58 protein-coding genes, 4 pseudogenes and 1 riboswitch (1 of these 63 running past the window's edge) are annotated in these 57,671 nt (G+C 44.6%); of the genes and pseudogenes, 15 read left to right on the top strand and 47 right to left on the bottom strand.

Annotation, left to right across the window (positions count from 1 at the left end; translation table 11 throughout):
- From tnpB to BLV00_RS14315, 3 genes and pseudogenes are all read right to left on the bottom strand, one after another.
- Positions 1-747, bottom strand: a pseudogene (tnpB, locus tag BLV00_RS14325) (IS200/IS605 family element RNA-guided endonuclease TnpB); it reaches 359 nt to the left of the window's first position.
- A 469-nt stretch (positions 748-1,216) separates the two neighbouring features.
- Positions 1,217-2,083 carry a 5'-3' exonuclease gene (locus BLV00_RS14320; RefSeq protein ID WP_093045655.1) on the bottom strand — a complete coding sequence of 289 codons (867 nt, stop codon included), beginning with the start codon at positions 2,081-2,083 and terminating at the stop codon, positions 1,217-1,219.
- Between the two features lie 218 nt (positions 2,084-2,301).
- Positions 2,302-3,453: a dicarboxylate/amino acid:cation symporter gene (locus BLV00_RS14315; RefSeq protein ID WP_093045654.1), complete on the bottom strand. Its 1,152-nt coding sequence runs from the start codon at positions 3,451-3,453 to the stop codon at positions 2,302-2,304.
- Positions 3,454-3,718: 265 nt separating this feature from the next.
- Between BLV00_RS14315 and BLV00_RS14310 the strand changes: the two genes are divergently transcribed.
- The gene (locus BLV00_RS14310) at positions 3,719-4,192 is read left to right on the top strand and encodes a 3D domain-containing protein (RefSeq protein ID WP_093045653.1); all 474 of its coding nucleotides are present in this window, start codon (positions 3,719-3,721) and stop codon (positions 4,190-4,192) included.
- Between the two features lie 166 nt (positions 4,193-4,358).
- Here the strand turns inward: BLV00_RS14310 and BLV00_RS14305 are convergent, their stop codons facing one another.
- A complete protein-coding gene (locus tag BLV00_RS14305; RefSeq protein WP_245728979.1) occupies positions 4,359-4,613 on the bottom strand; it encodes a hypothetical protein in 255 nt (84 codons plus the stop codon).
- Positions 4,614-4,759: 146 nt separating this feature from the next.
- Positions 4,760-6,154, bottom strand: coding sequence for a YjiH family protein (locus tag BLV00_RS14300; RefSeq protein ID WP_093045651.1), 1,395 nt, complete (start codon positions 6,152-6,154; stop codon positions 4,760-4,762).
- Between the two features lie 173 nt (positions 6,155-6,327).
- Here BLV00_RS14300 and BLV00_RS22170 point away from each other — a divergent pair, with 173 nt between their 5' ends.
- Together BLV00_RS22170 and BLV00_RS14290 are read left to right on the top strand one after the other, a co-directional pair.
- The gene (locus BLV00_RS22170; RefSeq protein ID WP_093045650.1) at positions 6,328-6,657 is read left to right on the top strand and encodes a hypothetical protein; all 330 of its coding nucleotides are present in this window, start codon (positions 6,328-6,330) and stop codon (positions 6,655-6,657) included.
- Positions 6,658-6,840: 183 nt separating this feature from the next.
- On the top strand, positions 6,841-8,085 hold the full coding sequence (locus BLV00_RS14290; protein WP_093045723.1) for a YeeE/YedE family protein: 1,245 nt from the start codon (positions 6,841-6,843) through the stop codon (positions 8,083-8,085).
- 213 nt (positions 8,086-8,298) lie between these two features.
- On the opposite strand, the gene BLV00_RS14285 is transcribed toward BLV00_RS14290, so the two are convergent.
- The 3 genes from BLV00_RS14285 to BLV00_RS14275 form a co-directional block, all read right to left on the bottom strand.
- Positions 8,299-9,468 (bottom strand): MFS transporter, encoded by a 1,170-nt coding sequence (locus BLV00_RS14285; RefSeq protein ID WP_093045649.1) that lies wholly within the window; start codon positions 9,466-9,468, stop codon positions 8,299-8,301.
- Between the two features lie 227 nt (positions 9,469-9,695).
- Positions 9,696-10,094, bottom strand: a complete 399-nt coding sequence (locus BLV00_RS14280; protein ID WP_093045648.1) for a secondary thiamine-phosphate synthase enzyme YjbQ — start codon at positions 10,092-10,094, stop codon at positions 9,696-9,698.
- Between the two features lie 57 nt (positions 10,095-10,151).
- On the bottom strand, positions 10,152-10,343 hold the full coding sequence (locus BLV00_RS14275; protein ID WP_143030729.1) for a hypothetical protein: 192 nt from the start codon (positions 10,341-10,343) through the stop codon (positions 10,152-10,154).
- A 329-nt stretch (positions 10,344-10,672) separates the two neighbouring features.
- Here BLV00_RS14275 and desB point away from each other — a divergent pair, with 329 nt between their 5' ends.
- Entirely contained in the window at positions 10,673-11,731 is a 1,059-nt protein-coding gene (desB, locus tag BLV00_RS14270) for a Delta(10) desaturase DesB (RefSeq protein ID WP_093045646.1), read from the top strand.
- Between the two features lie 131 nt (positions 11,732-11,862).
- Here the strand turns inward: desB and BLV00_RS14265 are convergent, their stop codons facing one another.
- Both BLV00_RS14265 and BLV00_RS14260 read right to left on the bottom strand, forming a co-directional pair.
- Entirely contained in the window at positions 11,863-13,191 is a 1,329-nt protein-coding gene (locus BLV00_RS14265; RefSeq protein ID WP_093045645.1) for a D-serine ammonia-lyase, read from the bottom strand.
- Positions 13,192-13,203: 12 nt separating this feature from the next.
- Positions 13,204-14,367 carry a DEAD/DEAH box helicase gene (locus tag BLV00_RS14260; protein ID WP_093045644.1) on the bottom strand — a complete coding sequence of 388 codons (1,164 nt, stop codon included), beginning with the start codon at positions 14,365-14,367 and terminating at the stop codon, positions 13,204-13,206.
- A gap of 130 nt (positions 14,368-14,497) precedes the next feature.
- Here BLV00_RS14260 and mnmH point away from each other — a divergent pair, with 130 nt between their 5' ends.
- On the top strand, positions 14,498-15,559 hold the full coding sequence (gene mnmH / locus BLV00_RS14255; RefSeq protein ID WP_093045643.1) for a tRNA 2-selenouridine(34) synthase MnmH: 1,062 nt from the start codon (positions 14,498-14,500) through the stop codon (positions 15,557-15,559).
- Positions 15,560-15,869: 310 nt separating this feature from the next.
- On the opposite strand, the pseudogene BLV00_RS22385 reads toward mnmH, so the two are convergent.
- Positions 15,870-16,037: pseudogene (locus BLV00_RS22385) on the bottom strand (STAS domain-containing protein); the annotation flags it as partial.
- Positions 16,038-16,176: 139 nt separating this feature from the next.
- On the opposite strand from BLV00_RS22385, the gene BLV00_RS14245 reads away from it, so the two are divergent.
- The gene (locus BLV00_RS14245; RefSeq protein ID WP_093045641.1) at positions 16,177-17,127 is read left to right on the top strand and encodes an alpha/beta hydrolase; all 951 of its coding nucleotides are present in this window, start codon (positions 16,177-16,179) and stop codon (positions 17,125-17,127) included.
- A 29-nt stretch (positions 17,128-17,156) separates the two neighbouring features.
- Here the strand turns inward: BLV00_RS14245 and BLV00_RS14240 are convergent, their stop codons facing one another.
- Both BLV00_RS14240 and BLV00_RS14235 read right to left on the bottom strand, forming a co-directional pair.
- Positions 17,157-17,684 (bottom strand): hemerythrin domain-containing protein, encoded by a 528-nt coding sequence (locus tag BLV00_RS14240; RefSeq protein WP_093045640.1) that lies wholly within the window; start codon positions 17,682-17,684, stop codon positions 17,157-17,159.
- 357 nt (positions 17,685-18,041) lie between these two features.
- A complete protein-coding gene (locus BLV00_RS14235; protein WP_093045639.1) occupies positions 18,042-18,884 on the bottom strand; it encodes a deoxyribonuclease IV in 843 nt (280 codons plus the stop codon).
- Between the two features lie 160 nt (positions 18,885-19,044).
- On the opposite strand from BLV00_RS14235, the pseudogene BLV00_RS22770 reads away from it, so the two are divergent.
- Together BLV00_RS22770 and scpC are read left to right on the top strand one after the other, a co-directional pair.
- Positions 19,045-19,694 (top strand): annotated as a pseudogene (locus BLV00_RS22770) (LytTR family DNA-binding domain-containing protein).
- Positions 19,695-19,820: 126 nt separating this feature from the next.
- Positions 19,821-21,337, top strand: a pseudogene (scpC, locus tag BLV00_RS14225) (succinyl-CoA:acetate CoA-transferase ScpC).
- Positions 21,338-21,554: 217 nt separating this feature from the next.
- On the opposite strand, the gene BLV00_RS14220 reads toward scpC, so the two are convergent.
- The 3 genes from BLV00_RS14220 to BLV00_RS14210 all read right to left on the bottom strand — a co-directional run bounded on the left by BLV00_RS14220 (position 21,555) and on the right by BLV00_RS14210 (position 25,391).
- Positions 21,555-23,516 (bottom strand): phospholipase D-like domain-containing protein, encoded by a 1,962-nt coding sequence (locus tag BLV00_RS14220; RefSeq protein WP_093045638.1) that lies wholly within the window; start codon positions 23,514-23,516, stop codon positions 21,555-21,557.
- Between the two features lie 356 nt (positions 23,517-23,872).
- Entirely contained in the window at positions 23,873-24,943 is a 1,071-nt protein-coding gene (locus BLV00_RS14215) for a branched-chain amino acid aminotransferase (RefSeq protein ID WP_093045637.1), read from the bottom strand.
- 154 nt (positions 24,944-25,097) lie between these two features.
- Positions 25,098-25,391 carry a hypothetical protein gene (locus tag BLV00_RS14210; protein ID WP_093045636.1) on the bottom strand — a complete coding sequence of 98 codons (294 nt, stop codon included), beginning with the start codon at positions 25,389-25,391 and terminating at the stop codon, positions 25,098-25,100.
- 82 nt (positions 25,392-25,473) lie between these two features.
- On the opposite strand from BLV00_RS14210, the gene BLV00_RS14205 reads away from it, so the two are divergent.
- Positions 25,474-26,538 (top strand): DmpA family aminopeptidase, encoded by a 1,065-nt coding sequence (locus tag BLV00_RS14205; RefSeq protein WP_093045635.1) that lies wholly within the window; start codon positions 25,474-25,476, stop codon positions 26,536-26,538.
- Positions 26,539-26,578: 40 nt separating this feature from the next.
- On the opposite strand, the gene BLV00_RS14200 is transcribed toward BLV00_RS14205, so the two are convergent.
- The 10 genes from BLV00_RS14200 to BLV00_RS14155 all read right to left on the bottom strand — a co-directional run bounded on the left by BLV00_RS14200 (position 26,579) and on the right by BLV00_RS14155 (position 34,871).
- Positions 26,579-26,800 (bottom strand): hypothetical protein, encoded by a 222-nt coding sequence (locus BLV00_RS14200; RefSeq protein WP_093045634.1) that lies wholly within the window; start codon positions 26,798-26,800, stop codon positions 26,579-26,581.
- Positions 26,801-26,802: 2 nt separating this feature from the next.
- Positions 26,803-27,018: a hypothetical protein gene (locus BLV00_RS14195; protein ID WP_093045633.1), complete on the bottom strand. Its 216-nt coding sequence runs from the start codon at positions 27,016-27,018 to the stop codon at positions 26,803-26,805.
- 64 nt (positions 27,019-27,082) lie between these two features.
- Entirely contained in the window at positions 27,083-27,850 is a 768-nt protein-coding gene (gene yidC / locus BLV00_RS14190) for a membrane protein insertase YidC (protein ID WP_245728978.1), read from the bottom strand.
- Positions 27,851-27,877: 27 nt separating this feature from the next.
- Positions 27,878-28,168 carry a hypothetical protein gene (locus BLV00_RS14185; RefSeq protein ID WP_093045632.1) on the bottom strand — a complete coding sequence of 97 codons (291 nt, stop codon included), beginning with the start codon at positions 28,166-28,168 and terminating at the stop codon, positions 27,878-27,880.
- Between the two features lie 183 nt (positions 28,169-28,351).
- Positions 28,352-28,873 (bottom strand): GrpB family protein, encoded by a 522-nt coding sequence (locus BLV00_RS14180; protein WP_218131909.1) that lies wholly within the window; start codon positions 28,871-28,873, stop codon positions 28,352-28,354.
- 25 nt (positions 28,874-28,898) lie between these two features.
- On the bottom strand, positions 28,899-29,753 hold the full coding sequence (locus tag BLV00_RS14175) for a MurR/RpiR family transcriptional regulator (protein ID WP_093045631.1): 855 nt from the start codon (positions 29,751-29,753) through the stop codon (positions 28,899-28,901).
- 98 nt (positions 29,754-29,851) lie between these two features.
- Positions 29,852-31,222, bottom strand: coding sequence for an aspartate aminotransferase family protein (locus BLV00_RS14170; protein WP_093045630.1), 1,371 nt, complete (start codon positions 31,220-31,222; stop codon positions 29,852-29,854).
- A gap of 544 nt (positions 31,223-31,766) precedes the next feature.
- Positions 31,767-33,374 carry an ABC transporter permease gene (locus BLV00_RS14165; protein WP_093045629.1) on the bottom strand — a complete coding sequence of 536 codons (1,608 nt, stop codon included), beginning with the start codon at positions 33,372-33,374 and terminating at the stop codon, positions 31,767-31,769.
- Positions 33,374-34,267 (bottom strand): ABC transporter ATP-binding protein, encoded by an 894-nt coding sequence (locus tag BLV00_RS14160; RefSeq protein ID WP_093045628.1) that lies wholly within the window; start codon positions 34,265-34,267, stop codon positions 33,374-33,376. The genes BLV00_RS14165 and BLV00_RS14160 overlap by 1 nt, the downstream gene beginning before the upstream one ends.
- Before the next feature lie 13 nt (positions 34,268-34,280).
- On the bottom strand, positions 34,281-34,871 hold the full coding sequence (locus BLV00_RS14155; RefSeq protein WP_093045627.1) for a TetR/AcrR family transcriptional regulator: 591 nt from the start codon (positions 34,869-34,871) through the stop codon (positions 34,281-34,283).
- A 294-nt stretch (positions 34,872-35,165) separates the two neighbouring features.
- Here BLV00_RS14155 and BLV00_RS14150 point away from each other — a divergent pair, with 294 nt between their 5' ends.
- Complete coding sequence (locus BLV00_RS14150; RefSeq protein ID WP_093045720.1) at positions 35,166-37,058, top strand: LTA synthase family protein; 1,893 nt, start codon at positions 35,166-35,168, stop codon at positions 37,056-37,058.
- A gap of 183 nt (positions 37,059-37,241) precedes the next feature.
- Here BLV00_RS14150 and BLV00_RS14145 read toward each other — a convergent pair whose 3' ends face one another.
- The 4 genes from BLV00_RS14145 to BLV00_RS14130 form a co-directional block, all read right to left on the bottom strand.
- Positions 37,242-38,021 (bottom strand): metal-dependent hydrolase, encoded by a 780-nt coding sequence (locus BLV00_RS14145; protein ID WP_093045626.1) that lies wholly within the window; start codon positions 38,019-38,021, stop codon positions 37,242-37,244.
- 56 nt (positions 38,022-38,077) lie between these two features.
- On the bottom strand, positions 38,078-38,284 hold the full coding sequence (locus BLV00_RS14140) for a hypothetical protein (protein ID WP_143030728.1): 207 nt from the start codon (positions 38,282-38,284) through the stop codon (positions 38,078-38,080).
- Positions 38,274-38,690 (bottom strand): hypothetical protein, encoded by a 417-nt coding sequence (locus BLV00_RS14135; RefSeq protein WP_176791567.1) that lies wholly within the window; start codon positions 38,688-38,690, stop codon positions 38,274-38,276. Before BLV00_RS14135 ends, BLV00_RS14140 begins: the two co-directional genes overlap by 11 nt.
- Positions 38,691-38,960: 270 nt before the next feature.
- Positions 38,961-39,614, bottom strand: a complete 654-nt coding sequence (locus BLV00_RS14130; protein WP_093045623.1) for a ribonuclease H family protein — start codon at positions 39,612-39,614, stop codon at positions 38,961-38,963.
- A gap of 186 nt (positions 39,615-39,800) precedes the next feature.
- On the opposite strand from BLV00_RS14130, the gene guaC reads away from it, so the two are divergent.
- Positions 39,801-40,784: a GMP reductase gene (guaC, locus tag BLV00_RS14125; protein WP_093045622.1), complete on the top strand. Its 984-nt coding sequence runs from the start codon at positions 39,801-39,803 to the stop codon at positions 40,782-40,784.
- A 143-nt stretch (positions 40,785-40,927) separates the two neighbouring features.
- Here the strand turns inward: guaC and BLV00_RS14120 are convergent, their stop codons facing one another.
- Positions 40,928-41,536, bottom strand: coding sequence for a metallophosphoesterase family protein (locus tag BLV00_RS14120; RefSeq protein ID WP_093045621.1), 609 nt, complete (start codon positions 41,534-41,536; stop codon positions 40,928-40,930).
- Between the two features lie 233 nt (positions 41,537-41,769).
- On the opposite strand from BLV00_RS14120, the gene BLV00_RS14115 reads away from it, so the two are divergent.
- Together BLV00_RS14115 and ymzB are read left to right on the top strand one after the other, a co-directional pair.
- Positions 41,770-41,988: a hypothetical protein gene (locus tag BLV00_RS14115; protein WP_093045620.1), complete on the top strand. Its 219-nt coding sequence runs from the start codon at positions 41,770-41,772 to the stop codon at positions 41,986-41,988.
- A 419-nt stretch (positions 41,989-42,407) separates the two neighbouring features.
- Entirely contained in the window at positions 42,408-42,764 is a 357-nt protein-coding gene (ymzB, locus tag BLV00_RS14110; RefSeq protein ID WP_093045619.1) for a protein YmzB, read from the top strand.
- A 44-nt stretch (positions 42,765-42,808) separates the two neighbouring features.
- Here ymzB and serC read toward each other — a convergent pair whose 3' ends face one another.
- The 15 genes from serC to BLV00_RS14035 all read right to left on the bottom strand — a co-directional run bounded on the left by serC (position 42,809) and on the right by BLV00_RS14035 (position 54,471).
- Positions 42,809-43,891, bottom strand: coding sequence for a 3-phosphoserine/phosphohydroxythreonine transaminase (gene serC, locus BLV00_RS14105; RefSeq protein WP_093045618.1), 1,083 nt, complete (start codon positions 43,889-43,891; stop codon positions 42,809-42,811).
- A gap of 158 nt (positions 43,892-44,049) precedes the next feature.
- Positions 44,050-44,131: riboswitch (glycine riboswitch) on the bottom strand.
- A gap of 214 nt (positions 44,132-44,345) precedes the next feature.
- Entirely contained in the window at positions 44,346-45,401 is a 1,056-nt protein-coding gene (locus BLV00_RS14100; RefSeq protein WP_093045719.1) for a DUF2332 domain-containing protein, read from the bottom strand.
- The gene (locus BLV00_RS14095) at positions 45,385-46,215 is read right to left on the bottom strand and encodes an aminoglycoside adenylyltransferase domain-containing protein (protein WP_093045617.1); all 831 of its coding nucleotides are present in this window, start codon (positions 46,213-46,215) and stop codon (positions 45,385-45,387) included. Before BLV00_RS14095 ends, BLV00_RS14100 begins: the two co-directional genes overlap by 17 nt.
- On the bottom strand, positions 46,208-46,672 hold the full coding sequence (locus tag BLV00_RS14090) for a GNAT family N-acetyltransferase (protein WP_093045718.1): 465 nt from the start codon (positions 46,670-46,672) through the stop codon (positions 46,208-46,210). The genes BLV00_RS14095 and BLV00_RS14090 overlap by 8 nt, the downstream gene beginning before the upstream one ends.
- 43 nt (positions 46,673-46,715) lie before the next feature.
- Positions 46,716-47,180, bottom strand: a complete 465-nt coding sequence (locus BLV00_RS14085) for a DUF4367 domain-containing protein (protein ID WP_093045616.1) — start codon at positions 47,178-47,180, stop codon at positions 46,716-46,718.
- Positions 47,181-47,413: 233 nt separating this feature from the next.
- Positions 47,414-47,677, bottom strand: a complete 264-nt coding sequence (locus BLV00_RS14080; RefSeq protein ID WP_093045615.1) for a hypothetical protein — start codon at positions 47,675-47,677, stop codon at positions 47,414-47,416.
- 18 nt (positions 47,678-47,695) lie between these two features.
- A complete protein-coding gene (locus BLV00_RS14075) occupies positions 47,696-48,604 on the bottom strand; it encodes an aminoglycoside phosphotransferase family protein (protein ID WP_093045614.1) in 909 nt (302 codons plus the stop codon).
- Between the two features lie 222 nt (positions 48,605-48,826).
- On the bottom strand, positions 48,827-49,129 hold the full coding sequence (locus tag BLV00_RS14070) for a monooxygenase (protein ID WP_093045613.1): 303 nt from the start codon (positions 49,127-49,129) through the stop codon (positions 48,827-48,829).
- Between the two features lie 54 nt (positions 49,130-49,183).
- On the bottom strand, positions 49,184-49,645 hold the full coding sequence (locus BLV00_RS14065) for a DUF4362 domain-containing protein (RefSeq protein ID WP_093045612.1): 462 nt from the start codon (positions 49,643-49,645) through the stop codon (positions 49,184-49,186).
- Between the two features lie 322 nt (positions 49,646-49,967).
- Positions 49,968-50,486, bottom strand: a complete 519-nt coding sequence (locus BLV00_RS14060) for an SRPBCC family protein (RefSeq protein WP_093045611.1) — start codon at positions 50,484-50,486, stop codon at positions 49,968-49,970.
- Positions 50,487-50,504: 18 nt separating this feature from the next.
- Positions 50,505-51,002, bottom strand: coding sequence for a VOC family protein (locus tag BLV00_RS14055; RefSeq protein WP_093045610.1), 498 nt, complete (start codon positions 51,000-51,002; stop codon positions 50,505-50,507).
- A gap of 22 nt (positions 51,003-51,024) precedes the next feature.
- On the bottom strand, positions 51,025-51,441 hold the full coding sequence (locus tag BLV00_RS14050) for a VOC family protein (protein WP_093045609.1): 417 nt from the start codon (positions 51,439-51,441) through the stop codon (positions 51,025-51,027).
- A gap of 205 nt (positions 51,442-51,646) precedes the next feature.
- Positions 51,647-52,441: a helix-turn-helix transcriptional regulator gene (locus BLV00_RS14045; RefSeq protein WP_093045608.1), complete on the bottom strand. Its 795-nt coding sequence runs from the start codon at positions 52,439-52,441 to the stop codon at positions 51,647-51,649.
- A 332-nt stretch (positions 52,442-52,773) separates the two neighbouring features.
- A complete protein-coding gene (locus BLV00_RS14040; protein WP_093045607.1) occupies positions 52,774-53,226 on the bottom strand; it encodes a GNAT family N-acetyltransferase in 453 nt (150 codons plus the stop codon).
- 24 nt (positions 53,227-53,250) lie between these two features.
- Positions 53,251-54,471 (bottom strand): hemolysin family protein, encoded by a 1,221-nt coding sequence (locus BLV00_RS14035; protein WP_093045606.1) that lies wholly within the window; start codon positions 54,469-54,471, stop codon positions 53,251-53,253.
- Between the two features lie 214 nt (positions 54,472-54,685).
- Between BLV00_RS14035 and BLV00_RS14030 the strand changes: the two genes are divergently transcribed.
- A complete protein-coding gene (locus BLV00_RS14030; protein WP_093045605.1) occupies positions 54,686-55,012 on the top strand; it encodes a hypothetical protein in 327 nt (108 codons plus the stop codon).
- 106 nt (positions 55,013-55,118) lie between these two features.
- Here BLV00_RS14030 and BLV00_RS14025 read toward each other — a convergent pair whose 3' ends face one another.
- A complete protein-coding gene (locus tag BLV00_RS14025; protein WP_093045604.1) occupies positions 55,119-55,967 on the bottom strand; it encodes a DUF1206 domain-containing protein in 849 nt (282 codons plus the stop codon).
- A 314-nt stretch (positions 55,968-56,281) separates the two neighbouring features.
- Here BLV00_RS14025 and BLV00_RS14020 point away from each other — a divergent pair, with 314 nt between their 5' ends.
- Positions 56,282-57,097, top strand: coding sequence for a ZIP family metal transporter (locus BLV00_RS14020; protein WP_093045603.1), 816 nt, complete (start codon positions 56,282-56,284; stop codon positions 57,095-57,097).
- The last annotated feature ends 574 nt before the right edge of the window (positions 57,098-57,671 follow it).

Genomic DNA, 57,671 nt, shown 5'->3' with positions numbered 1-57,671 from the left:
ATTTATGCTGAAAATCCCGGCGGGCATTAACGATCTTTTCGTGGATGCGAACCACTTTATTTTTTGTTTGTGCCAATTCGAAGAACCAATGGTTCTTCGGGACATGGTACGCTGCGCGTGTTGTAATTTTTGCTCATACTTCTTTAGATGACGAGGGTTCTTGATTTTCGAACCCTCGTTCGTGATGAGGAAATCTGTTAATCCGAGATCCAAACCGACAGTTTCGTTAGTATTGTTACGGTTATAGTTGTGTTCCACGACAGCTAGAATAGATACAAAATACTTACCCGCCGCATTTTTGCGCACGGTGACACGCTTAATTGTTCCTTTAACTTCGCGGCTTTTGGCATAACGGATCCAGCCTACCTTCGGTAGCTTGATTTTATTGTCTTCCAGCTGAATGTTTCCGTTGACTGCTTTTGTTGTATAACTCTTCACCAGGTTTTTCTTAGACTTAAAGCGCGGGAATTTCGTTTGTTTGCGATAGAACCTTATGAATGCGTCGTCTAAGTTTTCGATGGCTGCTTGGAGGGCGATGCTATCAACAGCTTTCAGCCACGTAAAAGCTTTTTTGAGTTTACCTATTTCTTTGATTGCTGGAGTCTTACGGAACTTAGTACCTGCTGTTTTTGTTTCATAGAGTGCCCGGTTGTACAGGAAGCGTGAACAACCGAAGGTTTGTTCGAAAAGTTGTGTTTGCGTTTGATTTGGGTAGATACGAAACTTATAAGCTTTCTTCACTTCCATTCGGTTGCTCACTCCTTTATAGGCATTTTGATACCTATATTATACAGCATCTGTTAAAATATTACGAACGCGAGTTCTTATCTATGGTATCGCCCGAAGTGAAAACCCGGCATTCATCCCCCACCTAAACGCTCCGCGTTTTGAGGTGGGGGTCTTCTGCCAATAAATGATAAAAAACAGATTCGTCAGCCTGATTACAAAAAGGGAGGCAGGAAACAACTCGCTTTCCGCGGACGTACGGTCAAGCCACAACATTGCGCTGTGGGGTTCTCGACTCGTATATACTTCCGCAGGAGTCTCGCCGTTTCCTGCCTCCCTATACTTTAAAAATGGTTAACGAAGCCAATTGACTCAAGCTGTTCTCTCTTTAAATAGTATAAATTATATATCCTGGCATATATAGCGATTCGTTTACTGGATCCCTACTGCGATATTTTGCAACAGAGCGTATGCTAAATATACTAGTTTATTAAGAAAGTAAAGAATCGAGACGCTTAAACTCCAGTTCATTGAACTTTTCCATCATCCGTTCCTGATTGATTTCAAAAATGGCATCATCGAGCGAACAATTGACATCGACTTCGCAGTGAATCGCTGCTAATTTGCGTGACAGGTGGAGCATATCGAGTTCATTTTCAATTTTCGTACGCTGTCCTTTCGTCAGGTTCGGCAGGTTGTCCAAAATCCCTTCGATTGTTTCATATTCGGTGAGCAGCTTCAGGGCAGTCTTTTCACCAATCCCTTTAACACCTGGATAGTTATCACTGCTATCTCCCATCAATGCTTTCAGGTCAATCATCTGCATCGGTGTGATGCCTTTTTCTTCTATAAAATTATCATGCTGATACTCAGCATAATTGCCATATCCTTTTTTCAACAAGGATACGGTGACATTGTCCTGAAGCAGCTGAAGTATATCCTGGTCACCAGTCAAAATAATAACCTCGGAATGCTCGCTGTATTCATTGCTCAGTGTTCCAATACAGTCGTCCGCTTCGTAGCCGGCAAGCCCGACATTCGGAATATCCAGGGCTTCCACCACTTCCTTGACTAAATCAAACTGTGGAATCAATTCGACAGGTGGTTCTCCCCGGTTCGCTTTATATTGAGGAAAAATTTCATTCCGGAAAGTAGTGCTGCCCATGTCCCAGCAGCATACCACATGGCTGGGTCCATAGTTTTTCGTTGCCATAAACAAGTGTTTGACGAATCCATACACGGCATTCGTCGGTACGCCTTTACTGTTAATCATATAATAGTTGCTCATTGCAGTGGCATAAAAAGCGCGGAACAATAGCGCCATACCATCAACAAGCAGGATCTTGTTCTGATTCAATGGGACTCCCCCTCAGTTTTAAAAACGTGATTATCTTTTACTAGTATACTAGTCGGCATTCGTTAAGGAAAGACCGATCCATTAGAAAAACTTGGCTATAGCCAAGTCATCATGGTGAAAGCCTAAGTGGTTCTTATACTTAAGCCTTTAACTAAGTTTAACTTTCTTAAAAGATAGAAAACACGCTGGCTAATGATACCAGCGTGTTTCATCGATTTTTATTTTGTAAAACGGTTGGCGATCATCGTCAGCGCGCCATCGCCGGTTACGTTTGTTGCCGTACCGAAGCTATCCTGGGCTAAATAGAGTGCAATCATCAGCGAAGTCATCGCAGGACCGAAGCCAAGCATCGATTCCAGGAGGCCAAGTGCCGCCATAACCGCGCCACCTGGAACGCCAGGCGCAGCAATCATCGTAACACCAAGCATCAAAATGAATGGAGTGATGGCACTGAATCCTGCAGCGTGCCCTTGCATGTACATCACGGCCATGGCACAGCTAGTAATCGTAATGGTGCTTCCAGCAAGATGGACATTCGCCAGTAATGGAATGCTGAAGTCGGCCACTCGTTCACGGGCCCCGACTTTTTTCACTCGCTTCAGAGTAACCGGAATGGTAGCTGCCGAGGACTGGGTCCCAAGCGCTGTAAAATAAGCAGGCAGCATCGTGCGCAACATGCGGATCGGGTTCATTTTATGCAAGGAGCCTGCAAGTGTATACACAACTGCCAGGTAGACCAAATGAAGCAGGATAATCATGATAAATACTTTCCAGAAAACGTTCAAAATGGTCTGCACCTGACCGGCATAGGTCATATTGGCAAATATCCCGAATATGTGAAAAGGCAATAACGGGATGATGACTTTTTCTATCACCATTTGGATGATCGAACGAAATTCATCCATGACCTGCAATAGGGCATCGCCTTTCAAACGTGAAATACCAAGCCCGATAATAAAAGCTAAAATCAGAGCCCCCATGACACCGATCACGGGAGGCATATCGACGGTAAAAGAAGCTTCTACCAGCGCTTCTTCCGGATTTTCCAATTGAGCAGCATTTTGCCCTTGTAGCATGAACGGGTAGAGCGTCCCAGCAACAAAGAATGCCAGTAAACCGGCAGCAACCGTTGAGCTGTACGCCAAACCCGTCGTCAATCCGAGTAATTTGCCTGCCCCCCGTCCCATGGAACCAATTCCCGGGGCGATGAATCCCAAGATGATCAGTGGGATGACAAAACTCAGAAAGTTTCCGAATAGACCGGTAAATGTAGCGAATAATTCTACCAGCCATTCCGTAGCAACGGACCCGATTAAGATCCCTAAAATAATAGCGATGATGATTCGTGCGAGTAAAGGTACTTTTTTCATGGTGTTTCTCCCCTTCCGATGTACGTCTGCAATGTATGGTTGTATGTTCAAGAAAGAATCATACCCTCTACTTTATTACAAAGCAACCCATTAGAAAAGGGAAAAAACTTGTTAATTTATGTTTATTTCACCGGTGTGTTGTCGGTAACCGCTTACACATCTATTGTCACATTTCTGCAACCAAACTGTATTGTCCCTGTAGTTTAATAGTCACAACTATACTGCTACAATATGGAAAGTAGTCACATCGAAGGGGGCAATAAGCATGAATCATTTGAGAAATATTGTCGTCGTCCTTATTCTATTATCTGGAATCACATTAACAAACGAAATTCATTCTAATGCAGAAACGACAAATGAAAAACAAGTCGCACTGACCGATAAATCTGATCAATTGAAGCGTTTTGAAATGAACAGCAAGCCGGTACAAACCTCCCAGGATCCTCAAGGGAAAAAAGTTACCGTTGAGGCTACAGCATACACCGCATCCTGTGAAGGCTGTACAGGCATCACCTATACGGGCATCGATTTAAAAGCGAATCCGGGTAAGAGAGTAATCGCCGTCGATCCTGACGTCATTCCGATTGGTTCAAAAGTCCATGTACCTGGATATGGGACAGCCATTGCCGGAGACATCGGAGGCGAAATCCAGGGCAACCGGATCGACCTGTTCATGGCTGATTTAACAGAAGCAAAAGCATTCGGCCGTGAGAGCATGGAAGTGACCATATTAAATTAGCGGCGGTAAATACAAAAGCGGAAGCGCCTCGTCCTATGGCGACATCGGCACTAGCACGTCCTATGCGTCGGAGCTGGATGCAGCCCATTGCAAAAAGTTATAAAATTTTATAATTTCGCAGTTATTAGAAAGGCGTCCAGCTTAATCAGCTGGACGCCTTTTTTTATCAATCTTCATCTTTATTCAAGAAGTCTTCTTCCCGTTCCAAATCACCGACGAAGAATGTTTCCACGCGGTCCGTACGAATGACTAGATCATCATCCAATGACCACCATAATCCTCTTTCCAATTGCTTTATAATGAATTCACATGCTTCACGAGTCGTATGAGGTTCACTCAATTCTACTTCTTGTGTCACAGTTCTTCCACTATTCATCAGGAAATTGAACTGCCATACTTGTTTACTTTCTTCTTCTGCCAATGTCTTCATCCTTTCTTTTTTCGTGTGTCGATTATTTTAGTATAGTCGATTCCCAGCCGCAAACGATTCGGCCTATTTTTTTGCAAAATTAGCACATATTGCTTATATTTCAGGTCTTTCCCACCTGTTAGAATGACCCACCATCACTAAAATATGAAGTGTGCGAAAATGACAATGATCGGCAGCGTGACAACGGTACGCTGTAAGAAGATCATGAACATTTCGCCAATGCTTAACGGGATTTTCGACTTCAATATCAATACCCCGATTTCCGACATATAAATCAACTGGGTAATCGATATGCCTGCAATCACAAATCGTGTCAATTCACTCTCGATCCCACTGCCGATCACTGCCGGAAGGAACATATCTGCAAAACCGACGATTAGAGCGGGAGCAGCTTCATTCGCTTCAGGAATCTGCATCCATTCCAGAACCGGAACGAGTGGATAGGACAACCACACGAATACCGGTGTGAACTCAGCTAATACCAGGGCAAGCGTGCCCAGTCCCATCACGACCGGAATCAAACCGAGCCAAATATCCAGTACGTTCGCAAAACCACGATAGATGACATTCTTATAAGAAGGGACTTTTTCTGCCTGTTCCATCGCTTTATCGAGACCAGACTGGAAGCTTGATTTACCTGTTGGTACATATTCTTCGATCTGCTTACCAGCCACTTCATCATATTCGTCTTTCTTCCTGGACAATGGCGGAATCCGTGGCACAATCACAGCTGCTGCAAATACCGCTAAGGTGACAACTAAGTAAAACGGAACAAAATATTGCTCTAAACCGATGAATGTAATGACGACAAGGCTGAAAGCGATTGAAGCGATCGAGAAGTTTGTTGCAATCACCGATGCTTCCCTCTTCGTGTAATACCCCTGTTCAAACTGCTGTGTCGTGATCAATACGCCTACTGGTCCCGCTCCCATCCATGAGGCAGTCGCGTCAATCGCAGAACGGCCAGGCAGCTTGAATACCGGCTGCATCACTTTTCTTAGGAGCGTACCAATGAAGTCCATCAAACCAAAGGACATCAGGAACGGCATCAACAGTGCTGCGAATAAAAACCATGTTGTCAATACCGGGACCAGGGAGTATAAGACGGTTCCGCCTGTAATATCAGACCAAATGAACTCCGGTCCTACCTGCATCATCGTCATGACAGCGAAGACTGCCCCTATGATTCTTACCCCTGTCCAAAAAATTGAAACATCAAATAGATTCTTAAGTAATAGACGCTTATCCAACCATGCCGGCTGTGCCATTTTCACAGCCAAAGCTCCTAATGCTGATATCGACACTAGGATAGTCATGAACAGAGGTATCTGATCTGCGAAATAACTTTGTACCGATTCAGCCAGGATACCGACCCCGATGGTCACTTTCCCTTGAAAAGGAATCGGTACTAAAAATAATAAAATCCCAATGAACGATGGGATAAAAAATTTACCGAAACTGGTCCATGAAAATGCTGATGCTTCTTTTGTCTGATCGATTTCCTGATAGCTCGTCTGCTTCTTCACTTCCATTCCTACGTCCCCCTGAAAAATAAGTTAGTTATAAATATACATAATATAATATATTTATGCAATGGCTTTTCTGTCTATTTTAAAAATTGAACTTGTAAAACAGTCTTTCTTATTTACCAACGAGTCTTATTCAACAATAGGGACGTATAATGGAAGACTCAGTTTCAAGGTAAATGGGGTTCTTTATCAAAAAAGAGTCAGGGGTGGCTTGGAAACTACCCCATCCGAAGGGAAAGACGGCATACCCATGTTTCCGTTTATCTCACCAAAGCAAGGAGGTCAGGAAAATTGCGAGACTCCTCGAAAATGCTACGCATTTTCTTCGTGCGGTGTTAATTCCAGATGCTTTTTCAAAGTCCTATGGGATTAAAGTACATGGTGAGATTCCGCAGGGCTTTAGCCCGAGGAAGCTCACCGTACTCCCATGGAAAGCGAGTGATTTCCCAGACCTCCAAATGCTCACCACCATAACGGAAAAAGTTTCTCTCGAAACTGAGTCTTAATGTAAAGCGAGCTTAATTGTATTATCAAAACAGAAATTTTACGGAGTCTAAACTTTATTTCCGATTAAATTAATGGGTTTACAAATCATTGGAATCGTCTTATCATATATGAAAGTTAAAGCACATTATATTTATCGGAATTAGGAGGTATTAGTTATGACTCAAACAACTGCAGAACGACAAATGGAACAACCTTCCATTTCCGCTCGAGCAAAGCAGGCAACGACCGTTGTCTTCCCATTAAATCCTGTGCAAAAACCCGCATTGTTCACCGGGTTGATCATATCTATCATTCTACTATCGGTAACAGTAGCTGTTGCCGGATGGACACAAGGAGTACTTTTCATCATTGGAATCGGACTGGGACTGGCACTGTTGCACGCCCGGTTTGGATTCACCTCGGCATTCCGGAGACTGCTGTCTGTCGGTAATGTGCAGGGTCTGCAGGCCCATATGGTGATGCTTGCTGTTGCCACGACGTTATTTGCAATCATTTTTGCTACCAACTTCAGTTTTACTGGAACCGATCCTGTCGGTTATGTTTCGCCGGTAGGGATCAGCGTCGTAGTCGGCTCCTTCCTGTTTGGAATCGGCATGCAAATGGGTTCTGGCTGTGCATCTGGTACCTTGTATAGTGTCGGTGGAGGAAAATCTTCCATGTTATTGACATTGCTTGGGTTTATTGCAGGCTCTGTAATCGGCGCATTTCACTTTGTATTCTGGACAGAACAGACACCATCCCTGCCAGCGATTTCTTTAGCGGAATCTACCGGTCTCGGATATTTAGGCGGATGGGTACTACAGATGGTGATTTTCCTGGGAATCTACGGATTGACTGTAAAGTATGCACGTAAGAAAAACCCGCCCCACATGAAGCCGTTAGCAACAACAACGGGTTGGAAAAAACTATGGCGCGGGGCATGGCCGCTGCTTGTTGCAGCTGTGGTGCTGGCGGTTTTGAACGCCCTGACCTTAACTATACGTGGTAATCCTTGGGGGATTACATCCGCCTTTGCTTTATGGGGATCCAAATTTCTGATGTTGTTCGGAGTTGACGTATCAGGTTGGGGCTATTGGCAAGGTAATACTGAGGCATTGCAAACAACCGTGCTTGCCGACTCTACCAGCGTCATGAACTTCGGCATCCTCCTGGGAGCCTTTATGGCAGCAGCTGCTCAAGGCAACTTCAAGCCTGGAAAAATCAAACCAGGCATTGCTGGTGCTTCTATCCTTGGCGGACTGATGATGGGATATGGAGCTCGTCTGGCATTCGGGTGCAATATTGGTGCTTATTTCGGAGGAATCGCCTCCTTCAGTCTGCACGGCTGGGTGTGGATGATCATGGCATTGGCAGGAAGCTACCTTGCCCTGTTCATTCGTCCAATTTTCGGCCTGAAAAATCCTAACCCAAAAGACTCCATGTGTTAAATTAAGAAAAGCGCAAACGCCCTGAAAGACACGACACGCATAAGTAAAACGTCTGGTGGAAGGTGTACTTCCCTTCCACCAGACGGGTTGCTTATGTCGCGAGTGTCTGGGCGTTGAAGCTAGCCAATAAAGCGCAAACGCCTTGCATAAAAACACCATGTCCACAAAAAAAGGTGCGAATCCAAAACGGATTCGCACCTTTTTTTATCTATATCAGACTTTCTGCTTGGATTTCTCCTTGTTCATAAACAAGGTCATAATGAACATCAGTGACAAGAAACCGATGATCAAACTGAAGCCGCCGGCTTGACCGAATGCTTCAGATACTGCACCTACAAGCAATGCTGCCAAACCGCCGCCGATCCCGGATGCGACGTAAATTAAACCGAGTGCGGTACCAGGATTTTTAGAGATGGACGTCCCGAATGCCGTACCTGTTGGGAACAGCGTCGAGAAGAATAGCCCGGCACCAGCAAACAGGTATGGTAACTGTTCCGCAAACATAAAGCTTACCCCGATCATCAAGGCAGAGCCAAGGGAGAAAGTGATTAAAATCAAGCGTTCATTTATATGATTCGCAAGGTAAGCCACTCCCAGTCGTCCTGCCATAAAGAATACCGAGAACAACGTCAGAATGGTAGCCACCATATCTTCCTTGGCGGACGTTGATAAGCCACCGAGGTCGAGACTCTTCAAATAAGTCGGAAAGAAGTTCATGAATGAAACTTCCGCTGAGACTTCAAGCATAAGGAATACCATCAAGAACACCATCTGGGCGTCCTTCAACATTGGGATGAAAGCCTTCAAATTGATTTTTTCGACTTTTCCTTCCGGGAAATTGACAGAAGTTATATAGATGATCACACCGATATGCAAGGCTGCTATGGCGATGTAGAACACCCTCCAGTCTGCGAACTGGAACAACCAATTGAGAATTTGCGGGAACAATACCATCCCAAGACCATAAATACCCATGGCCAGGTTGAACATCTGGTTTTGTTTTTTCGGATAAGCTGCAGGAACAATTGCGTTACCAGCAACACCAAGTGCACCAAGACCGAAACCTACCAGCATGTAGAATCCTAAGAAGAACATAATATTAGGTGCAAGTCCTGTTCCAAGGAAACCAGACCCCATAAGGACTGCAGCGATAATCATCATGATCCGGAGTCCGTTTTTATCCGTCAGGTAACCGAAGATTAAACTTGCTAATGTAAAACCTAACTGGAAGATGAATACGACAAAGCCGAATTCGCTCATATCCAGTCCGATGTCTTTTTCCACCTGGTCCAATACAATTCCTTTTGTATTAGTGACACCACCAGAAATAAATTGCGTGAATAATAGTATCATTAACGCGTGAATACTTTTTCCTTTTGACATTGTGAGTAACCTCCATCGTTTGTTAAGTGTTGTCTGATAGTCCGTCCATTCCACGTGTTTTATTCTGTAAAACGTGTCTGATTATTTTGTCTTTGAATGGAGGTTACGTCGACTTTCATTTGCGGGGTACTCCTCTTTACTTTTATCCCAATATACCCTTGTGATTATTGCTTATTCCCTAACTTGTCATAAAAAAGAACTATGACCAAGGCTGGTCATAGTCCCTTTTACGTGATGATTTTTACTAGAAACTTCCTGCGGCGAGGCCCGTCGAATTCACAGAAATACACGCCTTGCCAGGTTCCCAGTTCTAATTTACCTCCACTGAGGATCAGTGTCTGCGCATGTCCTACCGTACTCGTTTTCAAATGAGATGCCGTATTCCCTTCCGCGTGCCTATCTTCCGGATGATCCCATGGATACAGTTCATCGAGCCTCATCAGCATATCCGTTTTCACATCTGGATCGGCATTTTCATTAACGGTAATTCCCGCAGTCGTGTGTAAGGATGAGATGACTATCATTCCTTCATCTACTTCATTTTCCCTGATAAAAGCTTCGATTTCATTGGTAACATCAATCATTTGGTCTCTTCGATCCGTTTTTAGTTCAAATTGCTTTTTCACGATTTATCACCTCTGTTCTCATCCTATACTAATAAAAACAGGGGATTCAAACATCTTCTACAACGGGATCCCATACTTTACAGATAAATGTTTGCGAAAAGCCTTTACATCTTGTTGCAGCTGGCGAATATCATTCAACGTAACTGCTTTCTCCAGCCGAGCCTTAATGCTCCAGTACACAGCCAATTCTTCATCAGTCAACCGGATGCTTTTATGAGGGAAGTGGACGAGCTCGCCCATTTCAATCACTCCTCTTCTCCTCTTGAATAGGGTTTTACTAGTGAGTTTATGATGGGACAATCAGGATATGTTCGTATCCTTTTTAAATCCTAAGTTCCTTAGCGGATTCCATGATCTGCCGGGAGAGCAGCATCATTTAACAAAGCCTGAAAAAGTAAATAGTCTCTAACGTTAACTATTCTGTATGTAGGTATTAATATCCTTTATCTGGTATGAAATATGACTTTATACCAAATATTAATACCAGGTAGTAAATGTTATTGACTGTGAGAATAGGTATTGGTACGATGAATTACAATATGAAGAGAAAACTTGCCTTCCATGAAAGGAGATTGGAAATGAAAGAGCTTCATTCCTTCAGTTGGTATGCAAAACAAATAAAACCACACTTGCCTAAGGATGTGTTTAAACCTGTCCCCTCCCGACTGTTCGGAGGTTTAGCTTATTTACTAATAACGATTGCCGGGTTTTTGACGATCGGCCTGATGAACCTGCATCCGGTGATCAACCTGGCAATATCGTTGGTGATAGGCTTCAGCTTTGCCGGACTTGGCTTTCTGGGACATGAAATCCTTCATGGCACTGTGGTACGGAAGCCGTGGCTACGCGACCTGCTTGGGGCGATCGCCTTTTTCCCCTTGAGTACAGGACCGAAGCTCTGGAGAAAATGGCATAACATGACCCACCATGTCCATACTCAGCACGAAGAAAAGGATCCAGATGCCTGGCCGACCTTGGAGAAAATAAAAAGAATGAAGATGTTCCGGTGGGTGTATCGCCTGCCATTGAAGGTCCGGTCCACGTTCGCGTTTATCTCACTGGCCTTTCAGTTCTCGATGCATTCGACGAAAATGTTCATCACTTATGTGAAAGACTTCAAACCGAAGAAGCAGCCAGAGGTTTGGCTGCAGGCGGTTTTACCGTGGATTACCTGGATCGGTCTGTTATTTGTCATGGGCTTCACGAAATGGCTTTTCGCGTTTTTTATCCCATTGTTGATTGCTAACCTGATTGTGATGGGCTATATTTCTACGAATCATCGACTTAACCCGATTACACCCATCAATGATCCATTAGCGAACAGTCTGACGGTAACCGTTCCGAAATGGGTGGACGTGCTGCATTTCAATTTCTCTTATCACACCGAACACCATCTGTTCCCGGGGATGAATCCGAAACATTACCCGCTCGTTAAGGAACAAATCAAGAGATTCTGGCCGGAGCGTTATCATGAAATGCCGCTCAGCCAGGCGTTGATCGCTTTATGGAAAACGCCGCGTGTCTATTATAAAGATAATAAACTCGCTGATCCGAAGTATGGTAAGTTATATCGATCGCTCGGAAGCGGCCTTGACCCAAAAAATATCAAGTTCCGGAGATTGCGTCTGAGAAAATAAAATGAGCCAGTTTGCACAGGCTCTCAGCTTGTAGAGAAACCCCACGGTTTTTCTGCAAGCTTATTTTATGTCCCCCTGCATTTCGATATCACAAAAAGGAAAGAGGCTATCCCTCAAAGTCTTTTGCAGACTTATCGGACAGCCTCTTTTCCTTTTGAAAGCATTGTTTCTCGATCATGTTTTGGAACGAGACTGCCGCCGGTCGACCAGACAAGGTGGGTGGCGTTGTCGCTATCTATGTCAAGCGTTTTTCCGATCGTTTCCGACCACCGGGCAGGTCCATACATGCCCGCAAGTGCAGATGGTTCAAGAAATAGTCTCTCGCTGCGATGGAGCTGGTAAAGCAGTTTGTATAGTTCCCTATCCTCGACGGTATAGATGCCGGCAATCAGTTTATCAATGATTGGCGCCACATATCCGGACGGGCGGCCGACAGCGAGGCCGTCCGCTTCCGTGATATTATCAATGCCAAAATCCTGCACAGCCACCTTGTCATGCAGGCCGGTCATCAAGCCAAGCAGCATCGAAGGGGCATGCGTCGGTTCGGCAAAAATGCAATGGACCGCTTCACCGTAGATTTGTTTCAATCCATATGCGACACCACCTGGACCGCCACCGACCCCGCACGGGAGATAAACGATCAATGGGTGAGCCTCATTTACGGCCACTCCTGCTGCCTCCAGCTGTTGCTTGACTTCTTTCGCTGCCACCGTATATCCAAGAAAAAGATTTTTTGAATCTTCATCATCTACAAAATAGCAGCGCTGATCCTGCAGGCACATTTCCCTTCCTCTTTTCACAGCCACGCTGAAATCGGCCGGATGCTCGATAACGGTGACGCCATAGCTCCGAAGCAGATCTTTTTTCCACTTTTTCGCGTCCTGTGACATATGGACGGTCACCTGAAAACCAATTTTGGCACTGATAATACCGATGCTCAAGCCAAGATTACCCGTCGAACCGACAGCAATCGAATAATCGGCAAAAAAGCTACGATACTGCACATCGTCAAGCTTGCTGTAATCATCGGAGCGGGACAGCAGGCCATGATCGATCGCCATCGTTTCAGCATAATGTAAAATCTCATAAAAACCGCCGCGCGCTTTGATAGAACCAGCAACCGGCAGGTCATGATCGCATTTCAGCCACAAGTCGCCTTTTATGGTTTGGGGGAAGGAAGCTTCCAACTCCGCTTTCATGTTAGGTATTTTTTTCAGTGGGGACACGATTCCTTCCTCAGCCAGATCTGCTTCTGGAAATGTTTTTTTCAAAAAAGGGAGAAACCGAAGGAACAAAGCAGCTGCCTCATCAAGCTCGGCCTGCGTAATCGGCTGCTCCTTACTTTTCGGCTGATAAGCAGGATTTTGCCAGTATACTTCGCTGGTATCCATGATATCTGTTAACAGCGGGTGAGCCTCTTGCCATTCAGAAACTGTTTTTCCGGCTATATGCTCTTTCATATACTTACCTCCTTAATACTGAGCTGCATCTACCAACTCGCCTTTATACATTTTCTTTTCGACAATATCCAGATCTACTTCTTTACTGATTCTCTCCAGTTTCTTGATGTCGTCCCTGGTGATGAGGGAAATCACGGTACCGTCTTCGGTAGATCCAAGTCTGCCAGTCCGTCCGGCACGATGGATATATTGACCTGTTTCATTTGGAAGGTCATAATTGATGACATACCTTAGTGAAGCGATATCGAGTCCTCTGGCCGCGACATCGGTCGCAAGCAAGAGTGCCAGTTTTCCTTCGCGAAATGCCTTCAATGTTTTGACCCTGTCTTCTTTTTTTGAATCCCCGTGGATTACTCCGACAGAAAGGCCTTTAAAACGAAGTTTTTCTGCCAGTACCTCCAGGTTTCCGATATCCCGCACAAACACGAGTCCCTTAAACGCGTCAATAACAGTCAACCGTTTAAGTGTATCGACTTTTTTTCGTGCATCCGTAATCAAATAACCGTGCTCCACCGCGGGCTTTTCATTTTCGGTGCCGACACGGATAACTTCTGGATCATTCATCAACCGCTTCGCTTCCAGCTCACTTGCTTCTGGCAAAGTCGCTGAAAACAATAACAGCTGTCGCTCAGCTAACGTACTTTTGATGATATCTTCCATCGTAGCTTTGTGCTCCGGTGCTAACAATTGGTCGCCCTCGTCGAGTACGATCGTTTTTACTTCATGCATTTTCAGTTTTTTCTTCTTGATCAGTTCATGGACGCGTCCCGGTGTACCGATGATGACGCGTGGATGTTTTTTCAATTTATCCAGCTGCCTTTTCATGTTGGCTCCACCGATCAACGTCGCGCTTGAAATCCCGCTTCCTGCATTCCATGTCTGCATTTCTTCATGGATCTGCATGACAAGTTCACGGGAGGAAGCCAGAATGACGACCTGTGTATCTTTCTTATCCGGATCGATTTTTTGCAGGATAGGAAAAAGATAAGCGAGTGTCTTACCACTTCCTGTCGGTGCTTCTGCCAGTACGTCCTTTCCCTCCATAATAGGCGGAATCGCCTGTTTTTGAATCTCGGTAGGTTTACGGAACGCTGAATTTTCCCATGCTTGTTGTAGAAACGGCGGTAATTTTTCTAATACAGGCCAGTAGCTGGCCGAATTTTCATGATTGGTCATTGCTTGATTTCCTTTCCTTGGACAGATATTTTCTTCTTCCTATTCTAACCCAACTGAGCCCTAAAGGAAAAATTACAGCCAGGCATGTTATACTGAACATATACATAAAGGTATAAAGCAGGTGAGATACATGAAACGAGTGACCATAGCAGAAGCACTGGAAATGGATTGTCCAGTAGTTGACGTCCGCACGCCTAAAGAATTTGAGGAATTCCATATTCCCGGCGCAATCAGCATGCCGATATTTTCGAATGAAGAACGTGTAAGAGTCGGTACTACGTATAAACAGGTCGGTAAGGAAGAAGCGAAGGAACTTGGCATTTCTCTCGTTTCGCCAAAACTGCCTGAATTTTATAAGCGTGCCAAAGAAATAAGCAACGGCAGACCGATCATCATTTATTGCTGGCGCGGCGGCATGCGAAGCAGGACGCTGGCCACGGTATTTGAAGTGATGGGGCTGAAAAGCTATCAACTGGAAGGAGGTATCCGCTCTTTCCGGAAAAAAGTAGTGGCAGACCTTGATGCCATTGCCAGCTTACAACGTACTTTCATCGTGTTAGAAGGCTTGACAGGTACCAAAAAAACGGAGATTTTAGAGCAGCTTCAGGAGAAAAACTATCCTGTCCTGGATCTCGAAGGATTAGCAGCCCATCGCGGCTCGGTGTTCGGACGAGTGGATTTGCCCGATCGCAGCCAGAAGGATTTTGACATGCGCTTATGGGAACGGATCCAGGAAATCGGCGAGACGGATTATTATATCATCGAATCCGAAAGCAAACGGCTTGGCAATATCGAAATCCCTAAATTCATCATCGATGGAAAACAGGCAGGACCGCGTATCCACGTGCATACTTCCATCCCTGTCCGTATCGATACGATCCTTGCCACCTATCAGCCGGAACAGAATCATGAAGCGATTGAAAAGGCGTGGGAAGTGATTCGTAAACGCATTGCCGCTGAAGCACGGGAGATTATTGATGAGGCTCTGACAGCACAGGACTACCGGACTGTCACCGAACAGCTGCTTATCCATTACTATGATCCAAAGTATAAGCATGCATCCAAGGATAATGATGGCACGATCCGCGATGTCTTTTTTGAAACGTTGGAGGAAGCCGTCGAGCTCGTACAAGGCCATGTCGATTATCTGGCAGAAGAACTTTCTTCCGGCGATCCAGTGTTTCCTAGGTGAACCCATTTCGCAAGTCCAGGCTGGAGAACTCGGGCTAATCGTTTTAGTACCATTTACTAGACAAGCTGGACGAATACGAGACAATGTAGATGTGATACTAGACAATTTTGCGTGCTTACTAGACAATTTCAAACTTTTACTAGACAAAAACGGGAATTTTCACGACTCCTGATGCTTTACTAGACAACCTAACTGTTTACAAGACTAGCAGGACCGCATACGAGAACAAAACATAGCTTACACAAAAAAGACATGCAGGCCTCCTGGCTGCATGTCTTTTTTTACTAGGTTTGCTGGAACGAAAACCAATATATTCTAATGCCTGGTGGAGAATTGAAATAGAAAGCGTATCTTCAAAATCGACACCCAGCTGTACCATAGTCTGGGCAATTTCCGGCCGGATCCCGCTCATCTTCACCTCAACACCGACCAGTGTCAAAGAACGGATCACCTTGAATATTTGATGACCCACCATCGTAAAAAACGCAGCTGGTAATCAACACGGTTATTAAAATAGGGTAAAAATATGAAAAAATTCAAGCTACGCTGATTACCAGGTTTGCATTCGCAATTTTTGGTAAGATTACATAAAAGAAAGAATCGAGGAGTCCTGCCCTATGTCAAAAAACAAGTCAATTGAACATATATTGCAGCGGCTTTCCACATGGGAGAAGCCGTTCAATTTCACCAAACCCACGGTAATAAAACATGATATAGCCGCCTATTTGAATTACTATGGACTGAATATAGCTGATGTCGCATTCCATTTCGGAAAAATAGAAACGAACGGAACGAAAACGATGGTGCAGATGTTCGCACCGAAAGAAAGCAAAGGAACCATTTTTCTATTGCATGGTTACCTGGATCACGTCGGTCACCTGAAATACATCATCCAATTTTTAAACAAGCATGGATTTACGGTGATCAGCTATGACCTCGAAGGACATGGGTTGTCAGAAGGAAAAACGGCTTCCGTCCAACGCTTTTCCGATTATGTTCATTCGCTGGAGAAACTGATGGATCTCACCAAAAAGGAAATGCCGGGTCCATTTTATGTAATCGGCCACAGTACCGGCGGTGCGATTGCAATCGATTATGTATTGCAGCACCATGACCATGTCTTTGACAAAGTGATTCTGGCAGCCCCGCTGGTGCATTCAGCGCATTGGTATGGAACCGTCCTCGGTTATTATATGGCCAAAGTGTTGCCTCTACTTGAGGAGGTAAAACGGAATTTCCGGGTTAATTCCTCTAATCAGCATTACTTGGAGGCAAGAAAGCTTGACCCCCTGCAGACGGAGGTCATCCCGTTGGACTGGGTCGGTGCCATGCTGCACTGGAACAAGCTGCTGGACCACTATCCTCCTACAAACACGCCCACTTTTGTGATACAGGGGAATAAAGATAACACGGTGGCCTGGCAATATAATCTGAAGTTTATTGAAGAAAAATTCCCCCATGCGAAAATGGTCCAAATTGATAATGGCCGGCATGCTCTTTTTAATGAATCAGAGGAAATACGTGAGCTGGTGTTTTCGTTTGTTAACAAGTTTATAGAAGAAAAATGACACGACTGAGCTCAGTCGTGTCATTTTATTTAAGAAATTTTATAATGCTTCATAAGCGCAGCTTTGTCTACATCCGTAAGCATATTTTCAGCCATTGGGAACAGGACATTTTCTTCTTTATGGAAGTGAGAAATCAAAATACTGCACCCTTCGATGACCCGGTTGTACAGTTTTTCCGCTTCCTTTGCCGTGATGGTTTCGCTAAGGTCGAATGTCCCCCTCAAATAAGCTTCAAAATTCTCTTTCGCCATTTCATGTTGATACTCCATTACAACGATCGGCCCTGTTTCTTTTCCGATATAGCTCCCCAGCATCGGGAACAGGAATCCTTCCTCTTTTTCCGAGTGTGGGAGAAGCTCTTCCATGAATAAAACAACTTCTTCCCGTAGTCTCAGCAAATTGGTGTGAGCCTCTCCCACTGCTTTCAGCTGCTCGGCCAGGTCTTCCAGTTCATCCATCATGCCAAGCAGGATGGGATGTTCATCTTTCAAATGCTGCAACGGGGCACTAAGTTTGGTTCCGCTTTCTACTTGTATACCTGCACATTCATGACTCATATCGGCCACTCCTTTTTCTATGACTCTATGCCTATCCTACCGGAATTTAAGCAAGGCGTATGTGATACGCATCACTAAATACGATAAACACATGATTTATCCCAAGATTCTTTCAGCAATTTAGTTAATATTTAAAGTCACAACTAGGAACTCACTTACTCCCCAGGTGTTTATTAACCAAATAGGAAGCTCCGAATTGGACCAGCCTTTTTTAGGGCAGGAGGTAATGAGGGTATCAGGGGGCGGAACGAAGCTTTTCAAGAAGTGTCTCTCATAAGGGGGGAGGTGGCGCATATAAGCAGCTCATTTTTTCTCAAAAAAAAAAAACGCATGGCATAAGCCACGCGTTCCAATTGATTATTCTGCTCCCCATTTATTTTGCAGTTGTTTGATTTCCGCTTCATGTGTCGAGGTTTCTTTTGGGGTTTCTAAAATGAACGGAAGGTCTGCAAGCTGCGGGGTAGTGATCAATTGGTCAAACTGCTCCTCTGTTATGTAACCATCCTCTCCTAAAATATTAGCATGACGGTCCTTTCCTGAGCCGGTATCATATTTGGAATTATTGAAATGAATGGCTTCCAGATGATTGAAATAATCAAGCTCCATTCCTTTTTCCAGCACTTCATTCCAGTTGTCTCCGTTCCAAAGGCCACTGGCAAACGCATGACAAGTATCGAGACAGAACGCGATTCTTTCTGGCTGGTCACAAAGACTCCGCACCTGGACGAGTTCCTCTAACGTTGTCCCCATGGAACCCGGCTTTCCGGCATTATTTTCGAGCAGTATTTTACATCCTCCGTCCCATTGAGAAAGAACTTCATTGAGGACAGCAATCATTAACTGGTAGCTGACGAGCGGTTCGCCATCATCGATACGCTTGCCGAAATGGACAACCACGCCAATGGAACCACAGGCATCCGTGATTTCGAGATCATTCAATAATGACTCTACCACCTGCTTCCTCTTTGCATTATCTGCCGGGGTCAGGCTGGTTGGATAAGGGGTGTGAGATACAGAGACAATTCCTTTTTCCATACAAAATTCTCTGCAGAGCCTGGCATCATCCTGGTGGAAGGCTTTGACGGAAAGGCTGCGTGGGTTTTTCGGGAAATACTGAAAAGCAGCAGCATTCATTGCCGCTGCCTGTTTTGCCGCTCCCAAATAGCCATCCCGAATCGAAACATGACTGCCGAACTTCATTGTTATCCCTCCCTTTTTCAGAAGTATTTACGATAGTATCCCCCTGCTTTCTAAAAATGATAAGCTACATTTTTTCTCATTCTAAAGGATGGTATTGCTTTCCTTCCTGATAAAAACATGGCTATAATTTTAGTAATGACAGAGTTAAAGAAGGATTTAGATGAACTACTTTTCCATATCTTCGATGGTAGAATCATTCAAGGAATTATTCCCGAAAGAAGCTTCTATTGCTGTGTCTGATGCTCAGCAATTCATCTATTATAAACCGAGCAAGCATATCGATCTGAAAATCAAACCCGGTGATAAAATAAATGAAAATACCGTGACGTTCAAGGCGCTCAGCGTACGGAAAAAGACGTCGGATCACATCAATGGCAAGGTGTTCGGCACCCCCTACTTCGGTACCTCGGTGCCAATTATCGATTCGGGTAATCCAAAGGGCTGTGTCACAGCGATTTTACCATCCAAGCAATTGAAATTTCTGTCCAAGTTCCTGACCCTCATATGGAGGATCGCTGGATGCCGGTTCCATATGAGGAAGTCATGTTTTTAGAAGCGCACAACCGGAAAACCTGGGTCCAATCAGAACGAGGAACAGGTACGCATAAATTCACATTGAGCGAAGTGGAATTCCACTTGCCGGAGGAAATGTTTTTACGCTGTCATCGTTCTTACATTATCAACGTCAATTATATTGTGGAAATACAGCCGGATTCCCATTCGACGTTTCTATTGGTCATGAAGGATGGGACAAAGATTCCGGTAAGTCAGACGTACGCGAGCCAATTCCGCAGGATTCTTTCATTCTGATTTTTCTTAGTTATGTTATAAATTTTCTATTTTAGTACGAATTTAAGCCTTTTCATACCAAACCCCAAGAGATGAGCGCGGGTAGACGTTAGAATTATAAGAAAATTACAGCATGGAGGTTTTGGTATGACACACACTTATGAACAACGATTACGAGATAAACGACTGGAAGATCGAATTGTTTCTGAGGGAACAGCCGCTTCCTGGATAACGGACGGGATGACACTTGGATTGAGCGGGTTTACCCGTGCCGGTGATGCTAAGGCAGTCCCTTCCGCTCTCGTTGAAAAAGCGAAGGCAGAACATTTGAAAGTGAACGTATATACTGGGGCTTCCCTTGGCTCAGATATCGACCGCCTGATGGCGGAAGCCGGAATGGTGCATAAACGTCTGCCGTTCCAGGCCGACAAAACGATGCGCAATGAAATTAACCAGGGAGACATGCTGTTCGTCGACCAGCACCTTTCCCACACCGCAGAAGCGATTCGTCAGGATGTTTTGAATCCGATTGATTACGCCATAGTGGAAGCGGTATCAATTACTGAGGAGGGGATGATCATTCCGTCCACTTCTGTTGGTAATTCTTCTATTTTTGCGGAGCAAGCAGAACATGTGATTGTTGAATTGAACCTGGCTCAGTCTGAAGCGTTTGAGGGCTTGCATGACATCTATGAATTAGGGGCGCAAGGAGAACGTCAGCCGATTCCGTTGACCGAAGTCGACGACCGCATCGGCACGACCGGCATCCAGGTCGATATAGATAAAATTAAGGGAATCGTCATCACCGAGCAGCCGGACTCGCCATCGACCATTGTTCCGCCAGATGAAGAGACAGCAACGATGGCGAACCATCTGATTGACTTTTTGCGAAAAGAGGTAGAAATCGGACGGCTTCCTGAGAATCTGGCACCCTTACAATCCGGCATTGGCTCAGTTGCCAATGCCGTGTTCCATGGCTTGCTCGATTCAGAGTTCACGGACCTGGAAGTCTATTCCGAGGTATTACAGGATGCTGTTTTCGACCTGCTTGATGCCGGAAAAATCAAGTTCGCCTCCGGCTGTTCGATTACCCTTTCTGAATCCAAACTTGAAGAAGTCTATGGGAATATCGACCGCTATCGTGACCGGCTGCTGCTGCGTCCGCAGGAAATCTCCACCATCCGGAAATCATCCGCAGGTTAGGTCTGATTTCGATCAATACGCCGCTTGAAGTCGATATTTATGGAAACGTCAACTCGACCCATGTGCTCGGCACCAAGATGATGAATGGCATTGGCGGTTCCGGTGACTTCACGCGAAATTCACGTCTCGCTATTTTTGTCACGAAATCGTTTGAAAAAAATGGGGACATTTCAAGCGTCGTACCGTTCGTTTCTCATGTCGATCATACCGAACATGATGTCGATGTGATTGTAACAGAACAAGGACACGCGGACCTGCGTGGCCTGGCACCAAAAGAACGCGTGCCATTGATCATCGAAAACTGCGCGCACCCTATGTACCGAGATCAGCTATATGCCTATTATGAAGAGGCATGGGAAAAAGGCGGCCAGACGCCGCACGTGCTGGAAAAGGTCTTCGAATGGCACACCCTTTTCAAGGAAACCGGCACCATGAAAGTACCCGCCCTGCAGCATTCCTAATCATAAATTACACCCCGGGGGTGCCGTTGTGTGATCGCTCTGGTGTGTCTAGTATACGCATTTCTTGTCTAGTAAATCTGCAAAAATGTCTAGTATTATTTCCAAAATGTCTAGTATTCTGCCAACACTGTCTAGTATAGACAGAAATTGTCCAGAAAAAAGCAGCACCCCAGGTCCTCCAGATAATGGATGTCCCGGGGTGCTGCTGCTTATAATTTTATTGCATGGTTCCTCCTGCCTGCTCATAGCGGGCGTGGAATTCTTGTAAAAATTGATTGGTTATTGCTGCATCGTGGATGAACAACATGTTTTCATCATTGACATTATTGCCATTGTTGCTCCAGTTCGTCGACCCGACAATCACAGTAGGATCACTGCTTGTATCTGCATCAACCAACATGGTTTTACTATGAAGCTTACGAGCTTCCTCATCTTGATAGACAGGAGCCGGATTAGCCCAGCGGGTATTCGGGTTATTCGTACTTTCCTGTGATGCAGTACGACCTGTCATATCAACACTTGCGGACCACCACTGGTTCCAGAAGCTGGTGTCGAATACTCCTTTTATATCGAAACCGGTCAACGAACCTTGCATATCGTTATACGACCCTTCCCATTTATACTTCAACTCGTCGACTAGCGCCTGATCGCTCCAGGCGAATATGGAAAAATACGTATTAAGATCAGCCTCATTTTTCACAAACTCTGTCATTCTTCCGACCGCGTCATCCCCTGCCGAAAAATAGATTTCAACTGGAACACCATTGATATTCACGTGATGCACCGTATTATCGACTTTCCGGGAACTGAAATTGGAGGTCACTTTATCAGGAGTCATCCCTGTACTGCCCCACATTTCATTGAATTCCGTATCATAGATTCCAGCAAGCTCTGGCCAGTTAATTTCGACTACATGCTGCTGGTTACCATCGAGAATTCTTGCGTCCATATTGGCTTCCGATCCATATAATCCAGTCACCGTAAAGTTCCAGCTTCCTGTGAAGACCCAACGATCATCCACCACTGCAAATTTATTATGCATCTGGTTTCCTGGTGAATAGTAAGCATTACTGTCCTTCTCTTCCGCTTCTACAAAAAGGCGTCCGGTTTGTGTACTGTTGCCGATTTCAACCGTCACTTTCGGAATATCGTTCGCATCAGAAGGCAACCCCTTCTCTGTCCTTGCCGCGCTATCTTCCACTGCCATCATGGGGGAATCAGAGAATACATGGATATCATCGGCTGTCCCGATTGTGTTATCCTGGCCTCGGACCATTTTTTCAACATATAACCGCATCGTTTTATACCGTTCCGTATAATGGGGATCAGATGCATCTTTGGCATCCGCTATGACTCGGACATCCACCCCTTCTGCTGCTTTTGTAATCAGGGTATCGACAATCCGTGGAAGATTGATTTCATATGTTGCAAAGTCGATACTAGTCGTCGCGCTATTCAGCCTTTCGATCAACTGCTCTTCCAAATTGACATGATCATTCGCTTCATTTCCAAAACTCGCATATTGATTGTCCGCACATTTGTTAAAAAATACGTTAATCGCACCTTCTGCCTCTGATACATTCGATAAATTCTCGGTCTTATCCGCACAAACAGAGTTGCCTGCATTGGAATTCGCTGCTTTTGGTGTACCAATTCCTTCCGTATAGTCAGTGGTGGCATCTGCCCAGTTATTTGCATCTGTTCCACTTTTGGCTGGATCAACCCGCTCCATCGTAGCTTTCGTATCATTATCACCGGCATGCCAGGCATCCACTTCATCGATAATATTGTCTGTTTCACCGCGAAGCTCTAAAGCTTCTCCGGTGTTAGATAGACTGCCAGAATAGATCAAGTCAGCAGCTACTCCGGAAACAGTTGAATCATCCGTTCTTTCTAATATGTAATAGCTGTTAGCAGGAATCGTGCCGGACAGATGGATAGCAGGTGTGCCATCCTGGGCGTCCAGACTCCACCCGGTAAGGTCAATATCCTGACTGGTCGGATTATGCAGCTCTATCCATTCATCATTATAACTTGCAGTCGTGCCCATCCATGCCACTTCATTAATAACTACTTCTCCTGAAACAGCCGCATGGGCTTGTTGGTTCTCTTCTGGCACGAGCCCGTAAAAGGATAGAACCATCGCAATCAGGACCGTAATTGGTAAAGCTCTCTTCATATCTCTCACTCCTATGATCGTTTTTGTCTATTCTACCTTTCTAGTGTAAAGGAGAGAAGAGCAGGTTTGTTATAGAATTGTAAAATTAAAACTCAGGAGCTATATTTGCTGGGGCAATGGGGTTTTTTACAAAAAAACAAGCCCCCCTCCCTGCATCTATTTATGCAGGAAAGGAGGACTTTTGTTCGGGCTGTAGTTTGTTCTAAAAGTCCATGGAAACACCAGACGTGAATAATACTCAACCATTATCTTTCCTTTTGAGGAAACTGGAGATTATACACTCCATAACACTGGTCCCCTTAAAATTAGAAAACATCCTCCTTACCCGTAGAGGGCAGGAGGATGTAGGTTTTCTGTTACTTCACTTCGACAGTCCAACCTGGGGTGTCTTCCAGTTTACCCGTTTGGATGCCGGTAATCGTGTCATAAAGTTTTTGCGATAGTTCGCCTATTTCGTGGTTGTTAATCACCATTTCCTTGCCAAGCCAGTTCAACTCGCCAACCGGGGAGATGACAGCAGCAGTACCAGTCCCAAACGCTTCTTCCAATACACCTTCTTCGTAATATTGGTAGAGTTCTTCAATAGAAATTCTCCGTTCCGTGACAGGAATTTCCCACTTTTCCAACAGTTCAATAACGGACATTCTCGTAATCCCCTGCAGGATGCTTCCGCTCAATGCAGGTGTCACAACTTCTCCGTTGATTTTGAAGAAAATGTTCATGCTGCCGACTTCTTCGATGTACCGCTTTTCGACGCCATCGAGCCACAGGACATCAGCCTTTCCTTCCTGATAGGCCTGCTTTTGCGCCTGGTATGCCGCTGAATAGTTTCCGGCTGTCTTCGCCATACCGGTACCGCCTTTGACGGCACGCGTGAACTTATCTTCGACGCGGATTTTGACCGGAGTCAAACCGCCTGAAAAATAGGAACCAACCGGAGACAAGATGATCATCAGCTTATACGTTTTGGATGGAGCAACCGATAGATTTGGCTCCGTACCGATGATGAACGGGCGGATATATAAAGATGTACCTGGTGTGTCCGGCACCCAGTCTTTTTCCAGGCTGATCAGTTCTTCCAGGTACCCCATCACTTCTTCTTCATCGATTGGCGGGATGCTCAACCGGTCGCTGGAACGGTTCAAACGCTCCAGGTTCTTTTCCGGGCGGAACAAAAGCACGCGGTCTCCGGAACGATAGGCCTTTAACCCTTCAAAAACTGTCTGCCCATAATGGAAAATCATCGCGGCTGGATCCAGCGTCAACGGCTCATATGGTACAATGCGCGGCTCATACCAGCCTCTGTCTTCATGGTAGTCCATGACAAACATGTGATCGGTGAAGGTTCGGCCAAATGGAATCTGATCCGTATTCGGCTTTGGCTGTTTCGTTTTACTCTCTACGATCGTAAGTGCATTATTTTTCATGTTCATGACTCCTTATGCGATTAAATTAGTTTAGTAAGTAATTTGGGTAAAAAAGGACCCCCAGCCAGGTGGAGGTTTAAGATTATTATCCATTGTACGCCTAATTGATTTTAATTTAAAGCTTTACTGGGATAAAAGATGAAAAAATTCTGAATCAAGCAAAAATATACGCAAGGTATGCAGCCAGTTTAATGCCCACCGGGATAGACAGCCACGTGATGATCAGTGACAAAATAAACAGATATAGCGATTTCTTAAAGAACATCCATACAACCAACAAGGCACCTATTGCCCATATAACAAGAATGGCAAAAAATTCTGGAGCGACAAACGTTTGATCGGTATAATTTTCTCCTATTCCACCAGAAGCGAAAAAGGTAGAAATCAGGATAACTAAGATGCCTGTGAGGATCGCATTGATAATGGCGACCGTTTTTCTAACTATCATTTGACTTACCTCCCGTACGGTGCATCAATAAAAATAGTGATACAATGAATGAAATCGTTTAATAGAAGGCAAGGTGTTTTTTATGTATGAGCAAAAAAGAATACCCGATTATGGCGTGAAAATCGGACGATTGAATACTGGATCACTCAATGCAATTACAGATGTCGCAGGAGTTACTGTCGGCCATGTGACATTGAGCGATCAGGATATACAGACAGGCGTGACTGCTATACTCCCCCACCAGGGCAACATCTTCAAAGAAAAATTGATCGCAGCAAGCCATGTCATCAACGGGTTTGGAAAAACGATCGGAACCATCCAGATCAATGAGCTCGGCACGCTTGAAACGCCGATCGTATTGACCAACACAGCAAGTGTCGGAAAGGCTGCGGATGCGTTAATTGCAGATACGATGAAACAGAACCCGGAGATCGGACGGACGACCGGCACGGTGAATCCCGCCATTGGCGAATGCAACGATATGTTTTTGAATGATATTCATGCCCAGGCTGTTCAGAAAGAACATGTCTTAGAAGCACTCCAGCATACCGCTGCTGAATTTGAAGAAGGAGCGGTCGGTGCCGGCCGGGGAATGCTTTGTTATTCACTGAAAGGCGGCATTGGTTCGGCATCGCGACTGATGGATTTTGATCATGGTGTGTATACGATGGGAGTGCTCGTTTTAACGAACTTCGGGATGCTGAGCGACCTGCGTGTAAATGGAAACCCAGTCGGACAGGAATTAAAGCAGGCTCTCCTCGATTCCTGGGAACAAAAAGACAAAGGATCGGTGATGGTGATTGTCGCGACTGATCTCCCGGTATCGGAGCGGCAGCTGAACCGGATTCTCAAACGATCGGTCACGGGACTGTCCCGGACAGGGGCGATCATCGGACATGGCAGTGGTGACATCGTACTTGGTTTTTCCACAGCTACAAAAATACCGCACGATAAACCTGCTCAGCCGCTTACCATCCCTACGATTCACGAAGAGGATATCGACACAGCTTTTCGTGCGATTGGAGAAGCGACAGAAGAAGCGGTGTTGAATTCTTTAGTGACCGCAGAACACGTCACGGGACGAAACGGCAATGAACGGCCTGCTTTTAAAGATTTGCTTGAACAATTCAGCATTAAGTTAACATAATTATCTTATGGAAACTTAGGGTTCTCGGAGGTGTTAATCTTCAGTGAAAGCCATCGCCCTCATGATTATGATTGCTTCCTCCGAAATCATGACCGCTGACATGCTTAGCGCTCTTATTATAAGCCTCATCTTTTAAGGTGCGCTTTTCTTTATTCAGCTCATCCCCGTAAAAGCGGTTTGTATCCCACCCGAATTTTTCGCGGATCAGCATGATTGCCAAAGGCGAGGCTAACAGGGCAAGTAACCCTAAAAATAACCACATAGTCATTTTCCTTCCCATTCATTGGTTTTTGAAGCGGTGATCTCCTTTGTCAGCACCTCGATGAACCATTGATTCTTTTCCAAAATCAAGTGACTGACGATCATGGCCAGGAAAAAAGCGATCGATGAAGTTTCAGCAAGTAAGGACTGGTTGACAATGTAAAATAATAATACCGATAAAATAAGCAGGCTTATCGTGTAAATGAGGCCTTTTACCATTGATACTCCCCCTTTTTGCCAAAAAGGCACGTTCGGAGTGGAACGTGCCTCTTTTCAACCATGGTTATTCTTGATTCGCTGCTTTAGAACTGCGAATCCCCATGTTCCCTGCAAGCCAGGTTTGCACCATCAGGAACAATCCTCCTACAGACCAGTACAATGGCAGCGCGGCCGGCATATTAAAGGAAATCACGAGGATCATTACGGGAGATATCAACCCCATCCAGCGCATCATCGGGTTCTTATTTGCTGGATCTGTCGGCATCATCTTTTGCTGTACTCTAAATTGGAAAAAGTAAATGACCCCAGCGATCAACGCCAAAGGAATATCCGGCCCGCCAAGGCTGAACCAGAGGAAAGAATGCGATGCAATTTCCTCAGAGCTTTGTATCGCATAATAAACCCCCATCAGCACCGGCATTTGGATCAGGAGTGGCAGACAGCCCATGGACATGGGATTGACACCATGTTTCTTATAAAGCTCCATCATTTCCTGCTGCAGTTTCAGCTGTTCTTCCCGTTTATCTGTTCCTTTTAGTTTCTCCTGGATGATCTTCATATCCGGCTGCATGACGCTCATTTTCTCTTTCATATGCTGCTGGTTTTTATATTGCTTCAACGTAAAAGGCATAAGCACTAACCGGATCAGAATCGTAATCAATACAATGGCGATGCCAAAGCTGCCATCAAACAGTATTGCTGTGTATTCAATCAAAAAACTGAATGGATCGACGAAAATATCTCGGAGAAAACTACCTCCATTTTCTCCGCTTCCTGAACATCCACTTAACACCATCATCAATAAGCTTCCTAATAACACCAAACGTTTCACGCTACTCCTCCTCACAAATTTTAAAATCTATTGTGTAAGAAGAGTATGGTGGTCGTCCTGATCGCCATCAGGAGCCTCTTTTCGTTTGACACACTTTGTGATGATAACCACTTGTGTATCTTTTAGTAAATCAAGACAGTACAAGTCCCCCTTGACGATCGGCCGTTCAAAGCCCGTGTCTGTTTCAAAAGCTAACCCTTTTAAGTAAGAGCCTTCAAAATAATGGCTAAAAACATGGAAGGAGATCGGCAGCAGTGCAGCCATAACCAAGGCATAGATATGCAAATTTAATGGGAGATCAAATAACACTTCAAACACGCTGCTTCCTCCTTCCTTGTTAGACGCTTATTATTAGGTACGGGCGAATAGCCATAGAGGTTTCAACTTTTTCATCCTTTCTCTTTTTTCGCGCTGCACGTGTGTGATTCGCGCGAAAATCATCATAATCGTGCATTTATCGCACTGTTTAGCGCCATTACTTATTTCACGCGACCCTCGTATTTATTGCTGCTGTTTTCGGTACCAGGCAAGCGCCCGGCGCTCTCTATCTTTGATAAATGAGTCCTTACCATCCATATACGCTTGGATATCTGTTGGGGATTTTCTCGCCAGATCTATTTTTAATTGTCCATATGCTTCCGCTTCCTCAGGATGGCTTCTCATATAATCGCGGAATGCCAGATGACGTTCGATATCAGGACTTCCCGACTCGAATACATGGACATGATGGGTACGATCGTCTCCCCCTTTCTTAAAAAAACGGCGGCTCGGGATTCCATGCTCCCCTTTCGCCTCATAGCCAATCGCTTCCATTGCTTCATTATACGGATCCACATGCTCGATCTTCTTCACGACCGGCATGATATCGATCACCGGTTTTGCCGGAAGACCTGCTACGGATGTACTTCCGATATGATGGATATTCATGAGTATGCTCTCCATAATGGTCCGCAGGCTCTCCGCTTCCTTCTTAAACTCCTCCGGCCAGAGCTTATTATAGTCGACAACTTCTACTTTTCTCACCTTCCATCCCTCCTGGGTTCTATTATTATTTCCGGTTATCAAACACTTCAAAATGATCCCAGATTCCTTCCAGCACATCGAGCCGCTCATGTATATCCACCTGCTTTTCTTTCCCGACGAACGTGATCAAAGCGTTAATCAGGCTGAGCGGCGCCACAAATGAGTCGATGAGACTCGGCATCTGACTGGAAGCAGCCAGTGGGATATCTGCATGTGGGACAAGCGGCGATAATAAATTATCGGTAATCGCAATGGTGGCAGCCTTCTTTTCCTTGGCATAGCTGAACATTTGTATGGTACTTTTCGTATACCTGGAAAAACTGATACCGATGACGACGTCCTCTTCTTCTAGGTCGGACAATTTTTCCGCGGATGCTTCCACCGACTGGAGCAATTCCGAATTTTTCAGGATAATATTCAGGTAATAGTGCAAAAACACCCCAAGCGAGCTGGCACTGCGATTGGCGATGATGTAAACCTTTCTGGCCCGCACCAGGGAATCCACCGCCTGATGGAATGCCTGTTCATCCATTTTCTCCATCGTCGCCTGAATGTTGGAGATGTCATCCTGGAAAACTTCATAGACTCCGGAAGCTTCTTTATCATACACTTCTTCCGACATCTTCAACCGCTCCGCAGTGGTCAGCTGCTTCTGCACGGAACTTTGCATGAATTGCTGCATCTCTGCGTAGCCAGAATAGCCGAGTGAGGTAGCAAACCTGACGACAGTAGCGTCACCGACTCCTGCCATTTTCGCCAATTTACCGACGGTCAAAAACGGAGCCGTTGTCTGGTTCTCTAAAATATATGTAGCAATCCGGACGTGTGACTTGCTCAACCCACTCATTTTTCCGGCGATTTGTTGATAGACATTTTCCATCGTTCCAACACTCCTTCCTTCGTTCAGATTAATTTTTTCTTATGGGAACTGCAAGTTAAAAGGGCGAACCAATGATGATTGCTTTCGCCCCTGACTGCTTAGTTATTCAAAACGCGTCGAATCGCTTCGTTATGCGCATCGATGGTCCGCTGGATATCTTCTTCGGTGTGTACCGTCGACATCGAATAGCGGTTCATCGGTTTCGTATAGATGCCAAGCTTCAGTAATTCATAATCGATTTCTTTTCGTAAATTGGCATCGTGCTGATCCATGGCGCGGTAATTGTAAATTGGTGTATCTGTCAAAATGATATTAAAGATGCTTTTCATACCGACTGTCTGCATGGTCAGACCATGTTTTCGATAGACCGTCTCTAATTTATTGCGCAAATCCTGCGTTTTTTTAAATAATTCATCCATCGTTCCTTGTTGTTCCAACACTTCAATGGTCGCCAATCCGGCGGCGAGTACGGTCGGATGGCCGTTGTACGTCCCGCTGTGGAAAACAGATTGTTTTTTGTTCGTATTGTCTGCACCCGCAGTCAAAATATCACGGCTGTCATCGACGGCTGTCGTCATCATGAAGTCCCGCTTTCCTCCAATGGCACCGACCGGAAATCCGCCGCCAAGCACTTTTCCTAGCGCCGTCAGATCCGGCTCGATCCCGTACACTTCCTGTGCGCCACCTAACCCCAGGCGAAAGCCGGTTTTCACTTCATCAAAAATTAATACGATACCCAGTTCTTCTGTGATTCTTCGGATACCATCCATGAACTCCTGCTTTGCCGGGATGAATCCTCCCTGAACCGGTTCTAAGATCAAACCGGAGATGTCATCTTGATGCTCACGTAAAATCCGCTCGGAATTCTCCAAGTCATTGAATGGCAGCATGATTGTATTTTCTACATAATATTCTGGAATTCCGCTGGACTCCGGTACTGCTTTTGGAGCTCCTTTATCCCCGGCCTGCCCAAGGTCAGGATTGACACTCAAGAGCACTTGATCATATCCACCGTGATAGTGGCCTTCAAACTTCGCCAGTTTCGTTTTTCCGGTATAGGCCATCGCGGTCCGGATCGCAAGCAGTGTTGCTTCCAAACCGGAATTGGTGTAGCGCACCATATCGATGCCCGGATACAAATCGATCAATTTTTCCGCCATGGTGATCTCCAGTTGATGCGGGGTACCGAAAATCGTGGTTCCATCGGTTTGCATCTGGTTCATGACTGCCTGGTAGACACGCTCATGCCCATGGCCATGGATGAGTGCTCCATAGGATAGCAGATAATCAATGTACGCATTACCATCGACATCATATAGCTTACTTCCTTTCGCTTTTTCCATTACCAGCGGGTGAGGCGCGATGTGCTTAATGTGAGCTGTAACTCCTCCCGGGATGACTTCTCCCGCTTTTTCGAAAAGTTCAGCAGATTTCCTGGTGTTCTCCGATATCATCGATTTACGATCCATAGTAATTTTAAACAGCTCCTTTATGGAATGTTCATTTCATTTTTAACAATAATATGAAATATAATATTCATAGTCAATGATTATGTAGTTACGTTTGTATTACATCAACAAAATGCAAAGGACTTTTACCCAATTAATTGAATTGCTAACCTTATGCTCTGTTTATTTTTCAGAACACATGCGCAAGCGCCTTGTTCACCCCCGACAAGCTTAAGCCAAGTCTCGGCCCTCGGCGTGACGTTCTTTGTACTTTCATTCGAATTAAGTTTAATAAAAGTTTAAAGGATAAGGAAAACGAAGGCTTTCCTAATCACAGAGAGGATTGACTTAAGGCCTTGAGGGGGCAGGCGCTGGAGCTGGATGGCACCCACTACCGAAAGTTACCCCCCAAAAAGAAAATTTTATAATTTTAGCCAATAAAAAACCCCCAGGCTGGTAAGCCAAGGGGTGGAAAGTGCACTTTTGTCTAGTAAACCGGAGGAAATGTCTATTAAAAAGTAGTATTGTCTAGTAAACACGTGTTCCACAAGCAGAACAGTAAGCCCTAGCCGCCCTGGATATCACGCTTCCGGTATCCAACTACCCCCGCCACAAGCAGAAGCATTGCAACCCCGGTCAATCCCAGCAGGCTCATCCAGCTGACTTCCTCGACCGGAAGCTCAGGTACATGGCCGAATGGGCTTAAATTTACCACCCATTCATTAAATTGGAATAATCCTCCCATATAGACGACGATAAAAGAATATACCAGATACAGCCACGAGACCACTGTGGCCCGTGGAGCCCAGCCGAGCAGCAGCACAGCAAGCCCGAGCATCACCCACATGGCAGGCAAATAAACCATGGCCGATTGATAAAATGTCCCTAACGCAATGCCTTCTTCCATGACAGCATTGCCAACCACTCCTAAACCAAGCGCTGCCAATGACAGCATCACCCATCCCCCAGCAAGTGCTAATGCGAGAAAGCTGCCAAGCAGCCGAACCCTTGAAACCGATCGGACGAGAAGGTGAGCGGCACGGCCTTTTCCCTCTTCCCCTTTCAATTTCAAAAGGAACATCATCGCCGGGATGGTGCTGATCATCGCTAGTACCGCCATCAGCATCGTCATGAACTGCTCGGTCAAGGAAACGCCTGAGGCAGGGTTCAGCAATTGCTGCATCATTTCATTTTCCGCAAAAAACGACTCCAAATCGCCAAGAACCGAGCCATACGACGCCCCAAGCACGAACATTGCGATTGCCCAGGAAATGATTCCGGTCCGCTGCAGTCGCACAGCGAGCCCGATCGGACTGAGCAGCATACGTGACGCCTGTTTTTTACCTGCTTTTGCTGGAAGAAAACCCGCTTCCATATCACGGATACCATTCAAGTAAAACGCTGTCCCCATTAAAATCAGGGAAATCCCAAGCGTGGCGAAGACAGGCCACCAATAGTTGTTGACGAAAGTCTCTGTCCGTACAATCCAGCCGAATGGTGAAAACATCGATAACGTTTCACTGCTGACATCTCCAATAGCACGGACCATATAAGCAATCAGCAGTACAGCCATCCCAAGACCGACCGTACCTCTCCCGCTTTCAGACAATTGAGCGAATACCGCTGTAAGTCCGGCAAAAAAGATTCCCGTGACACCTAGCGATGCGCCGTACAACATGGAGCCGGCAACATCAATACTTTCGATTCCCAGCATAACCAGGGAACCAGCGACAAGCAGCGCCAGCAGGACATTGGTCCCTACAAAAACAAATAAAGTAGAGGCGACATTGGACAGCCTTCCAGTCGGTAAGGCACGAATCAGTTCCACTCTGCCGTCTTCCTCTTCCGCCCGTGTATGACGAGCTACGAGCAGAATGTTCATGACGCCTACCACCACTGCTGTCAACAGCAGCATCTCGTGTGCCAGCATGACACCGACCGTATAGTTATCCAAGCCATATGCCGGTCCGACCATGGCAGTAATCGCAGGGTTCATCATCGTTTCAGCCATTGCCTGCCGCTCGGCCTGGGCGGGGTATAACGTGGAAAAAGCATTGGCAACCAGCAGGTTCGCTACGATAAAAGCAGCCAGCCAGATCGTCAGTCTAATCCGGTCCTGGCGGATGACGAGCCAGGTAAGCACTCCTGTATTAGTATACAATTGTTTATTCATTACCCTTCCCCTCCCACTCCTTCATAGTGGCGCATAAATAAATCCTCAAGGGTCGGTGGTGCACTTTCTATTTTGACGATGCCAAACGTACTGATATAAGAAAGTACCTGATCCAGCTTTTCTGAATCCACCTGAAAAACGAAAGCGCTCCCTTTTTCTTCTACATGGTGGACACCAGGCTGTGAAGATAGCTCTGTCATTGGCTGCCTTGTTTCTACAAGGAGCTGCGTTCTCGTCAGGTGGCGCATGTCAGCAAGTGAGCCGGATTCAATGATTCGTCCGTCCCGGATGATGGCGACCCGATCACATAACTTTTCCACTTCTGATAAAATATGACTCGACAAGAGCACACTTTTTCCTTGCTGCTTCACTTCATTGACACATTCCTGAAAGACGCGTTCCATCAAAGGATCGAGCCCGGAGGTCGGTTCATCCAATATATACAGGTCAGCATCAGAGGAAAAAGCAGCAACCAGCGCTACTTTTTGACGGTTCCCTTTTGAATACGCCCGGCATTTTTTCGTGGGATCCAATTGAAACCGTTGGATCAACTCGTCGCGGCGCTCTGTCCGCTTGCCGCCTCGAAGTTTGATGAACAGATCGATGACCTCACCACCAGTGAGGTTTGGCCATAGATTCACATCCCCCGGCACATAGGCAATCCGTTCATGGAGCTGAACCGCATCATTCCAGGCATCCTTTCCGAAAATCGTGGCACTCCCATCTGTCGCTTTCAGCATGCCGAGCAAAATCCGGAGCGTCGTCGATTTACCTGCACCGTTCGGACCGATAAACCCAAACACTTCACCTTCCCGAACCTCGATATCAACCCCATTGAGTGCTTTGACCTTACCAAAGTGCTTTGTCAGACTATTGGTTGTTAACACAGTCATCCTGACCCCTCCCTTAGGAATAAAAACTTTTTCTCAAAACCTCCAGGTATTCATAGAACTCCTCCCATAAAGGATCAAAGTCCATCGCAGCTAGATTCTCTCCTTGCAGCCGCTGCTTCAATTCATTCTGGTAACCTTCGATTGACCAGCGGATCAACTGGAAAGCTTTCTCTACATCGACGTCATCCCGGAATAGAGAAGTATCAATGTTCTCATACATCATGGCATAGCCCAGCTGCTGCAATTTTTCCAGTCGTGGCTTAAGTTTTTCAGGAATCGATGCCTCATCCAGCATGAATGTTCCCGCAAATCGGAACAAAGCCGGGTATTCTAGAAACGCTTTCATTTTTAAACGGGAAGCTTGTTTAAAACGCTCGATAAAATCCCGTTCTTCTGTATCAATCTGCTCTAAATAATCGTGAATGATCACATCGAGCGTGTATTCAATCAAGTATTCATAAAGCCCTTGTTTATTTTTAAAATAATAAAAAAGCATTCCTTTTCCGATGCCGGCTTCTTTGACAATGGCGTTGGTTGATGCCTGCTCGAAGCCTTTTTCAGCAAATTCATGAAAAGCCGCATTTAAAATCATCCGCTGTTTCATCTCATCTAAGTTGATGAATTTCTTTGGCAGTGTGACCCCCTCCTTCTATCCATATAGAGATCCTATCCGCTTTAGACCACTCCGGTCGACTTTAGTATATTCCTATTAGACCACTTTGGTCAATAAAAATTTACATTCTATTACAAAATAAAAATATAGGATTAATCTTTCATTTACATGGGAATAACAAGTTAGAGCGTTTATAATTCCCGTTTAAATGTTTACTTTTCGAGAAAAATTTGTTAAATTTAACTACTATGCTAGTCATGAAAGATTAACAGGAGGTTCATCATGATGAATGATTACAAGAGTCTATTAAAGAAAGGCTGGCTATTCTTCACGGTAGCCATCGTGTTCTTATGGGCAAAAACCTATTATGCTTTGAAAACAGCTTTCACACTTGACATTGAAAACAAGTCCCAACAATTCATATTAGCCATTACACCAATCAGTTCGATTCTCTTTTTCTTAGGATTATCGTTTTTCTTTTCACCAAAATTGCGCAATAAAGCATTTATGGTCATCTACTTTTTTATGACCTTTGTGCTGTTTGCCAACGTCGTTTATTTCCGCTTTTTCAGTGATTTCATCACGCTGCCGGTATTGATGCAATATAAGAACTTTCTCGAGCTGGGGGGAAGCGCCCAGGCGTTAATCCACCCAACAGATATTCTTTACTGGATTGATGTTGTCATCCTGATTGCCTGGATGGTCAGTAAGAAAACGAAACCAAGCATGCGTTTCAAAAAGCGTACCGTTGCCATGCTATATGCAGCAGTAATCGGGATTGCTGCGGTAAACCTGAATTTAGCTGATAAAGAACGTCCTGAGCTGCTGACTCGGACATTTGACCGGATGAAGCTTGTCAAGCTTCTAGGAATCTATAACTATCACATCTATGATAGTGTCATGACTGCTAACACATCATCGAAGCGTGTGTTTGCAGATAGTGATGAGTTGTCCGAAGTGCTGAACTATGTAAACGGACAGCAAGGTAAAATGGGCGTACAAGGTAAATACTATGGTAAAGCAGCAGGAAAGAATGTGGTCCTGGTATCACTTGAATCGACCCAGAACTTTGTCATTGACCGTAAACTGCATGGCCAGGAAATCACACCATTTTTGAATGATCTTGCAGATGATAGTTTTTACTTTAAAAACTTCTACCATAATACCGCACAAGGGAAAACATCTGATTCCGAGTTCCTTCTGGATAACTCGATGTATGGATTGCCGCGGGGAGCGGTGTTCACAACGAATGCTGGAAATGAATTCAATGCGACTCCGGAAATTTTGAAAAAAGAAGGATATACGCCTGCGACTTTCCATGGTAACCATGACACATTCTGGAACCGCGATGTCATGTACAAGTCGCTTGGTTATGAGCGTTTCTTCTCGAAAGAAGAATACGATGTAACAGAAGAAAACTCGGTCAATTACGGTCTGAAAGATATCCCATTCTTTGAACAATCCATGCCGATGATCAAAGAGTTGGACAAGCCGTATTATGCTAAGTTCATTACACTTACCCATCACTATCCATTTATCCTGGATAAAGAAGAAGAAAAAATGATCAAACCGGCAGAAACCGGAGATGGTACCGTCGACCGTTACTTCCAGACGATGCGTTATCAGGACGAAGCCGTCAAGAAATTCTTCAATATGATGAAAGAACAAGGCGAATATGAAGATACCATTTTCATCATGTACGGAGACCATTACGGTATCTCTGATAATCACAACCGTGCCATGAGTGAAATTCTGGATAAAGAAATCCGTCCATTCGAGGAAATGCAGCTGCAGAAAGTTCCATTGATCATTCACATTCCTGGTATGGAAGGAAAAGAAATGGAAACCGTGGGCAGCCAGGTAGACTTGAAACCTACTATTCTTCACCTATTAGGAGTAAAAGAACGTAATGATATCCAATTCGGAGTCGACCTCTTTTCCAAGGAACGCGAAGATCTTGCTATATTCCGAGACGGTAGCGTCGTAACCGATAAGTATGCGTATGCCGCAAAAGAAAATATCTGCTATGACAAGTCGACCGGAGAAGAAATCGAAACAAAAACCTGTGCCCCACTGAAAGAGAAAGCTGAAAAAGAGCTGCAACTTTCGGATAAAGTGGTATACGGTGACCTGCTCCGTTTTTGGGAAGATAACCAGCACCTTGAAGGCAAAAAATGAACATGAAGCAAAAGCACCTCCTGGCATCCAGGAGGTGCTTTTCTATGTTGTCTCCTAAACTACTAATTTTGTCTGGTAAAATTTTTATAGTGTCTAGTAAATTACCTGGCAGGTGTCCACGCAGAGTAACGAATAAAAGGAAATCCAGAGCATCGGGTGCTCTGGATTCCTTTTATGCTTGAATTATTGATATACTTTTTCTTCCCCGTACCCGAGGACGTCAACTTCCGTATGATTATAATCTTTCAGGAGTTCTTCCAGTTCCTGATCACGGTCGATCATATAGGAAATCACCGGAAAAGCTTCAACAAGCCCGTCAAAAGTTTCTTCCGAAGCTGCCTTTTCTTTCGACGGAAAAGTATGGCTTGGAATGACCCTCTTAACATCAAGCAAATGCCTGACTACATATGCCGCTTCTTTCGGATTCATGGTGAAATGGCCGCTTGATGACAGAATTGCCATATCCGGCTGGTAGACCTCCTGGATCAGTTTCATATCAGCCATCATCGCCGTATCGCCGGAATGGTAGAGTGTGAGATCATCATCAAAATCGAAAATATACCCACACGGCTCACCCGCGTACATCGGCTGCCCTTCCGTTTCGCCATATGAACTCGTGTGTTTTGCTGCCACCATCGTCACTTCCACTTCAGGAAGCTTGAACTGGCCGCCGTAATTCAGAGGCATCACGTTTTTATATCCTTTTTGCAGCAAAATCATCGCCAACTCATACTGGGCAATGATCATCGCATCCGGATTCGCCTCCATCATCTTCGACACTCCGCTCGTATGATCAAAGTGGCCATGGGTGAGGACAACCGTATCAATCGTTTCCAAAAATTCCTTGCTTTGATACTCTTCCGGACAGCCTGGATTCATCTCGAAAAACGGGTCAATCAACATCTTCGCCCCACTCTTACTCGTCAATACGTACATCGCATGCCCCAGTCGTAATACCTTCACTTACATCCCTCCATCATTTGTCATCTTTTTATGACTATGACTTAGAAGTGGAGTTATCACCTTGTTGTAAAAGCTTTCTTAATTTTAACATAAAGGCTGATAAATTGGGCATATTCCTCTATAATAGCTTTTTGAAATAATGGGTTCATCTTAAAAAAAATTAGATTCCTCACGTAAGTGGAATCTAATTTTTTCTTCTCTTTATTCGCTCTGGTTTTTTCTGAAAAACCGCCAGCAATAGCTGCAAAAATATCACCAATCAACGTTAGAAGCGCCCCCATGTTCCTCCTCCTTTAATTCCGAACTGACATTTTTCCTAGACATCGCAACGGCTACTCCGGTATATAAATAACCCATTAAAAGCAAACACGTATAAGCTAATGAGTATATACTCGGCGTAAACAGGAGGGCCGCTGTCTCTGACCAGGACAGGCCTTGGAACACCTCCAAGCCCAGACCAACCGCATCTCGTTCAATACCAGGAAGCCCCCCTTCCACAAAGAAAAAGAACGCGGTATTTGCGAGCAGATATCCGAATAACCCGACCAGGCAAATATGGCATTTCGAAATTTTATATCCAATCCCTGCAATGATTCCAAGTAATAAAAACAACGTGGGATAAAACAGGACCAGCGTTTCTGTAGCACCCAATTTCATCACCTCATTCAACAGTCACTTTATTACAATTATTTCAAATGATTGGAGTATTCACAATACTATTTTCCAAAATTTATCTGAAAAATGCTCCTTCTTTACTAACAGGTTCGATTTTCGAGTACAAAACAGCATCCGGAGTTTTCCCAGACTACATCCGCCATCCTGAATAATATCGAAACCGTTTTTCAGCAAAAGGGTCTTTTGATGATGAAGGCATTAAAAAAGAAACGCTCTAAGTTTTTTACACTCAGAGCGTTTTGGATTAGGCATTCCATATTAAAATTAAAGTTCGATCGTACTCGTGATTTCCGTGTCTTCCAATGCCTGCGTTGCAAGTCGATCTGCTTCCCGGTTCCGTTTTCGTGATACCGCTTTGTATTCCGGCTGGATTCCCATTTGCTCCATTTTAACTTCCACGCGGTCTGCCCATTTAGACAATTCATCCTCCAGACATGGCCATTCTCCACTCAACTGATTGATGACAACCTGGGAATCACCAACAATAGCAACAGACATGTGGTGCACCCCCATGAACTCCATCTCCTGTAATGCCAGATGAAGCGCAGCATATTCTGCTTCATTATTCGTATGGAGTTCGTCCACCAAAGCATTTTTCCTGTGCCGATATGACTTCCCGTTCTGCTCATAATAAATCGCGCACCCAAGCCCTGACTTTTTTGTTTTCAAATCAAAACCGCCATCAAAATAAACCGTAATGTTATGCGGTTCTGTTTCAATCCCCTTCATATATTCCTTCAGTTCTTTCAAACTCCAGGTGTGATCCTGATTATCAACGAAGGTGAAATCTTTTACCCGTCCGGTCTTTTCCAAATCTTCGGCAATCAAAATTGCCTGAGCCGCTTGTATTTCTTCTGAACTGAATGCACTCTTTGTCCCTTTGGGGGTCTTGTACGTCATGTCGATCCGTACTTTCATGTGATCACCACCTTTTTACCGTTTGACTGCTTTCCTTTATTTATGACCGGAACAACGAGGAGTTAAACAAAATCAGGATCCATACTTGAATACCTTTGACATTTTCTATGATATGGTGTAAATTACCTCATGTGCGAACGTTTTATATTATAACTATTTAAATATTCGCTTTTAGGAGTGTTAACCATGGAAAATGTGTTTGATTACGAAGATATTCAACTGATTCCCGCGAAATGTGTTGTAAACAGCCGATCAGAATGTGATACAAAGATCAGCTTAGGAGGATATTCTTTCAAGCTTCCAGTTGTGCCTGCCAATATGCAGACAATCATCGACGAAAAAATCGCTATCACACTGGCAGAAAACGGCTACTTCTATATTATGCACCGCTTCCAGCCAGAACAGCGCATTGATTTTATAAAAGACATGAAATCACGGGGGCTGATCGCCTCCATAAGCGTAGGCGTCAAGCCGGAAGAATATGAGTTTGTCCGACAGGCAACTGAAGAAAACCTAATCCCGGAATTCATCACAATCGACATCGCTCATGGTCACTCCAATGCGGTCATTGAGATGATTCATCATATTAAAGAACATCTTCCCGATAGTTTTGTCATTGCAGGAAACGTCGGTACTCCGGAAGCGGTCAGAGAGCTTGAAAATGCCGGCGCAGACGCTACAAAAGTCGGCATCGGACCAGGAAAGGTCTGTATTACTAAAATAAAGACCGGCTTCGGAACAGGGGGCTGGCAGCTGGCTGCGCTCCGCTGGTGTGCCAAAGCAGCAAGTAAACCGATCATTGCGGACGGCGGTATCCGCACCCATGGGGACGTAGCCAAATCCATCCGTTTCGGCGCTACCCTTGTCATGATCGGCTCACTGTTCGCCGGGCATGAGGACTCTCCTGGTGAAACGTTTGAAAAGGACGGCAAGCTCTACAAAGAATACTTCGGTTCTGCATCGGAGTTTCAAAAAGGCGAAAAGAAAAACGTCGAGGGCAAGAAAATGTACGTCGAGCATAAAGGTTCCTTAAAAGATACGTTAGTCGAAATGGAACAGGACCTCCAGTCCGCCATTTCTTATGCAGGTGGTACGAATCTTGATGCTATCAAACACGTCGATTATGTGGTTGTGAAAAACTCCATTTTTAATGGGGACAGAGTGTATTAATGCAGATTAGAAAAACTTAGCTTGTCGCCAAGTATTTATGGCGAAAGCCTTAGTATTTTCTTATACTTTAACCCTTTAACAAAGTTAAACTTTCTGAAAGTATGAAAAAAGATGAGTGAGGTTGAGATCCTCGCTCATCTTTTCTATACAGTATACACTTCGTGCGTCGGCAGCTCTAATAGGGTCAGTTTTCCACCATAAGCCGCGCCGGTATCAATATCAATCTGATCTTCGTAATAAGTTATATCTTTGACCGGAGTATGGCCGTGGACCACGGTTTTACCCAGTCCGATCCGGTCCGTATGACGCGTCCACAACATCGTATCCTGCTCCTGTTCCTCTATCGGGGTTTCCGGTTCAAGTCCAGCGTGGACAAAGAGATAGTCGTCTGTTTCGTGATAAAGCTCAAGATTTTCCTCCATCCACTGCTGGTCTTCCTTCAGTTCTTCCTTTTTTCCCTGATAAGAATTCAATGTACTAGAAGCACCATTCATTTTCCATAACTCTATCGCTTCTGCTTCATATTGCGAACGAATGAACATATCTTCGTGATTTCCCTTAATCGCAACAGCTCCATCGTTCTCCACTAGTTCCTTCACTTTGTCGATGACTGCTTTTGGATCTGGTCCCCGGTCAATATAATCACCAAGCAGAATCAGCTGATCTTTATCTGAATCATAGTACGCTTCATCCAGTACGCTTTCCAGTTTATCAATCTCTCCATGTATATCAGAAACGACAAGATACCGCATCGATGTATCCTCCTTGTTTGCAGACTTGCAGCACTAATTTCCTGTTTATCCCATATACCTTTTTTTACTCCTTTTAAAACTTCCTGTCTCGCTTGGGGGTGGGAATAAGGCGGGTATACATAACCGAGCAACCGTGTTATACTTGCTGAACAATTAAATAAGGGAATTTTGTTTGTCCAGTTAACTAAGTTAACTAGAGAAATTTTAGCTGACTCCAGAAAGGGGTAGAGTTAATGTTAGTAAATGTATCGTGGATCAACTTCCATAAGGAAAGTGAACTTGATCGCCCCGAGTTATTTCGAAGAATGGATGAAATTGAATGGGACACAAACGCAGAGGATGCGGAAATAAATGAGAGAAACCTTAAAAAAAAGCTGTCAGAGAGCTTCAAACTGCCAGTAAAAAAAATTCAAATTATCGATTACGACATAAAGCATGAAGTTAAAAGTTGACAATTTAAAATAATTTCTATAAACAAAGAGACGGTCAGAGGACCGTCTCTTTTATTGTCTAATCAACTTTTCAAGAGAGTTGACTTTACAATTAAGCCCTCTTTTGTTGAAGACTCAGTTTCGAGACGTTAGGTTGCGGTTATGGTGGCTGGGAAAACGGATCGCTTTACGTGGGCATGTGGTGAGTTTCCTCAGGCTTCGCCTTCCCCGCGGAAAGCGAACCCTTCCCCAACGCCCCTAAGCTCCCCAATATCTCGAAATAAAGTCTTCGACTTTACGGCCTTTAATTGAATAAATCTTCTATGAAAAATCAACATTAGCGTTTAACAGAGCTCAGGAAAAAAGGGGTCTCTTGAAAAATAATAGTTATACGCATCAATTTAGTCCTCCAGGTAAAAATAAGGGTTGGAGGGATGCACATGTCACAGCAATACTTAACCATCGAAGAATTCAACCAGTTACTGCAGGAATGGAACGGCGAAAGAATAAAAATTGCCAAGCAGGAATTAGCAGATCACGACAGTATATCTATGCATTTAGATTCGATTTCTTATTCCAAAGATACGAGAAGGATTGACGGTTACGAGCCCATGCACACCATACAATTGAACGGGTCTGGACAAATCGAAACAGATGGCGATGGATTCCAGCCACTTCCTGACTCCTATTATGAAATTCCGCTGGAAGATACAACAAAATACCAGTTTGATGAAAATACATTCACGTTGGTTACCGAACGAGGAATTTACACCATTGAAATAGCCGGTGAACAGTAAAAGAGAGTTCTCTTCCTTACAAAAGGATGAGAACTCTCTTTGAGTTACTTGTGCTTACTTTCAAATTTTTTCATAAACGCGACAAGGGACAGGACGCCATCGATCGGCATCGCGTTGTAGATGCTGGCACGCATTCCGCCTACCGAGCGGTGCCCTTTCAATGTTTCTAAGCCTGCTTCTTTTGCTTCATCTACAAATGCCGCATTCAAATCATCCGAGGCACTTACAAACGGAATATTCATAAGGGAACGGCTGTCTTTTTTTACCGGTGAAGAAAACAACTCGGATTCCTCCATATAATCATAAAGCATTTGCGCCTTTTCGCGGTTGATCTTTTCCATTTCTTTGACGCCGCCCAGCTCCTTCAGCCATTCGAAAACAAGCTTTGCCATGTAAATTGCGTAGGTTGGCGGCGTGTTATACAAGGATCCTTTATCGCTATGCGTTTTATAGTTCAGCATGACCGGGCAGGTTTCCTGGGCTATTCCAATCAAGTCTTCACGGACGATCACAACTGTCAGCCCCGCAGGACCGATGTTTTTTTGGGCACCGGCATAAATCACCCCGAATTGTGATACATCGATTTCCTCGGACAGAATATTGGACGACATATCCGCAACAAGCGGGACATTGCCGGTATCGGGGATCCTGGAAAAAGCCGTCCCTTCTATCGTGTTATTCGTGGTGATATGAACATAATCCGCCTCCCGATCGATCATGGAGCCCTCCACCTCTGGTATATAAGTGAAATTGGCATCCTCCGACGAAGCAATCACTCGGATATCTCCATATTTCTCCGCTTCCTTGATCGCCTTTTTCGACCAGGAACCAGTGTTCACATAGTCTGCTTTTCCGTTCGTACCAAACAGGTTCAACGGCACCGCAGAAAATTGCTGCGAAGCACCCCCTTGTACGAAGAGCACTTTATAATTTTCTGGGATGCCCATCAGTTCACGCAGCAGCTGCTCCGCTTCCTGAATGATTTCCGTAAACAGTGCGGATCGATGACTCAATTCCATGACAGACATGCCGGAATCCCTATAATTCACCAGCTCCCTTTGTGCTTTTTCCAAAACGGGCAGCGGAAGCATGGAAGGCCCCGCTGAAAAGTTATAAATTCGCTTCATTTCGTCTAACCCCTCACTTTGTATGTAGTAGAACTTGCATGCATTAAAAAATTTTGCTTGTCCCCAAGTACTTCTTGGCGGAAACAAGTGAAACTTTCCTTAAGTATAAAAAAGAGAGACCGGGACTTCCCAATCTCATCAACATAAAAGGTATCGGATGTACCTCTTCTGTCCTTTTGCCTGAGATTATGAACCCTTCGGCGTTGCACAATAACGTGCATTCTCTCCAGAAGCTGCTCCTGTCATAGTACTACCCACGACATTCATCGCTTGCTTATATTCACTTATTGTTCGTTTTTTCAGAAAAATCAATGATATGCCTGGATTATAAAGCATTGCCTGCAGGTTATCAAGAGAGGGATAACGCACAACCCGCCTTTGACAGCGCTTACTTTATCGCTGTAAAGGGATTACAACCTTTTAGAGAAAAAGTTACTGGAACATCGTCCATTTATTAGACACGTTTCTCCTGGACGGCACAGTCTTTCACATGCCAGTCAAACCAGCCTCCATGACCATCAGTTTCCCCTATTGTTTCAGCATAACTTACTCCACTTATTACATAATCGAGATGGAGCTTCCTGTCCTCGATATTATTGTAGATGTGACATACATCCCGCTTCCGCCCGATTGCACTGACTTTCTGCAGCAAATCGTTTTTTACTTTTCGGGACATCTGGTTGGCGACATGAGTATGAAAGATGCAAAGCGTGCTGGCAGAGGGGGCTTGGGCAGCAAGTTCTTTCAGCATCGACACGCCATCCCCTTCGATCAAGGAAGGAGGAGATTTACTGAACTGCTTCACTGCTTTATCAAAAGTCTCCAGCCTTTCCTGATGTTCCGGCCATATAAGTGCCTTCAGCCATAAGGCATCTTCTCTATCCTTCAGGTCACTGACATGGAGATCCACCCCTACGCGGGAAGCTACAGGGGGAGCGCTATCAAGGAGCTCCGGCATGCTTCCCTGTCTTACTTTGGAAGATAAGTGAACCACTGAAGTGTTATTCCCATAAGAACGATTGCCACCGTAGGAATAACTATATTGGTCCCAGAGCAGTTGAAGACCGGCGCTTGTTCCAATCTCTACCAATGACAAGGAGTTTCCTGTTTTCTTATGTATGTAACAAAAAAGTGGATAAAGATACGCACAGCGTCTCACTTCGTTCGTTTGCACAAGTTTTTCCTGCAAAATTGCTATTATTTCTTTTTGATAGGTACGACAAAAATCAAGGAAACTGGAAAATGAACCTTCCACCTGCTTCGGCTTCCCTGTAATACTCGGGTAAAAGTGACCGAGTTCATGCGTATTCCCTGCTAACAATAACTGATGGACTGCCCCAAATAACAGATTAGGTATAGGCTGCCCTCTTCTCGCATACGAGCTCAATTGGAGTAACTCTTCATTACCAGCAATTTTGACAGACAAAAATTGATACAAAGCGCTTGATCCTTTACACTCCAGCTCCGCAAAATCCAGAAATTTAGCAGCAATCTCATTTTTCTCCATCAGACATCCCCCTTGGGCTGTTACCATTGCTTCTCTCTAACAAATTTTCTATTTTCACTTTTAAAAACGCTTTGATCCTGAACAGCTCCTCTGCTTCTAAAACAATGCTGCCGTCGTTCTCCTGATAGATTGCAAGTACCGATTGGATGATCGTATGGTATTCTTCAGGAAGATGCTTGATCCCCCACTTCGCACCTTCCAATTTCGAAATAATGTCACCCGCTTTTAAATATCGATAAAAACGAATCAAATTTAATGTGCAGTATACAGGATCATGAACAATGTTATCCAGACAGTCGTAATAATCATTTTGTATAGAAGCGACAAAATCTTTTTCTGGCACCCTCGGAAGTACTTCATGAATCGGCTTTCCAGATAAACAAATTCCTTTATGATAGGTAACGGTGAGATGAGCTGCCAAATCCGGGTCCTTCCATTTCGCATTAACGAAAGTGTCACCCGTTTTTTTCTGCTCGAATTCGTCTCTCCAATACTCACTATAATGGAAGTCAAACATGCTTGGATGCTCCCAGTCCACCAATTGCTGTTCATTCATGAAGGTAATTTCTATCGGGAAAGGGTGGGTAGATTTTGTTAAAAATAGTTCGGACAGGTAACGCGCTTCCTGATTTGTAAGCCGTGTTTTTGTGATTCCTAAGAGATCGATGTCACTGTTCCTGGCATTAAAACCACCCATGGCAAGTGATCCGTGCAGGTATAAACCGACCAGATTCGATTTCAGCAATGCTTCTATTTCCTTGACTATTTCAGTAAGGTGGAAATCTGGGTTACTTCTATCTCCATTGACATTATTCATTTTCTGGCTCCCATTTCAGCATGCAACTCATGTTCAAAAACTCGTAGCTGCTTCCGTTCGTAACCTGCATGTATGGTTCCCCACGGACAAATCCTGCTTTTTCATAAACTTTAATAGCCCGCTCGTTGAAAGCAGCAACGGATAAGGTTATCCGGATGGGATTGAAAGATTTTATCGCAAAGTTCAGCCCCGCATCGACAAACTTCCTCCCCCGGCCTCCACCAGTTAACGAAGGTTTCATTCCGAGGCCGATATCAACGGTTTGCGAATCAACGGGGTGATAACTGAAAAAGCCTGCTAATTCTTCCCCACTGGTAACGACATAATAATTTTCCCCGCGTTGCTCGGGGTCGAGGAATTCCTCAAGGTCCTCCCGATCCGCCTCGATATCATAAAAGGAATATTCCCCGTCATAATGCCAGTGGCGAGCAATTTCTTCTGCTTGATGCTGGGTCATTGGAAAGAATCTATAAGCCACGCAAATCAACCCTTCTGCCTTATTACTTAAATGTACTCGCTATAGCGATCAATTGGGAATCCTCCAGTGCTTCGGTATCGCCGGCAATCGTCTTCAATTGGTAATGGACCTCATCTTTTTCCCAGAGAAGCATTCTGGCGCCCTGGGCATTTTCATAAAAGAAACCCTTCCTGTCGCCAATTTTCACTTCCTCAAATAAATTGCTTTTCGCAGCATTCAGGGTCGCATTAACCACCTCGAGCATCATTTGCTCCCCATTTGTGCCGGTAAAATATACAGAAAAGATAGGCTGGTCTGGTACGAGTGTATCCGTTTCAATACTTTTCACTTCAAAAGGAACTTGCTCAGGCAGCTCGTAGTCAAAATCAACTTCTTGTAAATGATCGTTGACTTGCGTCTTGTCGTATGTATGCATCGCATTTGGTTCGGTGGAACAGCCTGCTGTAAAAAGAACCAGCATGAATAATAATCCTATTTTCAGCTTCATGTCTACTTCCTCCTCGTTGTCCTGCATTCCCTGTTTCGGGTTTCTCTCTTATTCTACTGAAAGTAAACTGATTTTTCACTTAAGTCGATCTCTATAATGGATGCCTGCTTGTTCCTAATCACGATTCGTCAACAGGAGTCTTTCCGTCATCCCTTCCCATTCAATCGTTGCTTCAATCTCCTGTTCTTCCGAAGTAATAGAACACCCCTGGCAGCCACCCAATCTAAAATCCTTTACCCCTGATCACTTAGGGAAGTTCCTCCCGATGATTCACTCATCTGGCTGATAAAGTGATAGTCAATCGTTTCTGGCGGCTCTCCCTCTCCTATATATTGAATAGATGCACTTCTATTCAGCGTATCACTACTGGTTTGATTAATTCGATAGGTCACTTCCCAGTTTTCACTTTCCCCTGTGTAATGAAGGGTTCTTTGCCCGGTACACGCAGACAGGGTAATTACTGCCAGGACCAACCATACCAATGACTTGTACCTCATCCGCTCCCCCTTTCTTTTTTAGCTTCCTTTAAGGAGTAATAGTTTTTCAAAAACCTCAATCACTTCAAAAAACGATTGATCATAACTGCCATGATCATCGACCGTCCAACTGGCTGCCAACACCGTATGGCAAAAACCCCACAATAGCAGCCTCTCCTTATTTAGTTTTAATTCCTCTGTGAAAATCTCGACCCGCTTTTCTATCACGGGAAGCTTGCCTTCTTCTGGCAGCTTATTCAAAAGAAACTGGATCAAATCATACTCCCTTTCGCCTATAAGCCCCTTCGGATCGATGGCTGTCCATTCATCCTTTCTGGAAGCAAGCACATTGTAATGATGAAAATCACCGTGAAGCAAACGGAGGTCACGACTGGTTTCATGCAGGCAGGTAAACATTCTGCTTGCCTGTTCAAGTGTTTCTTTTGATATTGGACCCAGCCCATTTGGATTTTTCGATAAAATTGCTTTTAAGTTATCTTCTCTCGCTTTTGTTGTTGGAAGACGGGTGTTTTCAGGAGCAGGATGATGTAATTTTTTCAGTACATGAGCTGCTATACGGCAAGCTTCTTCGTCATCTTCCAATTCTGCAAGTGTATAGCCGGGGGTCAACTTTTCTATTAATAAAATTCGATGTTCCTGATCAACCTCTACTAGAGAAGCCATTCCCTCCCCATTAAACAAATGCAATGCTTCCCATTCATCGAGAAATCCTCCGCCTGGAAGCGAGATTTTAACTACCAGCTCTGTTCCGTCTTCACGGACTGCAGGTGCGACATAATTGATCGACAGGAAAAAGGGCGTTTTCAACTGCAACGCCCACTTTTCTTCACAATATGTAATCAGGCCTGGCAGTTTTTGCAGCCAGGCTTCTCCTTCTTCTTTAAAATACAAACGTACGGATTCCACAAACTGTTTCTGCATCTCCATCACAATACTCCTTCATTACATAAGCGTATATGTATCAGGATCAACCTGCAGTCCGGTAACCCTTTCAAACAGTGACCGTTTGCGGTGGGTTGCTTTATTTCTTACGGACGTTCTCCTGTACAACTGCTTTGCCGTTCATTCCCACTACTTCTCTTTCCTGCCTGGAAATTCCTCCTAAAAAAACGCAACCCTTTTCAGGATTGCGCCAAAGCTGGATATTATTTAACCGGCCCATGAATTAATGGCGGTTAACGGTTCATTCACTTCAAATACATTTCCATTCACCGGTTCGATACCGAACCCTTTCAAACGCTCCGTATGCATCGCCAAATATTTTTGAGCAGCTTCTTTCGTTTCAAATAAATAAATGCCGCCAGCCTCTTTTGCCTCGCTGTCTTCCGTCCAAATCTTCCATATAAATCCTTCTTCTTGATTGATACTTTCTGCCAGATCCGCAAAGCTTTCTGCCATTTCACTGCCGAATGGTCCCTCCATGTTAAAATCCACCTGGAGAATATAAGCCATGACAATCCCTCCTTTTCTTTTACTTTATCAGTCGGTTTTAACGGCACACAATGTTTAAGCCTCCGGTTCACGGACAGTAAACAAGAATGACTCACCGGCATTGGAATTACACCCACTCAATTCATAACGCCTTTCACCCTCTGTTTTTGTGCTTGCAATATCCGCACATTCCGCCTCTCTGATTCCTTTCCCCGTACCCGCATATGCATCCATGGTAATGTCATACGTGTAATGAATTTTTTCACCGTCAAATTTCAAGTTGTAAAAAATAGGATCTCCTTCGGTGGTATAGCTGGTAATCCGGATGTCATCTTTCTTGCCTGCATCCAGACTACTCAAAAATTTTTCAAACCGGTCCAGATTGGAAGTCTTCCCATGTAGATTTACGACATCCCCTCTTTGGATAGCAGTCTCCGGACTGACATGCGCTTTTGCATCAGGTGGCTCATCCATCTGCTGACAGGCCGTTAATACGGACATTACAATGATTGCCGAAAAGAAAAATGGAACCTTCATTTATACTCCCCATGCCCTGTTTAAGGAATACGGACTATTATTTATTAAGACGTACACAAAAGGAAAAAAGTTACACTAAAAAATCCGCCCCACGTCATGAGGGCGGATAAGCTTAATTAAGTTGAAATACGAGACAAATTTCCTCATTCGTAGACAGTTGGGGCGCGTTACTAGACAAACTAGCAGTTTTACTAGACAATATGGAGATTTTACTCGACATAAACGAACATTTACTAGACAGAAACGGAATTTTACTAGACAAGCAATACTGTTTACTAGAAATTAATCACATATACTAAACAGCGTGTATCATCTTCCCTTTTTATTTTTCCTTTTTCAAATGCTCATCCAGGCATTCGAATTGAGAGGAGACCCCTTCCACTACTCCCATGTCAAGAATGGATTTCAGTTCCTTTTCGGAAGTAAATTGCGTGTTAGAAATGAGCTTTGTCCGGCCATCTTGTTCCACAAATTCCATCGTTATAACAGTCTCTGGCATGCCTTCGACTGGATTGCCATGTTCATCTGCAAATGCATCAGTATAAACGATTTTCTCTGGAGCCTTGATTTCTTGGAAAACTCCTTTTCCTCTTGATTCCTGCCCATAAAAATCACCTTGATTCTTATCTGTACAACGCATACAATACTGCCAAACGCCATCAGGCTTGAACTCGAACTTCTGATTCTCGGTCTCCCATCCTTGCGGTCCCCACCAGCTGGCCAATTGATTGGAATCAGAATAAGCCAGAAACACCTGCTCCCTCGGGGCATCAAACATACGCTCCAAAATCAGATTCCGTCCTTCCACCCTATGCTGTAGCAAACGATTATTTTCAGCCATATTAGATCCTCCTTTAGGTTATTTATGAATTTCCTTTAATACATTCATATCAATTTTCTTCATCTGCAGCATGGCCTTCATGGCACTTTCGGCTTTTACCGGGTCGGGGCTGCTAAGTAATTCGGAAATTCGGGCAGGGATGATCTGCCAGGAGACCCCATATTTATCTTTCAGCCAGCCGCATTGCTGTGCTTTTTCATCTCCTCCGTCCGAAAGTTTCTCCCAATAGTAGTCCACTTCTTCCTGCGTATCACAATGGACAATAAACGAGATGGCTTCTGTAAAAAGGAAATGGGGGCCACCGTTTAACGCAACGAACTTTTGGCCTTCCAGCTGGAACTCCACCGTCATCACTGTCCCTTCAGCCATGCCGTGGATTTCCTGCCCTTCGTTCATATAGCGTGTGACTCGGACTATTTTGGAATCTTTAAATACGGAAGTATAGAACGCCGCTGCCTCTTCCGCTTGGTTTTCAAACCATAAGTTCGGCGTGATTTTTTGTATTTTATCACCCATCATATCAGCCTCCTTGCAGGTTTTACTTCTCCGTAATCTTGCTTTCATCCGTGTATAGGACTTCCCATAAATGTCCATCGATATCTTCAAAGCTCCACCCATACATAAACCCGCCGTCCATTGGATCATTGGACTGTTTTCCACCAGCTTCCAATGCCTTATTGACCAAATCATCTACCGCTTCCTTGCTGTCTACAGACAATGCCACAATTGCTTCCGTATGTTCGGTGGGGTCTGCTAGTTCTTTCTTAGTAAATGTCCGGAAAAAATCTTCTTTTAAAAGCATGGCATACATATTTTCACCAATCACTAAACAAGCCGCCTTTTCATCCGTGAACGTAGGGTTGAATTCAAAACCTAACCTCGTAAAAAAATCGATCGATTGATTCACATCTTTCACCGGTAAATTGACATACAATTGTTTTGCTTTAATAGACATCTTGTTATTCTCCCTTTCCTTATTCAATTTCCATCTGGGCCCGGCCCATATACACCTGGGATGGGGACGTTTAGCAATCGAAGGTAGACAGATATCTGTCAGCACGCTCCTTTCACATTATTTTTCTAGTTTCCATAAGGGTAATTTTTCCGTAGGTGATTCTTTATGACACTTCCAGTCTAGCACGCAAAAAACATAGGATTTCTTATCGATTGCTATGTTGTTTGACTCGTTGCAGAAAATTGTTCATCAGCAATGGCAGTGAAATCAGGATGGGCGGATCATCAAGACGTGGAGGACAGAGCGTTAACTCCTGGTATGGAATACGGGTGGAAGCTTCAACGATGATTGGTTTCTTGGAACGGGCGCGAAGTGTTTTATGTGGAAGCAGGAAGTCTCTGGCCTGCATTCTCCAGGATACGGAAGTCGCCAATAAATAGTAAACACCAGGTGAGACGCCTTTGAAACAGAATTCTCCTAAAGTTGACATCAGCGTGCCATATAAAGGGAATCCTTCCGGGATAGGTTTCGGAAACAAGCCGATCAGGACAACCCCGCTAAAGGGCTCTGAGGCTTTAATGGTGCCTTTTACATTAGGAGAGTCGCCTATAATGCTGCCAGGGTCTGACCAGTTGCTTAGTTTTTTCAACGATTGAAAATGATCACCAGCTTGCGGCAAAAAATTCCGGAATTGGGAAGGGGTCATGCCCACCCGTTCCGTAAATCGGGTAGTGAACGTTCCTAAACTTTGCTGGCCTATCTCCATGCCGATGTCCCGTACGCGCAAGTCCGTTTGCAATAGCAGGTCTTTCGCCTTCTGCAAACGTAATGCGGAAATATAATATAACGGGGAAACACCCATTTGCTGTTTGAAAATACGGGTGAAATGATACCGGCTATAGCCAGCCTGATCGGCCAAGTCGGCAAGCGACAATGGTTCGTAAATTCGCTGATGCATATAAGCGACCACTTCTTCGACTTCAGCATACCTGCCTGTCATGGATACCTTCCTCCTCATTTCTCCTGGCAGCGACTTGATTTACTCGAACAGTTGAGTTGAAATGAATCGACTGTTTCTGGCACGACGGCATCTCCTGATTCTTATTATTCAACTCCATTATCCACTAGTTTCTATGCTTTTCGCTAAATACCTTCTTTTTTCTCTATTTCCTCCCTATTACTCATTAGAAAAACTGCCTTATCGCCAAGTCTTTATGGCGAAAGCCTAAGTTTTTCTTATATTTTAACCCTTTAGCTTTCTTAAAGTATAAAAAAACAGGCAGTCTATTATGCTACTGCCTGTTTACCTATTATTATTTTTTTACAGCCCGCTCATAACTCAAGGGACAGCCGGATCATATCGCGGCACTGGATACCGTTTTCGTATATTTCTTCCTCATAGTGTCTGATAAAAAAGTCTGCTTCTACGCTGACCATCCGAAACCCGCACTTTTGATATAATGCCAATTGATCGACGCTGGAATTACCTGTGCCAAGCTCCATGGTTTGAAATCCGCGTGATTTGGCGACCTGGATGGCGTCCATCACTAACTGCTTCCCAAGCCCTTTTCCCCGGTGACTCTCTGCGATAGCTATATTTACTAATTCCACCGTTCCAGGCCTGGTGGGAAGCAGGACATAGACACCGATCGTGTTTCCATCACTTTCAGCTACCCTGCAGTCTCCTCGCTGTACATATTCCACGACCAACTTTCGGGAAGGATCAGCTTCCAGCAACAGCTCAATCGGAGGCTTTTCATCTTCATGAAGGTTCCTGACTTTCATAACAGTCTCTCCCTATCGTATGTGCTATTTGACCACCTGTACTTTACGAATCATTCTGCCGTCGAGTTCCAGTATTTTAAAGTTGATACCATCACGTTCCATGGTATCTCCTTCATCCGGAAAATCATTCAACTCTTTCAGCAGATAACCAGCCAGTACATCTTCTTCTTCTGGTATTTCCGTGTCGAAGATCGTATTCAGACGACGGAGCGTAATTTTTCCGTCACAGATCAATTCATGATCTGATATTTTTTCGACGATCGCATCGCCTTCCATATCCATTTCATCCTCTATTTCCAAACCGATCATTGCCTCAATGACATCCTCATGGGTAAGGATGCCTTCTGTCCCGCCATATTCATCGAGCACAATCGCCATATGCTTCTTCTCTATAGTCATCTTCCGGAAAACCCACTCAATTTTATGGAACTCATAGACAACGAGGGGATTTTTATAACAGTAGTCAGCGAGCGGTTTTTCAGGCGCCATTGCCCAGGAAATCAAGTATTTCGAATGAAAGACAGCGACAATGTCATCGATATCCTTTCGGTAAACCGGATATCTCGTATAAGGATTCTTTACGACCAGATCCCTCACCTCTTCAAAGGAAGCAGTATGGGGAATAGCCATGACATCTACCCGGGGTGTCTTCAGCACGTCCTTAACGTTCAAGTTGTAAAAATCGAATACCCCTTTGATTCGATGGGTTTCCGCTTCATTGAACGTCCCTTCCGAATCTGCGATATCGATCATCGTCCGGAATTCCTCTTTCGATATCGATACTTCTTCCGCTTTGCCTTTTGACAAAGCTTTCGTAATGGACCCGGTAAGCCAATTCAACACAATCGTGACGGGTTTGAATACCAGGACAAAAAAACGGATAACCGGAGCTACGACCATCGCAATCCGATCCGGGAAAGCAGCAGCTACGGACTTCGGTATCACTTCTGCAAAAATAATGATCACCACGGTCAGGATGGCAGATGCAATCCCGACACTGAAACCATATTGGATGGCAAGTGTCGTGACAAGCGTCGGCAGCAGAATATTCGCGATATTGTTACCAATTAAGATAGTCGTGATGAACTCACTCGGCCTTGAGATTAAATCTAACAGCCTGGCAGCCTTCCTGTCGTTCTTGTTCGCTTTTGACTGCAGCTTCATTTTGTTTGCCGCTGTGAGTGCCGTTTCACTTCCTGAAAAGAAAAGGGAAACGAAAATTAAAAAAATGATCGCAATGATCACAAGCAATTTCCTCCTTAGGTATAACTTACCATCAATTGTATCGAGAAGCGGGCCACAATGCTAGAATAAAGATTTTATTTTATGAAGCCTCTATCCCGTCAAAAAAGCCAACGCTTCTTTTCATCATAAATCACTGTGGATCCACATATAAATCTACTGCAATTGACTAAAAAACGTTACTTTCACGATAAGATCACCGAAAAGGAGACAAGCGATGAAAACCTCAATTTCTGTTCTTGCTGTCGTAGCTATCCTTCTTTTTGCATCCTTCCTTGAATCACCGACCATGAACACCAGGGGCGGCACCTTTGCACCGAGTGAAAACGCCGAAGAAACAAGCGAAGTAAGCGGCCAATCACAGGAAAATGAGGCCACTGCCTATACAAGCTTAGAATCTGTACTGGTAGAAAGTAAGGAATTGGATGGGTACCTCGTCGAAGCTTACCAGGAGATAGAAATCTACAAAGATAAACAAGGCAATATCGTCAAAAGAGTCCCCACCTACAATTACGATTATATAAAATATAAAATTGGGCCCTAACACCAAAAGCGCCTGTGAAAAAACAGGCGCTTTCGTCATATTAGCTATTAGATTGCAGTGGTATATTTCTACCAGAAAGTTATCTGGTCGTTCAATAAAAACACACTTACCTTACCTTGCCAAACATCATTTGTTCATAACGGCCGCGGGTTATCTGATAAAGACCGTATAAAATAAGTCCCAGAGCCACCACTCCTAATAGCCATTGACCGAATGGCTTTTGCGAAACTTCCGCCAGTGCGCCGTCTAATCCTTTGGCTTTACTAGGGTCATGGGTCATTGCTGTCTGGACTATGAAAAAGCCGATTACTCCAAGGACAATTCCACGGGCAGTCAACCCAGCGGTACCCGCGTTTTTGGCTATCCGTATTTCGTGGTCGCTCATTTTGATGGTCCGGAAGTTCTTTAAAAACTTTTGGCTTGTTCCACTGATCAGCTCGTATATACCATATCCAATCGTGATGACACCAATAGCTCCGAGAATCCACGCGCCGAATGGCTGGGACAACAGCTTGGCAGATAATGTATTCTGCGATCCTCCGCTGTTGCTTCCGGCATTAATGGCAATTTTAAAAGCTTTGAAAGCGATGGTTCCATATATGATTCCACTAATAAAGTAGCCTATTCTTGCCACCAGACCCTTGGCATCCGAGCCTTCACTTTGTGGATCTTTAAATGCTTTAATGAAGACCCACATGATATACAAAATAAGGCCCAGCCCAATCAGCCACAAGATGACATTACCAGCAGGCACCTGGGCGACCGAATGAAACATGCCGCTCGTCCCGGTTGTTTTCCCTCCAACACCAATGGCAGCCATAAAAGCCAGTATGCCTATCAACGCATATACAAGCCCTTTGGCCATATAGCCCGCTCGGGCGAGTCGTCTGACCCACGGTTTGATGTCTTCTTTTGTAACTTCTTTATTATTTGTCAATGATTCCGTTGCATCCATCCTGAACCCTCATTTCATACATAATCGAATACTTATAACTTCCCGCTTTCCATAAAATAAAAACCAAACAGGGTATGCCAGCGTCACCTATGACCTTTCCCAAATTAATTGGTATTAGATGTTAGATGCTTGCTACTTTAGGGAACTGGTTTATCCTGATGCCTTCTTTTTATATTTTTTTCTCTCTATGAAAATTGGAGATAGGAACATAAACAGGAATAACGATTGACTTTCATTTTCCTAGCGCTTAAAATTTTTACCTAAGGAAACTTTTATATCTGCACAAAATAAACATCATAGGAGGAAACCCAGCAATGATTGATATATTTCTTGACCTGCCTCCAATGGTCCAGGCGCTTATCGCCACGTGTTTCACCTGGGGAATGACAGCGCTAGGGGCAGCCCTTGTATTTACAACGAAAACAATGAATCAGAAACTGTTAGACGGTATGTTAGGTTTTGCCGGCGGAGTCATGATCGCTGCAAGCTTCTGGTCACTACTCGCACCTGCTCTGGATATGGCAGAAAAAGATGATATCGCAGCATGGATTCCTGCCGCTGTCGGCTTTATGCTGGGAGGGATTTTTCTATGGGGTATCGATAAAATTATTCCCCACCTCCACCCAGGAGCCTCGATGACAGAAGCGGAGGGATTGCAGCCAAATAAAAAGCGGCGAAGTACATTATTGGTCCTTGCGATTACGTTGCATAATATCCCGGAAGGTCTGGCTGTCGGTGTTGCATTCGGCGCTGCTGCTGCCGGCTTCCCTGAATCATCTCTGGCTGGAGCGGTTGCTCTTGGTCTAGGTATCGGCATTCAAAACTTCCCGGAAGGCGTGGCAGTTTCCCTGCCCCTTCGAAGAGACGGGATTTCACGCAGAAAAAGCTTCTTTTATGGTCAATTTTCTGGTATGGTCGAACCAATTTCAGCGGTTATCGGTGTGTTAGCCGTTACGTTAGTCGAACCTCTCTTGCCATATGCCTTGAGTTTCGCTGCAGGTGCCATGATTTTCGTAGTTGCAGAGGAAGTTATTCCAGGTTCCCAGGAGGAAGGGAATAAGGACTTAGCATCCATGACTTTAATGATAGGTTTCACCGTCATGATGATACTCGATGTCGCACTGGGATGATAAAACCATGAGACCGACTTTTCCATAGTCGGCTTCATGGTTTTTTATTTTTCATAAGAAGCTTATTCAACCATAGGGCCGTAAAGTCGAAGACTTGATTTCGAGATAATTTGGGTCCGTCGCCTAATTGGGAGAAGGGAGGCTGGGAAACGGTTTGCTTTCCTGTGGGGGAACTGGCAAGCCTCCTCAGACTTCGTCTTCCGGGGTCTTGCCTAGCTCCTTCTCCCACGGGAGTCTCACCGTTTCCCCGCTACCCTATCCATTTTTTGATGAACGAACCTTGCTTTGTAAGAAGATATCTTCCACATTCACCCAAAACAAGGCACAATGATACAGGAAACAAGCCCTCTTTGTAGCTGTTACAATGTTTGAATGATTCTGCCTACCGATGTTTCCGTTTCTCTTATAAATGCAAGGAGGTCCGGGAAATCGCGAGACTCCTGTGGAATGAACATGATCGGTGAGATCCCGCAAGGCGATGCAGTGCACCCCTATTGTTGGACACTCATCTGACAATAGGAGGTGCTCTTATGAGCCAGTATACCCCCGAAGAAAAACTACACATTATTAAACG

The sequence above is a fragment of the Thalassobacillus cyri genome, assembly GCF_900107755.1.
Taxonomy (GTDB): Bacteria; Bacillota; Bacilli; order Bacillales; family Halobacillaceae; genus Thalassobacillus; species Thalassobacillus cyri.
Note: the sequence above shows the minus strand (reverse complement) of the source record. Positions and strands in the feature narration are given on the sequence as shown.

Excerpts from the sequence above, each read along its gene's own strand:
- BLV00_RS14045 (WP_093045608.1), bottom strand. The coding sequence starts at position 52,441 with ATGACAGGCAGGTATGCTGAAGTCGAAGAAGTGGTCGCTTATATGCAT.
- BLV00_RS14050 (WP_093045609.1), bottom strand. The coding sequence starts at position 51,441 with ATGTCTATTAAAGCAAAACAATTGTATGTCAATTTACCGGTGAAAGAT.
- BLV00_RS14165 (WP_093045629.1), bottom strand. The coding sequence starts at position 33,374 with ATGAATAAACAATTGTATACTAATACAGGAGTGCTTACCTGGCTCGTC.
- BLV00_RS14310 (WP_093045653.1), top strand. The coding sequence starts at position 3,719 with ATGAATCATTTGAGAAATATTGTCGTCGTCCTTATTCTATTATCTGGA.
- BLV00_RS14240 (WP_093045640.1), bottom strand. The coding sequence starts at position 17,684 with ATGAGTCATGAATGTGCAGGTATACAAGTAGAAAGCGGAACCAAACTT.
- BLV00_RS14205 (WP_093045635.1), top strand. The coding sequence starts at position 25,474 with ATGTATGAGCAAAAAAGAATACCCGATTATGGCGTGAAAATCGGACGA.
- desB (WP_093045646.1), top strand. The coding sequence starts at position 10,673 with ATGAAAGAGCTTCATTCCTTCAGTTGGTATGCAAAACAAATAAAACCA.
- BLV00_RS14075 (WP_093045614.1), bottom strand. The coding sequence starts at position 48,604 with ATGGAGATGCAGAAACAGTTTGTGGAATCCGTACGTTTGTATTTTAAA.
- BLV00_RS14210 (WP_093045636.1), bottom strand. The coding sequence starts at position 25,391 with ATGATAGTTAGAAAAACGGTCGCCATTATCAATGCGATCCTCACAGGC.
- ymzB (WP_093045619.1), top strand. The coding sequence starts at position 42,408 with ATGTCACAGCAATACTTAACCATCGAAGAATTCAACCAGTTACTGCAG.
- BLV00_RS14300 (WP_093045651.1), bottom strand. The coding sequence starts at position 6,154 with ATGGAAGTGAAGAAGCAGACGAGCTATCAGGAAATCGATCAGACAAAA.
- BLV00_RS14060 (WP_093045611.1), bottom strand. The coding sequence starts at position 50,486 with ATGGCTGAAAATAATCGTTTGCTACAGCATAGGGTGGAAGGACGGAAT.
- BLV00_RS14030 (WP_093045605.1), top strand. The coding sequence starts at position 54,686 with ATGAAAACCTCAATTTCTGTTCTTGCTGTCGTAGCTATCCTTCTTTTT.
- BLV00_RS14055 (WP_093045610.1), bottom strand. The coding sequence starts at position 51,002 with ATGGGTGATAAAATACAAAAAATCACGCCGAACTTATGGTTTGAAAAC.
- BLV00_RS14290 (WP_093045723.1), top strand. The coding sequence starts at position 6,841 with ATGGAACAACCTTCCATTTCCGCTCGAGCAAAGCAGGCAACGACCGTT.
- BLV00_RS14080 (WP_093045615.1), bottom strand. The coding sequence starts at position 47,677 with ATGAGGTACAAGTCATTGGTATGGTTGGTCCTGGCAGTAATTACCCTG.
- BLV00_RS14315 (WP_093045654.1), bottom strand. The coding sequence starts at position 3,453 with ATGAAAAAAGTACCTTTACTCGCACGAATCATCATCGCTATTATTTTA.
- BLV00_RS14265 (WP_093045645.1), bottom strand. The coding sequence starts at position 13,191 with ATGAAAGAGCATATAGCCGGAAAAACAGTTTCTGAATGGCAAGAGGCT.
- BLV00_RS14115 (WP_093045620.1), top strand. The coding sequence starts at position 41,770 with ATGTTAGTAAATGTATCGTGGATCAACTTCCATAAGGAAAGTGAACTT.
- BLV00_RS14070 (WP_093045613.1), bottom strand. The coding sequence starts at position 49,129 with ATGGCTTATATTCTCCAGGTGGATTTTAACATGGAGGGACCATTCGGC.
- BLV00_RS14235 (WP_093045639.1), bottom strand. The coding sequence starts at position 18,884 with ATGAAGTTCGGCAGTCATGTTTCGATTCGGGATGGCTATTTGGGAGCG.
- BLV00_RS14245 (WP_093045641.1), top strand. The coding sequence starts at position 16,177 with ATGTCAAAAAACAAGTCAATTGAACATATATTGCAGCGGCTTTCCACA.
- BLV00_RS14195 (WP_093045633.1), bottom strand. The coding sequence starts at position 27,018 with ATGGTAAAAGGCCTCATTTACACGATAAGCCTGCTTATTTTATCGGTA.
- BLV00_RS14220 (WP_093045638.1), bottom strand. The coding sequence starts at position 23,516 with ATGAAGAGAGCTTTACCAATTACGGTCCTGATTGCGATGGTTCTATCC.
- BLV00_RS14120 (WP_093045621.1), bottom strand. The coding sequence starts at position 41,536 with ATGCGGTATCTTGTCGTTTCTGATATACATGGAGAGATTGATAAACTG.
- mnmH (WP_093045643.1), top strand. The coding sequence starts at position 14,498 with ATGAAACGAGTGACCATAGCAGAAGCACTGGAAATGGATTGTCCAGTA.
- BLV00_RS14025 (WP_093045604.1), bottom strand. The coding sequence starts at position 55,967 with ATGGATGCAACGGAATCATTGACAAATAATAAAGAAGTTACAAAAGAA.
- BLV00_RS14170 (WP_093045630.1), bottom strand. The coding sequence starts at position 31,222 with ATGGATCGTAAATCGATGATATCGGAGAACACCAGGAAATCTGCTGAA.
- BLV00_RS14155 (WP_093045627.1), bottom strand. The coding sequence starts at position 34,871 with ATGAAACAGCGGATGATTTTAAATGCGGCTTTTCATGAATTTGCTGAA.
- BLV00_RS14160 (WP_093045628.1), bottom strand. The coding sequence starts at position 34,267 with ATGACTGTGTTAACAACCAATAGTCTGACAAAGCACTTTGGTAAGGTC.
- BLV00_RS22170 (WP_093045650.1), top strand. The coding sequence starts at position 6,328 with ATGGGGTTCTTTATCAAAAAAGAGTCAGGGGTGGCTTGGAAACTACCC.
- BLV00_RS14085 (WP_093045616.1), bottom strand. The coding sequence starts at position 47,180 with ATGAAGCTGAAAATAGGATTATTATTCATGCTGGTTCTTTTTACAGCA.
- BLV00_RS14285 (WP_093045649.1), bottom strand. The coding sequence starts at position 9,468 with ATGTCAAAAGGAAAAAGTATTCACGCGTTAATGATACTATTATTCACG.
- BLV00_RS14260 (WP_093045644.1), bottom strand. The coding sequence starts at position 14,367 with ATGACCAATCATGAAAATTCGGCCAGCTACTGGCCTGTATTAGAAAAA.
- serC (WP_093045618.1), bottom strand. The coding sequence starts at position 43,891 with ATGAAGCGAATTTATAACTTTTCAGCGGGGCCTTCCATGCTTCCGCTG.
- BLV00_RS14175 (WP_093045631.1), bottom strand. The coding sequence starts at position 29,753 with ATGGAAAATGTCTATCAACAAATCGCCGGAAAAATGAGTGGGTTGAGC.
- BLV00_RS14040 (WP_093045607.1), bottom strand. The coding sequence starts at position 53,226 with ATGAAAGTCAGGAACCTTCATGAAGATGAAAAGCCTCCGATTGAGCTG.
- BLV00_RS14215 (WP_093045637.1), bottom strand. The coding sequence starts at position 24,943 with ATGAAAAATAATGCACTTACGATCGTAGAGAGTAAAACGAAACAGCCA.
- BLV00_RS14020 (WP_093045603.1), top strand. The coding sequence starts at position 56,282 with ATGATTGATATATTTCTTGACCTGCCTCCAATGGTCCAGGCGCTTATC.
- BLV00_RS14200 (WP_093045634.1), bottom strand. The coding sequence starts at position 26,800 with ATGTGGTTATTTTTAGGGTTACTTGCCCTGTTAGCCTCGCCTTTGGCA.
- BLV00_RS14065 (WP_093045612.1), bottom strand. The coding sequence starts at position 49,645 with ATGAAGGTTCCATTTTTCTTTTCGGCAATCATTGTAATGTCCGTATTA.
- BLV00_RS14090 (WP_093045718.1), bottom strand. The coding sequence starts at position 46,672 with ATGACCCAGCATCAAGCAGAAGAAATTGCTCGCCACTGGCATTATGAC.
- BLV00_RS14150 (WP_093045720.1), top strand. The coding sequence starts at position 35,166 with ATGAATGATTACAAGAGTCTATTAAAGAAAGGCTGGCTATTCTTCACG.
- BLV00_RS14130 (WP_093045623.1), bottom strand. The coding sequence starts at position 39,614 with ATGAAAGTACGGATCGACATGACGTACAAGACCCCCAAAGGGACAAAG.
- guaC (WP_093045622.1), top strand. The coding sequence starts at position 39,801 with ATGGAAAATGTGTTTGATTACGAAGATATTCAACTGATTCCCGCGAAA.
- BLV00_RS14095 (WP_093045617.1), bottom strand. The coding sequence starts at position 46,215 with ATGAATAATGTCAATGGAGATAGAAGTAACCCAGATTTCCACCTTACT.